This is a genomic window from Bacillus sp. SH5-2, assembly GCF_008368905.1.
Classification (GTDB): domain Bacteria; phylum Bacillota; class Bacilli; order Bacillales; family Bacillaceae_G; genus Bacillus_A; species Bacillus_A luti.
In genome coordinates this window covers 56,282-112,907 of sequence record NZ_QOSD01000017.1, presented here as the reverse complement: position 1 = coordinate 112,907, position 56,626 = coordinate 56,282, and the positions used below count along the sequence as shown (strand labels likewise).

Here is a 56,626-nt window from a genome sequence, read left to right as displayed (position 1 = left end):
TATTCCATAAGGAAACTGATGTTTATCTAATATTTGCTTTACAATATATAACCCAAGACCACTGCCTTGTACTAAGCCATGTTTGCTAGGATTTGCGCGATAGAATGGCTCAAATAAATGGGCAAGTTTATCCTCATCGATTTGTGAACCTGTATTTAATACTTCTAATGCGTAACCGTTTGGCTTTTCATAAAGCTTTATATATACATGCTGATGATCAATTGTATAATGAATTGCATTTGAAATAATGTTAAAAATAGCAGTCTGAATAAATTTAGGATCAGCTAGAATTTGTACATCTTGTTTAATGTTAGATTGAACATTTAATTGTTTTACAGATACAAAATAATCTACTTTTTTTATAACATCCTCAATAATAGTAGTTAATGAAACCACTTCTAAATTCGGTTTAAATTGAGGGTTTTGCATTTTGGATAATTCTGACATCTTTTCCGTTAATATGTTAATATCTTGCATCATTTCGTAGGAGCGTTGTAAATACTTATCTCTATCTTTATAAGCCCCGATCCCGTGAATCATCCCATCTAGTTGTCCCATAACGGCTGCGATTGGTGTTTTTAATTCATGGGACACCATAGACATAAATTCTTTACGAGATTGTTCTAATTGTTGTTCCTTTTTGAGCTCATTTTTTAAATCTTGATTACTTTCATGTAAATTTTTCACAATATTTGGTATTTGTGAAGCGGCTACTTGCAAATTAAAATCTGTTTGATCTGGATTTTTGTTAATTAGCTTTTTATCTGAGAAATCAAGATTCATAATATCTTTTAATGCATCGCTCATATATTGAAAAGGTTTGGCAATTAATTTTGCATAAATTAAAGAACCGAGCAGAGATAATGCAAGCATTGTTGCACCAATACGCGGAGCTAATTGTTGCAGAGCATCTGCTAAACTTGGATTATCTTGTGTATCATTTGTTTTACTTGCTGCATTTTGTTTATGTAAGGCATCATTGTTAGCGACTTGCTTTTCCGCTTCTGTAAGTGAAGCAGTTGTGCTATTTTCCCCCGAAATATTTTGTGCATGTTCTTTTGCTTTTACAGTTTGGCTAGGCTGCAAAAGGTGATTGATAGCTGTAGAGAGTGTTTTATAGTCTATACTAGAAGGTTGAAAATTAAAAATGTTACCCTCTGACACAGCTTTATTTTGATTCGTTTTATCTTGCTCGTTTTGTTTGTCTGAATCCGCAAGTTCTGTAGTTTGCGTTTCATTTGCAGAACGTTCTTTATCGTAGTTTGAAGCTAGAAAATAAATAATTTGATAAAGACAAAATGATAAAAGAATACAAAATAATAAGGTTTTGATGAAAATATTTTTGGTGATGTTGTCTTTGCTACGATTCGATTTTGTAGCCAATGCCTTTCACCGTTTTAATATAAGGAATCCCTAATTTTTTGCGTAAGTTTTTAATATGTGTATCGATAACTCTTACATCACCATAATGTTCATAGCCCCATACCTTATTCAACAAATCACTTCTTGATAATACTTTTCCTCGATTTTGCAGTAAAGTATATATAATTTCAAACTCTTTTGTAGTCAATTCAATTTGATTACCATGAACGTAAGCGGCGTATGCTGTAGAATTTAACATCAATTCATGGAAGTGTAGTATTGTTGCAGTCTCTGCTTCCTTCGTTGCTGCCCTTCTTAATACAGCTTCTACACGCTTAATAAATACAGTGTAATGGAACGGTTTCGTAATATAGTCATCAATACCTAATTCAAATCCTTTAATTTCACTTTCTTCATTATGTAAACCTGTTAACATAATAATCGGTACATCAGATTGTCCTCGCATAATTTTACAAATACTATAGCCATCTATATCTGGTAACATCACATCAAGGAGGACAAGATCGTATGAATTTTTTTGGAAAAGAAGTATACCTTCCGTTCCAGCGCCAACGACATCCACGGTAAAGTTTTGTGCCATTAGAAACTCACGAATCAGTTCTTGTATATCTGGGTTGTCTTCAATCACCAGTATATGCGTCATAGTAACACCTCCTAAATAACGCTTTTTACTACAATATTCAAATTCATCATTTTTCGAATGACTCAGATTGTTTATACATATAATAAGCCCCCGCTATAAAATAATCATAAAAGTAGCAAGGGGGATTGTTTATCTTAACTGAATATCTTGGAATTACAGTAGTTCTATTATAGTATGTATTGTAAAATTTATAAAACATTATAACTGTATAATTTTAATATCCATGTTTATCAATGTTTGGATGTTATTTGACACAATCTATTCCCATTATATATGCAAGTATAGTCGTTTTGCTACTGTAAATGAAGAAATAAAATAAGCCAAGATATAAAATTCTTGGCTACACGTAAATCTTGTTCTTAGGTTATTTTACAGTGACAGTAGCTTGCTCTGGAATACGCTCAAATAACCAGCGTACATCATTGTTATACATGCGTATACAACCAAGAGTTGTCGCCTTTCCAATTGCTTGATTATTATTAGTTCCATGAATCGCATAAGTAGTTCCGTAAGTACCTGCCATATTTAATCCAAGCCAGCGATCACCAAGTGGATTACGTGGATCTCCACCTTTAATCTTTCCTGTATAGTAGGGACGATTTTTAATTTTATTTACAATCTTAAAAGTGCCTTTTGGAGTTGGCGTTGCAGCTTTTCCAGTCGCAACAGTAAAACTTTTTACAAACTTTCCATTTTGATAAAAGTCCATTTTCTTTGTGTTTGTATCTACAATAAGCTGATTGTTCGTTGATGATGCCTCAGCAGAAATATGTGGTACTGATAAAAAAACTACTGATAATAAAATGCTTAATAATATTTTTTTCATTATATTCTCCTTTTACTATTGTAGTAGTGTTACATACAATGAATTTGTAATCCTCGTAATGCTTGATTTACATTCTCATCTAATGTTTCAAAGAAGGTAGTAATCTTTGCATTGTGTTTGTTGTTTTTATCAATTAGTAATCTTTCATTTAGCAAAAGCTCACCACGTAATCCAAAACTTTGAACTTGAATATGTAGTTCATCTTCAGTTTCAGAAATGATCGGTAAGAAATAGTGAAAAGCTTTCGTTGGAATGATGTAGCTTTTACCAACCATGCTCTCTTGATTGGAGTTAATCCATTTTCTCGTGACAATCTTAATATTCTTTTTTGAAACGATAAAAGACAGCGTTGTAGATTTTGTTAAACTTACGTCAAACTCATTTGTTTCACATATGTGTAAATTAAAAACGGTTTCATTTTGTTGAGATTCAACATTTGTGTTAATAAAATCGTGCATTTTATAAGCTTCCATTTCTTATTCACCCTTTATTCAATTTCGAAAAGCGACTTATATTTATTCAATTTCCTGTTTACTCATATATTAGTTAAATTTTTCAACAAATTCCGATATAATCTTACAATACGTATATGAAGCTAATATGAAGTTAGTATGAGTTTGTGGTGGTTTTTTATTGAGAACAAAATAAAGGGATTTTGTGTGTAAAAAAATGGATAAAAAATGTATATTATTAGGTTAATTGGTTGTTATTTCTCCTTGGAAAAAGAATTTATATCATTCAATAAAGAAAGTGGAAATTATAGTTTGAGTCTTACAAAAATGTAATAAAAATGTAAGCTATTGTGATAGTTATTTCGACAATTTTTTTATACAATAATAGTAAGAAGTTGCACGTGAAGGAGAGATGACATGGAATGGGTTCATGAATTATTTCAGCAGTACGGGTACTATGTTGTACTTGTAGGCTTGCTGTTAGAATATATTGCGCTTCCGTTTCCGGGAGAGCCAACATTAGCATATGCGGGATTTTTAGCACAGAAGGGCGATTTAAGTTTACCGATTTTAATTATCCTATCCTTTATTGGGACAAGTGTAGGAATGACGATTCAATACTTTTTAGGAAATAAATTAGGTATGCCCTTTATTCAAAAGTATGGGAAATACGTGTTTTTAACACAAAAAAAAATCGACTTAACAAGAATGTGGTTTGATAAGTATGGATACTTCTTGATTTTTATCGGTTTCTTTATTCCTGGTGTACGTCACTTTACAGGATACTTTGCAGGCATTATTAACTTACCATTCCGCCGCTTTGCAATTACAATTTACTCAGGTGCTCTATTTTGGGTATCATTCTTCTTAATTGGTGGTTACTGGTTAGGTGGCAACTTACATGATATTTTTGGAGCGCTAGAAGGTCACATCGGTAAAATCATTTTTGGAGTGATTGTAATTGTAGCAATTACGTTAGGGGTTCGTTTCCGCAAACAGTTAAAACGAGTATTCTTACAAAATGCAAGTTAATATGGAATCCATTCTATGTCAGAATTTAGGGAGGCAGTGCAAAAGCACTGCCTCTTTTATTTTATCCCGCTTTAATGGGCAGTAAGACCCCCACCTCAAAATTCAGCGAAAGCAAAGAAGTTAGGTGAGGGATCAACTGCCCATAAAAGTCCGATTGGTTCAACTAATAATCAGTGGGGGATGAAGAAAACCCCCACTGATTAAAGTTTCACTTTATGTTCCAATCTATGTTCAACTTTCCTTTTAATCGATTTCCGCTAACTATAATGTAATAAGTTCCTGTCTTAATTGCGGCGAAATGGTACGTATTAGGGCCAGTTGAATCTAAATAATTTTCTTCCTCTTGAAATTCACTAGCCATTTTTACGGATCCCATGTAGCCCTCCGGATTTTCATCTCGTGATTCAATGGTGAATTCTAATATGTCACCTCGTTTTAGTTCAATTGGGACTTTATGTTCACCACTAAAATGTTGGAAAGATGCTTCGAAAGAGTTATCTGTTTTTGTTTCGACCCATTGTTCTTTTGATGTTCCGAACCTTTCTAAATCTACTAAGTTAATTGTGATAAATATAATAAACATAATGCTTGGTACGAAATATTGTACCCACTTAAATTTTGTTGCTATGACTGTACATAAATAGAAAGAAAGAGAACATACTGCTCCAATTGATCCGAGGAACAAGAACTGTATTAAATCAGCTTCTTTAAATATTAGGAAGGGAAGAAAAAATAAATAGCCGCAAAAAATATAAAGTAATAATGTCTTCAGTTTTGTATATGTTTTTAATTTCAATTTATCGATGCAAATAGAACAAAAAATTGCATATACCGCAAGAATAGGAACGAAGGGAACATATAGTAGTTCTCTTAATCCAGCTACGAAACTATATAATGTTGGTTGATTAGTTGCTAAGAGAAGCGTGCTAATAAGCAATAATAACAAGAAAGTCGCTGTAAGCTTAGTAAGAATATAGGAAAAAGTAGATGTTTTATTCATATGTCACTTCCTTTGTTTAATATTTCACATTCATTATATAGGTTATTTTCATCATAATACATCTTTATTTTTGTCAATTATTAACGTCAAAATGACAATTATAATTGACAAAAATAAGGATATTATTTACAATTCTATTTAAATAAATGAAAAAGAGGTAAGGTATGAAGCTGCAAAATCGTGTGAGAGAATTGCGAGCAAAGCATCGTATATCACAAGGGGATTTAGGGAAAGCGATTGGATCATCGCGGCAAACGATTAGTTTAATTGAGCGCGGGGATTATGCACCGTCTATTGTATTGTCGTTAAAAATCGCACAAATTTTCAATGTACCGGTGGAGGAAATATTCACGTTAGTGGAGGGGGAAGAGGACGATGAAGATTAAACAGTCAGCGATAGTAAAGCTGTTAATAGGAGCAGTTTTGGGTGGAGCTATAGGGTATGTAGTAGGAGATATTGCAACGACTAGCACGAGCAAAGTACCATCTGTTGTGAGCATTGTTATGATGATTGTACTTGGAGTAGGAGCGATATATTATATTTGGAAGCGCACAAAGACACTTTTACAGATGAAGGATGAAGAAGAAAGTGGTAGCGGACGAAGACTTGGAATCGTACTTATTTATTTACGGGTAATGGAAATTGTCGTTATGTCGTGGTTCGTGTGCTCTGTTATTTCTGTCTATAAAGCATATGTGGATGCGGAGAATTTATTTTGGGTGATTGCTAGTTTAACGATGTCTACAGTAGGCTTTATGATTACGACTTTGTTAGGAAGTGTAACGCGAAAAAAATATAACGCACTATATCCAGAACAAAGTGTAACGTATTCACAGTCAATGGAAATGTGGGCGAAAAATGCAGATGAAGGGCAAAAACAGATTGTGCATGAAGCGGGATATAAAGCATATCGATATACAAATATGACACTTGTTTGTGCATGGTTTGTAGCAATTATGTATGCACTGTTAGATGGTAAGGACTTCCTTATGGTCATTATGATTTCATTTGTTTGGGTTTTACATGTTGGAACATATATGTACGAAATGCATAGAAAAATGATTTATTAAGGGGAGAAAAAGGTGGATATTTTAAGAAGGCCAGCTGGTTCAATGACGGCGGCGCTAGTTCTGTCCATTTTGTACGGAGTAATCCGAACCGAGAAATTAGAAACTATGTTAAACATATGGGCAGTAGTTGGAATTTTATTGTTAGTGATAGCCATTCATGAGTTAGGACATGTCATATTTGGTTTAATAGGCGGTTTGAAATTTAGATTTATGACAGTAGGGCCTATCACTGTTCAAAAGGAGAAAGGGAAAGTACGGATTCGAGAAAATAAATTATGGGCGTACTTTGGAGGCGTGGCAATGTTAGTACCGCCTTCTATAGAGACACCGAATCTTTCAAAAAAATGGGCATGGATGACTTTAGGTGGACCGATTACGAGTTTACTATTCGGTATTACTTCAGGTTACATATACATGGTGAGTTATTATCAATATCTTTTATATTTTTCCGTTTTCCATTTTATGGTTTTTGCGGTTACAATCGTGCCGATAAAAGGAACGCTTATGAGTGATGGTATGCAGTTTCTCATTTTAATTAAAGATGATGAAAAGGCTAAAGAACATTTATATACGATTCAAGTATCGGGTGAATTATTTAGTTACAAAAGACCGAAAGATTGGGATGAGAGATTAGTAGAACTGAGTGAAGAAAAATTAAAAGAGAATAAAAGTATAAGGGAAATAATGAGTGGACTTATGCTCGTCTTTTATGCCAAAGCTGATCGAGAGGGAATGGAAAGAGCGATACCGTATATAGAACCAATTGTTCAACAACCTGTAACGAAGGAAAATAAATTTTTTGTTGGCAGTTTTCATAGTTGGTATCTTTTATATAAAGTACTGCATCAGAGCGAAAGTCTTTCATTGCGGGAAGCGAAGGAGCATGCAAAGGCAATTACAAAAATGGACTTACATGGATATTACCGCACACAAGGAATTGTAAAATATTTAGAGGGCGATATGGAAGCGTCCTGTATTTATATGAGGAAAGCTGATAAAGAATTAAAGAATGCCGAGAAGAGTGAGATAGGGTATTTACAATTAGAGAGAGAATGGCTTGAGCAGCTGAAGGAGAGGGTATCTTACGATGGGTGAGGTATCCTCTTTTTTCTATGTCGTCTTATGCCGTTCCATAAAAAGTCTGGGGCGAGTAAAATAAGATAAGAAGAGCAAAACTTGGAGGAATTCTAGATGGAAATTTTAACGATTATTTTAATAGTCTTGCTCATTTATGCTGTGTTTAAAGTAGCATATGTAGCATTAAAGATACTCGCGATCCTATTAGTTATCTTTTTAATCGTAGAGTTCGGCAGTAAATTGCTTGGGGGATAGGTATGCTGTGCATTTTAGATGTCGAAAAATGTCGGTAAGTCGATAAGTTGTGTCGAACCGTCGATATAATGAAAAAATCGCTGATATAAGTGGAGAAACGGTCGATATATTTGAAAAATCGTTGATATATTCCGGTAAGTACTGGATGGGGTATATGGAAAAGAAGTTGCCGTGGGGTAGCTTCTTTTTATTGTGGTGACGGAGTATGCAAAACAACATAAAAAAGCTGGAAGAATATCTTCCAGCTTACGAGTTACTTTCAATTTGGCGACCGCTATCTTCTTCAGTAGTTTGTAATAGATTGAATACGTCTGCTAGACAGAATGCAATGAACCAAGTCCATAGACCGTGGAAGAAAGCTGAGCTTAATTGAAGTGGTAATGTATAGTTAGTCATTGAGTAGGAAATACATCCACCAACGATTCCGATCATTGTTAATAACATTGTTTTTTGCGCATTTTCTTCTGGGTTGAAGAGGAAGTAAATGTATCCGCCTAAAATTGAAGCGCTTACAAGTGTTTCGATTCCATTAAAAATGATATTCTCTCCAAGCTGAGTGTTTGTCCAGAAGCAGATTGTACCGCCGATAATAGCAAACAGGACAGCTATTGTATATCGTATATATTGATTCATATGTTCATCTCCCTATGTAATAAGATGATTTGGAAGTCAAAAAGGTAGGTATAGTATATTGAAGTGAATTTTAGTTGTACGTATCTTTTTATAAAAAGATCAGTGAAGAATAACTAAGATGATCGGTTTTTAAACCGTTACGTGTATGGTGTCTGAAATATACCCGACTGCTCGTTTCTTTTTGCTTGTAAAATAAGAGAAACTTCCAAGTCTATATACTCTTTTTTTGTGAGTCTGTTTTCATTATAACACATTTAGAGACATAATAATAGAATTATCTGATTTTGTAATAAGTGTAAAAAATGAAAAGCACAAGGAATTCCTATTAACGGTGCAGTTTAGTGGGAGAAGGATTTTAATTAATTATGATGAAATATGTAAGCAAGGTGGGATATAAGAAGGGGACTTAAATACTATAAAAAATGTTTTATGGCATGAATGTAAGGGAGGAGAGTTAACTTGGAGATCACAACAGAAAGATTAATAATTAGACCTTTTAAGAGTACTGATTTACAGGATGTATTTGCTATTTATAATAATGATGATACATGTAAGTTCCTATTACATAATAAGTGGACTCATGAAGACATGCAGAAGAGATTTAATAAGAAGCTAGCAAACAATGTACTGACTAAAGAATCAACATTAAGTTTGGCAGTTATATACAAGACTAAAGTAGTTGGTGATTTATCCGTATGGTACACAAATATGAAAGATACTGTTGAGATTGGTTATAGTTTTTCAAATGAAGTAGCTGGGAGAGGTTTGGCAACTGAAGCAGTAAGTAGTTTGGTATTTAAATTATTTAATGAATTTAATGTACATCGTATACAAGCTAATCTTGATGCACGTAATACAGCTTCAAAAAAATTGTGTGAACGAATAGGCATGAGAAAGGAAGCCCATTTCATACAAGATTTTTGGAATAAAGATGAATGGACAGATAGTATTGTATATGGAATGCTATCCTCCGATTTGTAGTAATAAACTTCGTGATTTTATTATGCTAAAGGGCGCGTTAGTTGAATAATAAAGGGCATAACATATTATATATGACTAATATGTTATGCCCTTTAATGTATTAACCTTTTTTATATGCGTTTGAAACGGCCGACAATTTCAACTGTTTCAGTAATGTTCATAAATGCTTTGTTATCAACTTGACGGATAATGCGTTTCATTTCGCCTAACTCATAGCGAGTTACGACAGTGTAAATCATTTTTTTCTTATGGTTTGTATAGCCGCCGACAGCATCTACCATTGTCACGCCACGTATGCCGTGATGTAGTAGTGCGCTTTTTATTTCCTCGCCTTTTTCTGTAACTGTCATTATCGTTAATTTAATATGTTTTGTATGCACGGCATCAATCACTTTGCTGACTACAAACCGACTAATTAACGTATAAAGCGTAATATCCCATCCGAAAATAAATCCTGCTACAACAAGTAAGATTAAGTTGAATCCAAAGATGATTGCTCCAATCGAAATATCTCGATGTTTTGCTACAATCAATCCAACGACATCAAAACCACCTGTTGACGAAGCAAATCGGAATATGATTCCTGAGGCAGCACCGCAGATGACACCACCGAATACAGATGAAAGTAAAATATCGTCTGAAACTTGGTGTACGGGAAGAATATTCATCGCTAAAGATGATACAGCTACAAAGTATGCTGTTAAAAAGGTTGTCTTCTTGCCTAAGTAAAAGTGACTTAAAATAAGAAGCGGAATGTTTAGTAAAAAGATAAGTGCTCCGATATTGTAGTGCATTAAATAACCGATAATCATCCCTACACCAGCGAATCCACCGCTAATCATATTATGCGGGATAAAAAACATATTCATAGAAACTGCATACAAAATAGAAGCTATAAAAATAACAATTAACTGTATGATAAATTCTAGATGAAATGTTTTAGCTGCTGGGAAGGATAAAAAGGCGGTGTCGGGAACGTAATCGGCGTCTCCTAGTTGACCCATAGTATGTTTCATCTCCATATTCATTTTTGATTACAAGAAGAGAATAAAGCTTTTTTCAAAAACTGGCAATAGTTTTATTATAATGCAAAAATTTTATAAATTTCTAACAAATCAAACCTATTCATTGATGTGCGTGAATATACTAAAGAAAGCGAATACAATGTTTCTTAATTATTGTTTTCTTGAGAAAATATGCAAAATACTTTTTTTGACGATAAAAGGAAATAGAGAATGTTTGCCTAATGTGCTAAAATGACCTTATTAAGGATGTGAAGCGATGGAATTTTTATTGCAGGATGCAATTCTATATATATCGTTTGTAACGACAGCGCTTTGTTTATTAGAAGTCTTTTTTCTTGCTAATGTCTCGCGCTTTGTACGTCAGCAAGCATCGAGCGGTAGACAAAGAGCTTTTAAATTAGTTGATACGTGTGAAGAGGGTACCGGAAATGTACCGCTTTTCTCTATTTTTTATAAATATGGAATGATTCGTTCTGTACGTAGACAAGAATCAAGTGAAGAGAATGACGAGGTCGGTCCGTATACACCAATGTTTCGCTAAATAATTACGAAACATTGGAGGAATGAACATGTTAAAATCATACCGAGCTGTGCTCGTTAGTTTATCATTATTACTTGTTTTTGTTTTATCTGGTTGCAGTAATGCGGCCCCAATTGATGCACATAGTACGGGAATTTGGGATCATTATTTTGTATATCCAATCTCGTTTATGATTCAATTTGTTGCTCATCATATACCGGGAGCTAGCTTCGGGATTGCTATCATTATTATGACGCTCGTTATTCGTTCAGCAATGATTCCATTAGCTGTTTCGCAATATCGTAGCCAAGCGAAAATGAAGAAAATGCAACCTGAATTGCAGAAGCTAAAGAAAAAATACGGTGATGTAAGTAAAGATCTTGAAAAACAAAAGCAGTATCAAAAAGAAATGTCAGAACTAATGAAATCAGGCGGTTGGAATCCACTAGCTGGTTGCTGGCCAATCTTTATACAAATGCCAATTTTCTCTGCTTTGTATTATGCGATTAGCCGAACAGAAGAGATTCGCACATCTTCATTTTTATGGGTGAACTTAGGACATGCAGATCCTTATCATATATTACCGATTATCGCAGCGTTAACGACATTTATTCAGATGAAAGTTTTCCAATCTAATATTACACCTGGAGAACAAGTACAGATGCTGAAAATGCAGCAAATTATGATGCCGGCAATGATTTTATTTATGGGATTTGCGGCGCCATCAGGACTTGTGTTGTACTGGATAACAGGTAACTTATTTACAATGACACAAACAATTGTATTAAGAAAAATAATGGAACGTGAAGAGTTACAATTACAAAAAGCATAGAGAAACACCGCTCATTACGAGCGGTGTTTTTTATTTGCATCGTTAAGGAAATTTTAAGAAACCAACATTACTATAGGCATTGTATACGAAAGTGTACATGCATTAGAAATATGAAGGAGGAAATTTCCTATGAAGAAGAAAACAGTTGGGTATTTAGCGATTGCAGGTGCTTTATCATTCGGAATCATTGGGGGAGTCGGTATTCCGGCATTCGCAGCAACGAATACTCCAGCAGCTGAGCAAGCGACAAAAACGGCGAAAAAAGATTTAGATGACGCTACAAAACAAAAAGTAAAAACGATTATGGATGATACAAAGAAACAGTTGGAGGAGCTAGGTGTAAAGCTTCCAAAGAAAGAAAAACGTAAAGACATGTTTGCCGGATTAGATGAAGCAACAAAAGAAAAAGCGAAATCAATTTTAGAGCAAGAGAAATCTGGTAAATTAACACGTGAACAAGCGCAAGAGGAGTTAACAAAATTAGGCGTGAAGTTCCCGGAAAAGGTTAAGCATGGAGACATGTTTGCTAACTTAGATGAACAGGCGAAGGAAAAAGCGAAGTCAATTTTAGAGCAAGAGAAATCCGGTAAATTAACATGTGAACAAGCGCAAGAGGAATTAACGAAATTAGGTGTGAAAATGCCGGAGAAGGGTAAGCGTAAAGACATGCTTGCTAACTTAGATGAACAGGCGAAAGAAAAAGTGAAGTCAATTTTTGAACAAAAAAAGTCCGGCAAATTAACGCATGAGCAAGCAAAAGAAGAATTAACAAAACTAGGTGTGAAACTTCCAGAGAAAGAGAAGCATGAAGACATCTTTGCGGGATTAGATGAGGCAACAAAAACAAAAGCAAAAGCGATTTTAGACAATGAAAAGAAACAATTAGAGGCATTGAATGTGGACTTTCCGCATCATAAAGTGAAACTTTAATCAGTGGTGCATTTCCGCTGATTATTAGTTGAACCAATCGGGCTTTACAGACAGTTAATCTGCCACCTTCATCCCTGTGTTCGCTGGATTTTGAGGTGGAAGTTTTACTGCCTGTTAATGCGGGGTAAGTTTTTTATGAAAAAAGATGAGAAATAATTGAGTTATGTATCTTTCGTAAGGGCAACCGAAAGATATATGTGTGAGGGGGCTGTCTTTGAAACAGCCTCCTTTTATTATTGTCGTTTTTGGTTAATAAATTGGTTTATTTCGGAAATCGTTGATATGATTTTTTTACAACTATATTGCTCCGAAAATATAAGGGAATTAGAGAGATGTTGTATCTTCTGTTATAATATAAGAAGAGAAATATTTCTTATGTTATATAAAAAAATATATTGATTTTTTCTAACAATTCAATATAATGAACAATAACTACAAAATTCGACATCAAGAAGTGATGATGAGGACATGATCAATTTTTTACGATTCTCAGAGAGGGAGGCCTTTGGCTGTGAGCTTCCTAATACGAAAAAATGGATTACCACCTCTGAACTGCAGCAGTGAACGGATACCTAGTAATTGCTTGCCGGCAAAAACCGTTATTTAGACTTGAGAAATTGGTGAAGTGTGTCACTTTACGAATTGAAACAAGGGTGGAACCACGAATACGACACTCGTCCCTTTTTTTGGGAGGAGTGTTTTTTTATTTCATTTTTGCATCACACTAGAATTGGAAGGAGGATACGCAACATGCATCATGATGAGAAGAACAAAATTGGTTTAACAGTAGCACTTTCTATCGTAGTAGGAACGATTATTGGATCTGGTGTGTTTATGAAACCAGGGAGCGTATTAGATTACTCAGGGAGTTCTAATATGGCTATTCTTGCTTGGGTAATTGGTGGTCTATTGACGCTAGCAAGTGGTTTAACAGTAGCCGAAATTGGAGCGCAAATCCCGAAAAATGGTGGGTTGTATACGTATTTAGAAGAGATTTACGGAAGTTTTTGGGGATATTTATCAGGCTGGATGCAAACGATTGTTTATGGACCAGCTATTATTGGAACGTTAGGTTTGTATTTTAGTTCTTTAATGATCAATTTTTTCTATTTAGATAAAGTATGGAATTTACCAATCGCAATTGGAACAGTTGTGTTCCTTGGCGTTGTAAATAGTATGGGAACAAAATATGGAGGTATCGTCCAAACGGTTACAACAATCGGGAAGATGATTCCGATTGTATTAATTGTTGTGTTAGGTTTTTGGAAAGGGAATAGCGATATCTTTAACGTAGTTGTGCCGATATCAGAAAATCAAAGTATTGGGATGGCAATTTTAGCAACGTTATTTGCTTATGACGGCTGGATTCTACTTGCTTCGATTGGCGGAGAAATGAAGAATCCAACAAAGTTATTACCGAAAGCAATGACAGTTGGGATTTTAATTGTAACAGCTGCTTACGTATTAATTAATTTGGCGTTACTGAATGTATTACCAGCAATACAAATTGTAGACCTTGGAGAAAATGCAACAGCAACAGCTGCGGGCATGTTACTTGGAGAATATGGCGGGAAAATTATTAGTATCGGTATTATCATTTCTATTTTCGGTTGTTTAAATGGAAAGATTTTAACGTTCCCACGTATTCCGATGTCGATGGCAGAGCGTGGACAACTTCCATTTTCTAAGTTCATCGCAAAGGAAAGTCCAAGATTTAAAACACCAGCAAACGCGATTACTGTTGAAATTATTTTAGGAATTATTTTAATGCTTATTAGTGATCCAAATAAGCTATCTGAGATTTCCGTATTCATTATTTATATTTTCTATGTAATGACGTTTATTGGTGTCTTCATTTTAAGAAAACGTAATAAGAATAAAGAGCGTGCATACAGTGTACCGTTATTCCCAATCGTACCAATTGTTGCGATTTTAGGTTCGTTCTTTGTAATCGGTAGTGCGATTATTAATGATCCAGTAAGTTGCTTCTTATCAATTGGAATTGTCTTTACTGGGCTGCCGGTGTATTGGTACTTAAATAAGAAAAATAAAACTGAAGTTTCATGATTGAAAGGTAGGCGTATAATACGCCTACCTTTTTTATTGTAAAAAAATTGTACTTGCTTCCACTTTCTATTTTGGTTACTATAATCGTAGTAACCAAAATAGAAAGCGTGGGGAAAGACTTGAATTTTCGTGTGTACATTTTAGCTATTGCGGCTTTTGTAGTCGGAACGGTTGAGCTAATTATAGGAGGAACACTTGATTTAGTTGCCAATGATTTAGGTGTATCAATTAGTGCAGCTGGTCAGCTTATCACAATATTTTCGGTAGTATTTGCTTTGTCAGGTCCAGTTTTATTAGCAGTAACAGGGAAGGTTGAAAGAAAAACACTATATATTGGGGCATTATCGATTTTCTTAATTGGAAATATTATTTCAGCATTTAGTGTGAATTACGGAATGTTAATGTTCTCAAGGGTTATTTGTGCAGCAAGTGGTTCATTAATTATTGCATTATCTGTAACACTTGCTTCTAGTGTAGTAGAACCGCATTTTCGTGCGCGTGCAATTGGAATCATTTTTATGGGGATTAGTGGATCACTCGTACTTGGAGTACCGCTTGGTCTTGTACTCGGCAATGCATACGGCTGGCGTGCACCATTTGTACTCATTTCGATATTAACAGTTATAGCAATTGCTTGTATTTCATTGTTCTTAACGAAAGTACCAGCGACATCGGTGTTATCAATAAGAGAACAAATTGCTACGTTAAAAGATAAGAAAATTGTAAGTGCGCAGCTAACGTCATTCTTATTTTTAACAGGTCATTTAACACTATATGCATATTTAACACCATTCTTAAAAGATGTTATGCATGTTGAAGCGAATTGGATTAGTGTGTTTTACTTCATTTTCGGAATTGCAGCAGTAATTGGAGGCGGCTTCGGAGGCTGGCTTGCTGATAAATGGGGATCGAAGAAAAGTATTATCTCAATTATTATCGTATTTGCGTGTGCTATCTTTATGTTGCCGATGATGACATTCTCATTCCCGCTCTTCATTATAATGATGGGACTTTGGAGTATGCTGAGCTGGGCTATTTCACCAGCACAGCAAAACTATTTAATTGAAATTGCACCGGAATCAGCTGGTATTCAGCAAAGTTTGAATAACTCTGCTCTTCACTTAGGGATTGCACTCGGTTCAACAGTAGGCGGAGTTGTGATTGAAAAATCATCTGTTATATATAACGCTTGGGTAGGCGGTGGCTTTATTATATTGGCGCTGCTTTGCGCAATTTTCTCTATTACGAGAGGACGCTCTACTCAGTTTACGAAGGAAGAATCTATCGTTTGATAGGTTCTTTTTTATTTGTAAAAAATTGCAGGGGTTAGGAGAGAAATGGAGAAAGGGGTATATAGCGAGGTGATAGTATATGGATTATTCAATTATTGGTTTTATATTCACAGTACTTCCGTTATTTGTGGTTATTTTTGTTTTTAGATGGGTTCGTTTCATCTATCAAAATTCTGAGAAACAAGTGGAGCAAAATGAGAAGATTATTGAGCTGTTGATGGATATAAAGGAGCAAAATAAAAAGGAGTCTAGTTGAAAAAGTGGACTCCTTTTTTGTATTCAATTAATACCTCAACTTCATCAACAAACTCTTAATTTCTTCATCCTCCATAAAGAGGTCATGGTGTTTCTGGGTGATTTTCGCAAGTGCGACGTCGTGATAGAAGAACTCTGTAAAGAACTTCACGAAAGGTTGTGACATTGTTTTCATCGCTTGCCATGATTCTTGCTCTACACCAGCGAATAAAATTTCGCGGTCGTCTACGATAAGTAGTAAATAACGCTCTAATGCGTTAGGTTCTTCAGCTGGGATTAGAAAATGCATGTTTTCTAACTCTGTTTCTACGTTCCCAACTATAAGAGACTCGATTTGGGCACCTTGTTTTGCTTTTTGTTCTAATAATGGAAGATATTCTAAAAGCGTATCATTCCAAGCTGAAATACGAATCGATTCTGTTGCACTTTCTATGAGTTCTTTACTTTGAACTCGAATAGAAGATTGCATCTTTAGGCTCCATACACGGTCATCTGTAAATGATTTTTTCGATATATTCGTTTCCAATTCTTGAATGTTTGATTGGAATTCTGTCGTTAATTTTTCAATTGCTAGCTTGAGTGGCAATGCGGTATACAACTTTTTCTTTTCTGAAACAGAATCCATTACCATGCCTTTATCGATTAGGCGTGCTAGCACTTCATATATTTTTGCTTTTGGAACACCAGAGTGCTTCACAATTGTCGTAGCATCTAACGGTTCATTGCTTGATACGACAATTTCATAAGCTTGGCTTTCATATTGTGAGAAACCGAATTTTTGTAACATAGTTCCCTCCGAACGAATGAGATTATATAGCTTAAGAATAATGAACTATTTGTTTTTACACAAGTGGTAGTAGGTTTTCTAATCAGATTGAAATGAGAATTAATTTCAATTTTTTATATTTATCTATTATACTTAATATAATGATTAATATGATTACATTACAACGAGAAGGGGATGCTTGGGGGAAGATGTTGAGAAGTTTACGGTTAAAAATTGCAGTAGTATTTTCGGTACTGATTTCTATGATGTTTGTCATACTAGGTACAACAATGTATCAATTACAGAAGGAGAAGGAAGTGCGCTCCTTAGACCAGTATTCTCAAAATACGATGGATCTTGTGACAGAGCAACTTACGGGATTTGTTCAAAGAATTGATGAAGATATGGGATATTATGCGAACAGTGAAATGGTTCGCAATATGATTCAAGACGGGGTAACTCCGGAAGAGGAAGCATTTTTAACGAAAGAGTTTTTGGAATATAAAAAGAATCATCCTGGTATTTTAGATTTATATATAGGTACGAAAGATAAAAAGACATTAAGTGCTAGTATTGCTGACGGTGGACAAGTGCCAGAAGGATACGATCCAACGACAAGACCATGGTATAAGGATTCAGAGGCTGATGTGAAAAAAGTCCATTGGGGCCAACCTTTATACGAAATTACAACAGGTAAGCTAAGTGTAGGAGTTTCTAAAGCAATTACAGCGCAAGACGGATCTGTATTAGGTGTTGTTGCGATGGATGTATCGCTTGGGACGATTCAGAAGTTGCTTCATAATATTCAATACAATAACGGCGGAGAAATGTTTATTATAAATGATAAAAATATGGCTCTTGTTTACCCAGAGAAAATAGGAAAAGATGTTTCGAAAGAGCCACTTGTGAAGAGTTTAAATAAAGATGTAACAAAATTTGCCGAAACGACAGTAAAGGGTGAAGATGTAGTCGTTTATAGCCAATCATTTGATGCGATGAAATGGAAAATCGGTATTTTTTATCCGAAGCAAACAATTGATGAGTTATTAAACAGCACGAGAAATACAGTCATTATAATGGCATGTATTAGCTTATTAGTTGGAATCGTAGCTTCATATTTATTCTCAAGAAGATTAGCAAGACCACTGCAACTATTAACGAATCACGTTCAAAAAGTAGCAGAAGGTGATTTAACGCTACAAATGAAAGTGACAAGTAAAGATGAGGTTGGGGAGCTAACGAACCATTTTAATCATATGGTTGAGCAAATGAATGAAATGGTAAGTAAAATTAAAAACAGCGTATCGACGGTACAACAATCAACGAATAATCTACATTATTTAACGAATGAAACGGTAGCAGCTAGTAGAGAAGTCTCTGGTGCAATGGATGATGTAAGCGGGGGAGCATCTACGCTTGCGAATAGTGTAGATGAAGTTTCAGCACAACTTGAGAACATGGCGCAGTCAGTGGAGCAAATGAATAGCTCCGTTGGTGAAATAAAAGGAGTGGCTAGCAAAGCAGAATCGGCATCTAAACAAGGATTACATACGATGAAAAATTTAGTTCGTACAAGGGGAGAATCTTCTTCAATTGTTGTTCATACAGAAGAAGCATCTGGCAGGTTAGAGCAAAGAGTCGGATCAATTCAAAATGTTGTAGAACTTATAAAAGGTATTTCGGATCAAACGAATTTGTTAGCTTTAAATGCGTCAATTGAAGCGGCGCGTGCGGGTGAGCAAGGGAAGGGATTTGCAGTTGTTGCTGAAGAAGTTCGAAAATTAGCGGAGCAATCAAAAGTGGCAACAGGAGAAATTGCAACGATGATCGGGGATGTACAATTAGAAGTAAAACGAGTTGTAGAAGTTGTAAGTAAGTTGAAAGATATTGCAGATATACAGAATAAAGTGACGACAGAGGCAGAAACGGAATTCCGCACAATTATGTCAGTAGTAAATACGATTAGTACTTCAGTTGAGAACATTGTAGAAGAGGTACATAATATAGGTCACGAGCAAGGAGAAATTACAGAGGTAATGCAAACAATTGCTGGTACGAGTCAAGAAAGTGCAGCTGTTTCTGAAGAGGTAAATGCAGCGACTGAGTCACAGGTTAACCATTTAGAAAAGGTAGCTCATACGATGGAAAGTTTGACAGAGCATATGCGCGATTTAGAAAGACTGGTTGAGCATTTTAAAGTAGAGGAATAACATATTATTAAAATGATAAAGATTTTGGTAAAATAGACAATGGATATATAAGAAGTGAATATAGGAGGCAAGTTACTATGGCAATTGTTGACGTATCGATTATTCCAGTAGGAACAGGTAATCCAAGTGTTAGTGAATATGTAGCAGAAGTACAAAAGGTGCTAGAGAAAAATGCAGATCGCGTGAAGTATCAATTAACACCGATGAATACAATTATTGAAGGAGATCTTCCTGTCATTCTAGAAGTTATTCAACAGATGCATGAAGTGCCATATACGAAAGGTGCACAGCGTGTTGCGACAACAATTCGTATCGATGATCGCCGTGATAAAGTAAGCACAATGGAGAAGAAATTAAACTCTGTTCGATCAAAATTATAAGAAAAAGCAGCGATCTTCGCTGCTTTTTTCATATAGGAGGTAAATAAAGATGAGTGAAAAGTTTAATGAGCAATTTGATGGATTGTTAGAGAAATATACGGAGCTATTACTGGGAGAAAGCAATGAAGAGCGAAAAGATCAGGTGCAGAAGTGGGCGCTTTATTCTTACATTGCGAAGACAATGCCAGCTTTAGTGAAACATTGGAATGAGACGTATCCTGATGCAAAAGAAGAGATGGTACAGCTAATTACGAATATTAAAAAGTTGAATGAAGAGAAGCGAAATGAGCAGTGAGAAAACCTAGAGGTGAATGTTACCTCAAGTTTTTTAAATTAATATCCTTATATAATTTACATGGGATATAAAGGGTTTTATAGGCATGTCGAATATTTTCGGCATGCCTATTTTGGTCCTAGTAAACCCGTTTTTTCTAAATGTCGAAAAATATTTCCTTCATATTTACAAGCGAGAATATAGGGTTTTAAATGTTTTTATAGTATTTTATAAATTATCTAAATAATTATTTGTATCAAATAATTTTAAAGAATGATATAATTTTGAAGAGGGGTAAAAAACAGATAAAGTACAGTCATAGGGGTGAATTACATGGAACAATTAATGCGAAATTCGTTTCTTTTCTTATCTAAAAATAAAGCGCTAACAAAACTGGCTAAAAAGTACGGTTTGCGCTTTGGTGCAGGTCGCTTCGTCGCAGGGGAGACGATTGAATTAGCGACAGCTGCTATTCAGGCACTAAATAAGCAAGGTCTTTGTGTAACAATCGATTATTTAGGGGAATTTGTTGATAATGAAGCAGAAGCAAATGAAATGGCTAACCAATCGATTGAAGCGATCCGTGCAATTGGAAGAGAAGGTCTTGATTCGCAGCTTTCTTTAAAAATGACTTCTATGGGATTAGATATCTCTGATGAAATCGTAATGAACAATATGCGCCGTATTTTAGAAGCTGCAAAAGAAAATGGTGTGTTTGTTACCATTGATATGGAAGACTATACACGCTGCGGAAAGACAATTGATATCTTTAAACAATTAAAATCTGAATACGATAATATTGGTACTGTTATTCAAGCTTACCTATATCGTACAGAAAAAGATATTGAGGACTTAAATGCTTATAATCCTAATTTACGTCTTGTAAAAGGGGCTTATAAAGAACCTGAAGAAGTGGCGTTCCCGGACAAGAAAGATGTAGATGACAATTATAAAAAGATTATTAAAATGCACTTATTAAATGGAAATTACACTGCAATTGCTTCACATGACGAAGCGATTATTGAATATACAAAAAAACTTGCCGAAGAACACAATATTTCAAGGGATCAATTTGAATTCCAAATGTTATTTGGTATTCGTACAGAGCGTCAACTTGAGCTAGTAAAAGAAGGCTATAAAATGCGTGTTTACGTGCCGTACGGAAACGATTGGTATGGATATTTCATGCGTCGTCTAGCAGAGCGTCCAGCAAACGTTGCGTTCGTATTAAAAGGTATGATCAAAAAATAACCAAGGAGACTATACTCCTTGGTTATTTTAATTGCTTAAATGCGTAATGTGCCATTTTCTTCGTATCAGGATATAGTTGCGCGCGAGTAGAAGATAATACGACGTTAATGACGCGTTTACCATCTTTTTCATCCACGGTTACGACCGTATATTTTCCGAGTGCTGATAGACCGCTTTTACTTCCAATCGCATATGGATCGTCATAGAGTTCTTCTCGTCCATAGTTTGCGATTTTTGGAGAGCGTTCTGAAGTATGTAGAGTTGTACTCGTTGAATTCATATATTCTAAAACAACTGGGTACTTTAAGGCTTCTTTCGTAATAATAGCAATATCATATGGCGATACTTTATTTCCAAGTGCATCAGCCCCACTTGCGTTTTTGAAAGTCGCATGTTTTGTACCAAGTTCCTTCGCTCTTTCATTCATCATTTTCACAAATTCATTTTTTGATCCTGCGATATGTTCTGCAATTGATTCGGCTATCGGATCTGCACTAATGATAAGCATAAGTTTTAATGCCTCATCACGTTTTAATTTCTCACCAGCACGTAGTTTAATCTTCTTACTTTGACTTTCTGTTTTAATCGCATTTTCTGTAATTGTAATTTCTTCATCTTCTTTTACATTCTCTAGTAAGAGAAGCGTTGTCATCATTTTGGCTATACTAGCCGGATAAGAGCGTTCGTCTTCGCGTTTCCCATACAAAATTTCACCTGTGTCTGCATCGATTGTAATCCCGTATTGCCCAGTAATACTAGGTTGATCAGCTCTTACAGCTTGTTGTCTGTGTGCATAAGAGAAGAAAATCATTCCTGTAAATAGTGTAGCAATCATTACAATCATAACTATTGTTCGCTTCATTATAATTCCCTCATTTGTTACAAATAAATTGGGCAGAAAAAGCAGCCATTACCCATTATGCCACGTTCTCTGCCCAAAAATATAGCGTTATTTTTCGCCCATATTATGTTTCTTATATTGTTGATTATTACCTTGACGCCCTTTTTCTACACCGTGATTATGCGGACCTGCATTTCCAGTTACGCTTGCTGCGCTAATTCCAGCCTTTGAGGGGTTCTTCTTAAGTTTTGCCATATATATTCCTCCAATTTCGTCAGATTATAAAAAGGAAAAGTGTATTTGAATGAAGAAAATACATATATATAGCATGGGCAAATAAAAGAAAAATATTTATTTCAGAAAATTTTATCAATAAATATATTGCGAAAATTTAAACAGTATCATATATTTATTAGTAGAGGCTCACTCATTGATTGCGACTTATGTCGAAAAATTGAATGAGCATTCATTCAAGAATAGGGGGAGAATTGGATGTTCCAAATTAAAAAGGCTGCTGTTCTAGGGTCAGGCGTAATGGGTTCAGGAATTGCGGCACACTTAGCTAATATTGGTATTCCGACATTATTGCTTGATATTGTACCACCTGCGCTTACGAAAGAAGAGGAAGCGAAGGGACTTACATTAGAACATAAAAGTGTGAGAAATCGTTTTAGTAATACAGCTGTGCAGAAACTATTAAAGCAAAAACCAGCTCCTCTGACAGTGAAAGGGAATTTAACACTGATTGAAGCAGGTAACTTAGAAGATGATCTTGAGCGTCTTGCTGATGTAGATTGGATTATTGAAGTAGTAGTTGAAAACTTAGATATTAAAAAGAAACTATTTGAAAAAGTAGATGCTGTTCGTAAACCGGGTTCTATTGTAAGCTCGAATACGTCAGGCATTTCAGTTGAAAAAATGGCAGAAGGTCGTTCAGACGACTTCCAGAAACACTTCTTAGGCACACACTTTTTTAACCCACCACGATATTTAAAACTTCTAGAGGTAATACCGACGAAAGAAACAGATCCACAAGTATTAAGTTTCATGAAACTATTTGGCGAAGACGTTCTTGGAAAAGGCGTTGTTATCGCAAAAGATACACCAAACTTTATTGGAAATCGCATCGGTACGTATGGTTTACTTGTAACTCTTCAAGAGATGATAAAACGCGGTTACAGCATTGGGGAAGTTGATTCTGTAACAGGTCCATTAATTGGTCGTCCGAAGAGTGCAACGTTCCGTACATTAGATGTTGTCGGTTTAGATACATTTGTACACGTTGCAAATAACGTATATGAAAACGTACAAGAAGAAGAGCGTGATGTATTTAAAGTACCTGCTTTTATGCATGACATGCTGGATAAAAAATGGCTTGGAAGCAAAACAGGTCAAGGCTTCTTCTTAAAGCAAGGAAAAGAAATTTTAGAATTAAATCCTGAAACGATGGAGTACGAAGCTCGTAAAAAATTAAAAGCTGCATCGATCGAGTTAAGTAAACAAGAAAAAGGTTTATCGAACAAATTGAAAGCGCTTGTATACGCGAAAGATCGCGCAGGAGAGTTGTTATGGAATATCATTACACCAACTCTTTTATACTCTGCAAAACTTCATAAAGAAATTGCTGACGATATCGTTGCAATTGACCAAGCGATGAAGTGGGGCTTCGGCTGGGAGCAAGGACCGTTTGAAGTTTGGGATGCAATTGGCGTTGAAAAGTCCGTTCAAAAGATGGAAGAAAACGGCGTAGTTGTTCCGACTTGGGTGAAAGAAATGTTAGAGAAAGGTTTCACTACTTTCTACAAACATGATAACGGAGATAGCTACTATTACGATAATGGCGAATATAAGCTAATTGAACGTAATAAAAAAGCAATTTCTCTTAAACAATTAAAAGCAAAAAATGGCGTATTAAAGAAAAATAGCGGAGCGAGCTTAATCGATTTAGGCGACGGTATCCTTTGCTTAGAATTCCATTCGAAGAGCAATGCAATCGGTATGGATATTACACAAATGATTAACTACGCTGTTGATGAAGTAGAAAAGAATTATAAAGGTCTTGTTATCGGTAACCAATCGAAGAACTTCTGCGTTGGTGCGAACCTTGCAATGATCTTAATGGAAGCACAAGATGACAACTACTTTGAAATTGAGTGGGTTGTTAAAAACTTCCAAGATGCAATGACGAAAATTAAGTACTCTTCTAAGCCAGTTGTAGCAGCGCCATATGGCATGACGCTTGGCGGAGGTACAGAAGTTTGCTTACCAGCAGCGAGCATTCAAGCTTCTAGTGAAACGTATATGGGCTTAGTAGAAGTTGGTGTTGGCTTAATCCCTGGCGGAGGCGGTAATAAAGAGCTATACATTAAACACTTAAATAAAATGGCAAATGGCGTAGAGTTTGATCTGCAAAAAGTTGCAAATAAAGTGTTCGAAACAGTCGCAATGGCGAAAGTTTCAACTTCAGGACAAGAAGCAGTTTCTCATAACTTCTTAGGTGATAAAGACGGTATTAGTGTGAATGGCGATCACTTACTATACGATGCGAAACAGAAAGCACTTGCTTTATATGAAGCTGGTTACAAAGCGCCAATCCGTAAAAAGATACCAGTTGTTGGTGAAACAGGATATGCAACTCTTGCACTTGGTGCGGAAGCAATGCATTTATCTGGTTACATTTCAGAGTACGATCTTCACATTGCGAAGAAACTTGCATATGTCATCGCGGGCGGAAAAGTGCCGTACGGAACAGAAGTTGATGAGCAGTATTTATTAGATGTAGAACGTGAAGCATTTATTAGCTTAGTAAGTGAGATGAAATCACAAGCAAGAATGCAGCACATGCTTGTAAAAGGAAAGCCATTACGTAACTAATAACGAGGGGAGATATCGTTCATGAGAGAAGCTGTCATTGTTGCGGGAGCAAGAACACCAATTGGAAAAGCAAAGAGGGGTTCATTAAAAACAGTTCGTCCTGACGATCTAGGGGCGTTAGTAGTAAAGGAAACGTTAAAGCGTGCGAATTATGAAGGACCAATCGATGATTTAATCTTCGGTTGTGCGATGCCAGAAGCAGAGCAAGGTTTAAACATGGCTCGTAATATCGGTGGATTAGCAGGACTTTCTTACGATGTTCCAGCTATTACAATTAACCGTTACTGTTCGTCAGGTTTACAAAGTATCGCTTACGGAGCAGAGCGTATTATGCTTGGTCACTCAGAAGCTGTATTATCAGGCGGAGCGGAATCAATGAGTTTAGTTCCAATGATGGGACACGTTGTTCGTCCGAATAGTCGCCTTGTAGAAGCGGCTCCAGAATATTATATGGGTATGGGACATACAGCAGAGCAAGTTGCTGTGAAATATGGAATTTCTCGTGAAGAGCAAGATGCATTTGCAGTAAGAAGCCATCAACGCGCTGCGAAAGCATTAGCTGCAGGCAACTTTGCTGATGAAACAGTATCTGTAGATGTAACGTTACGTACTGTTGGATCAAATAACAAACTGCAAGAAGAAACAATCATTTTCGCACAAGACGAAGGTGTAAGAGCAGAAACGACGCTAGACATTTTAGGTAAATTACGTCCAGCATTTAATGTTCGCGGTTCTGTAACAGCTGGTAACTCTTCACAAATGAGTGACGGTGCAGCTTCTGTACTATTAATGGACCGTGAAAAAGCAGTGAGCGATGGCATGAAGCCACTTGCGAAATTCCGTTCATTTGCAGTAGCTGGCGTGCCACCAGAAGTAATGGGAATCGGCCCAATCGCTGCAATTCCGAAAGCGTTAAAACTAGCTGGTTTAGAGCTATCTGATATTGGCTTATTCGAACTAAATGAAGCATTCGCTTCTCAATCCATTCAAGTTATTCGTGAACTTGGATTAGATGAAGAAAAAGTAAACGTAAACGGTGGCGCAATCGCACTTGGACACCCACTTGGCTGTACAGGAGCAAAACTAACACTATCTCTTATTCACGAAATGAAACGCCGCAACGAACAATTCGGTATCGTAACAATGTGTATCGGTGGCGGAATGGGAGCAGCGGGAGTGTTTGAATTACTATAAAAAGTGGAAGCGGCTTGCTCAGAATGTGAGGGGGATGGAGCTTCAGACGTAGAGGTGCTCTTTGCCTCGCAGGAAGAAGCGAAGCCACCGAACATTCTAGCCGCTGGAACTGGATTAAAAAAAGTGGAAGTGGCTTGCTCAGAATGTGAGGGCGTTGGAAGCCCTGACGAAGAGGCGCTTTTTGCCCCACAGGAAGGGGTGAAACGACCGACTGTTCTAGCCACTGGAACTGGATTATAAAAAAAGAATGGAAGCAACAAAGGTTTATAAAAACAAAAGGGAGAGCCGGCTTCTTTCAAAAAGAGAGAAGCTGCTCATGAAAATATGAAGGAGGAAATTTTCATGGAAAAAACAGTAGGAAGTGCGGTTAAAGGCGGTAGCTTTTTAGTTGATGAGATTACGATTGATCAAGTGTTTACGCCAGAAGATTTTTCATCTGAGCATAAAATGATTGCAAAAACGACAGAGGACTTTATCGTAAATGAAGTTCTTCCAGAGCTTGAATATTTAGAACAACATGAATTTGATCGTTCAGTTCGTCTTTTAAAAGAAGCTGGTGAACTTGGTTTATTAGGCGCTGACGTACCAGAAGAGTACGGCGGAATTGGCCTTGATAAAGTAAGCTCAGCGTTAATCGCAGAGAAATTCTCTCGCGCTGGCGGTTTTGCAATTACTCACGGTGCTCACGTAGGTATCGGATCGTTACCAATCGTATTATTCGGTAACGAAGAGCAAAAGAAAAAATATTTGCCATTACTTGCAACTGGTGAAAAATTAGCTGCATACGCATTAACAGAGCCAGGTTCAGGATCTGACGCGTTAGGTGCAAAAACAACTGCACGTTTAAATGCAGAAGGTACACATTACGTATTAAACGGTGAAAAACAGTGGATTACAAACTCTGCATTCGCTGACGTATTTGTTGTATATGCAAAAATTGATGGAGAGCACTTCTCAGCATTTATCGTAGAGAAAGAATACGCTGGTGTATCTACAAGCCCAGAAGAGAAGAAAATGGGTATTAAATGTTCTTCAACTCGTACGTTAATTTTAGAAGATGCGTTAGTACCGAAAGAAAACTTACTTGGCGAAATCGGTAAAGGTCATATTATCGCATTCAACATTTTAAATATCGGTCGTTATAAATTAGGTGTTGGTACAGTTGGATCTGCGAAACGTGCAGTAGAAATTTCAGCACAATATGCAAACCAACGTCAACAGTTCAAACAACCAATCGCTCGCTTCCCATTAATTCAAGAGAAACTTGCGAATATGGCAGCAAAAACATATGCAGCTGAAAGCTCTGTATACCGTACAGTAGGTTTATTCGAAAGCCGCATGAGCACATTATCTGAAGAGGAAGTAAAAGACGGTAAAGCAGTAGCAGCTTCTATCGCTGAATATGCAATTGAGTGCTCTTTAAATAAAGTATTCGGTTCTGAAGTATTAGATTATACAGTAGATGAAGGTGTTCAAATTCACGGTGGTTACGGATTTATGGCAGAGTACGAGATTGAAAGAATGTACCGCGATTCTCGTATTAACCGTATTTTCGAAGGAACGAACGAAATTAACCGCCTAATCGTACCAGGTACGTTCTTACGTAAAGCGATGAAAGGTGAATTACCACTTCTTCAAAAAGCACAAAAATTACAAGAAGAGTTAATGATGATGATGCCAGAAGAAGTAGGCGATGAGCCATTAGCACTTCAAAAGTATTTAGTAACTAACGCGAAGAAAATCGGCTTAATGGTAGCTGGATTAGCTGCTCAAAAATACGGTAAAGCATTAGATAAAGAGCAAGAAATTCTTGTAAATATCGCTGACATCGTAAGCAACCTATACGCAATGGAGTCAGCTGTTCTTCGTACAGAAAAAGCAATTAAAACGACTGGTCTTGAAAAGAATAAACAAAAAGTGTTATACACTGAAGTATTCTGCCAAGAAGCGTTCAACGAAATCGAAGCAGATGCGAAAGAAACACTTATCGCAGTTGAAAACGGCGACATGCTGCGCATGATGTTATCATCATTACGTAAATTAACTCGCCACACACCACTTAACGTAATTCCGAAGAAACGTGAAATCGCTGCGAAAATTTTAGAAGATGAGCGTTACACAGTTTAATAGATAAAAGAGAACCAGTAGCCTTGTGGCTGCTGGTTTTTTATTGCTGAATTCTTGAATAAAGCTGTTTTACATATGTATGTGTAAACAGCTCTATTTTTTGGAGGTAAAGAAGATGAAGGTAATAAGCGTAGAAACAGTTCATCAAATTGCATTTTTACCGCGTCTATTTCCAATTAACTGTTACTTCGTTGAAGAAGAAACAGGATTAACTTTAATTGATGCGGCTTTACCGTTTTGTGCAAAGAAGATTTTAGAATCAGCTCGGAAAATAGGAAAACCGATTACGAATATCGTTATTACACATGCGCATGATGACCATGTAGGAGCGCTTGATGCGATAAAGCAAGAGATGCCCGATGTTCCAGTCTATATTTCTAAGAGAGATGCAAGTTTACTTGAAGGAGATTTGTCATTGCAATTAGGGGAACCAGGCAAGCAGGTAAAAGTGAGTGTTTCAAAAAAGATAAAGACGATTCCAGATATTCTTCTTCAAGAGGGAGATAAAGTTGGTTCTCTTGTAGCGATTGGAGCTCCAGGTCATACACCAGGATCAATCGCATTTTTAGACACGAGAAATGATGCACTTATTGTTGGAGATGCATTTCAAACGAGAGGAGGAGTAGCGGTAGCAGGACAGTTGAAGTGGCTGTTTCCGTTCCCTATGTTTGGGACTTGGAATGCAGAAGTTTCATTAACGAGTGCTCAGAAATTGCTGGAGTATAAGCCGTCTTTATTGGCGACAGGACATGGGAAAATGATTAAAAATCCGTTAATGCAAATGCAACGGGCGATTGAAGAAGCAGAAAGGAATTTAAGTAGAAAGAGCCTCTAATCGTTTAGAGGCTCTTTTTAGTTAAATGATTATTTAGCAGGCTTTAGAAATGTATATATTGCTAATACGAAATTGAAAAACGTAAAGACGAAAGGGTCTTGGCTTGGATCAGAATCATAAGTTTCTTGGCTTTTTGTAAGAAAGTCGTGGATTTTCATAATCATTGCTCCTTTGTGTGTAGTGTGTAAAGTTTATAAAAGGGTATTTTTAATTAAACTAATACTTACTAATAGAGTCGCACTAATAAATACTAAGAAAAATGTAGTGTTACGATTTTTATAATTGTTAAGTGCTATAAATAGAAAACAAATGAGAAATAACATGTGTAAAGGTATAGAGGTGAATAGTGGTTTTAAAGTTAATACATCAATTAGTAATTTTATATATAGGATAGTGTAAATGATGAAAAAGATAACTTTAAATGTTCTTTCCATAGGCACCTCTTCTTAATATATTTGTAAATTATCGAGGTAACATAAGGTAATAATTTTAATTTTTGTGTTTTTCTGTAAGTATAACGTTTTTTTATATGTGTAAATAGATGTGATTGATTTTAACTGTAAGAAAGTTTTTTAATGAATACGATTTAAAAAGAACAGAATACTAAAGGAGAATGAAAGAAGAAAGGTAGGAGTATTCCATGCAAAATTTAACAGAGCTTGAAGTAGAAAACTTACGTCATTTAATTGGTGGACACGCAACGATTATTAACAAATTGGATCAGTATGCACAGGCTTGTACAGATCCACAACTGAAACAAATGCTACAAAAAGATGCGCAAGATGCACGAAATACGAAACAGCAATTAATGACTTTCTTAGGATAGGAGGAAGCGGAAAATGAATGAAAAAGATATGGTAAATGATTATTTAGCAGGATTGAATGCAAGTTTAACAAGTTATGCAAATTATATTGCTCAGTCTGATAATGAACAGTTACATCAAACGTTAATCCAAATTCGTAATCAAGATGAGGCGCGCCAACGTAACATGTATGAGTACGCAAAGCAAAAGAGTTATTATAAACCAGCAGCACCTGCGAATCCGATGATTGTGCAGCAATTGAAAGGTCAGTTAAGTGCAGAATAATAGGATGAAAAAACGAGCGAAAATGGATTCGCTCGTTTTATTTTTTTGTATGTCAATAAATACATAATAAATATTTTTCCAGTTGTAACAAATATGACGAAAATGGAATATAACAATTCACAAAAAGGACAAATACTTTGCTCAATGTTTCACAAAGTATCCATGGTTTCTATCGTGGGAATCTCTATAATTAGGAGTGTAAAGAACAAAAGAAATAGATTATATGATCAATTAGGAGAGATTGCTATGAAAAGACATACAAGAAAACTTGCAATTATCGGTACTGGATTAGTTGGATCAAGTTGTGCGTATTCCATTGTAAATCAAGGGATTTGCGAAGAGCTATTATTAATTGATATAAATCATGAACGTGCAGTTGGGGAAGCGATGGATTTATCACATTGCATTAACTTTACAAATACAAGAACAAAAGTATATGCAGGAAACTATGAAGACTGCAAAGATATGGACATTGTCATTATTACAGCAGGACCAGCACCGAAGCCTGGACAAAGTCGTTTAGATACTTTAGGAGCAAGTGCAAAGATTATGGAAAGCATTGTTAGCGGCGTCATGGAAAGTGGATTTGATGGTATTTTCTTAATCGCATCGAACCCAGTTGATATTATTACATATCAAGTGTGGAAATTATCTGGATTACCTAGAAATCGTGTAATTGGTACAGGTACATCATTAGATTCTTCTCGCTTAAGAACAATTTTATCTGAAATGTTACATGTAGATCCTCGTAGTATTCATGGATACTCACTAGGAGAGCATGGGGATTCTCAAATGGTTGCTTGGTCACATGTAACTGTTGGAGGGAAGCCAGTTCTGCAAATTTTAGAAGAGAAAAAAGAACGTTTCGGTGAAATAGATTTAGATGAAATTGTTGAGAAGACTGCAAAAGCTGGATGGGAAATTTATAAACGAAAAGGTACTACTTATTATGGAATCGGAAATTCTCTAGCCTATATTGCGAGCTCAATCTTTAATGATGATTATCGTGTAATTGCTGTATCAGCTATTTTAGATGGTGAATACGGTGAATATGACATTTGTACAGGAGTGCCAGCTATTATTACTAGAGATGGTATGAAAGAAGTTGTACAACTAAATTTAACAGAGGATGAAGAGTCTCGATTCGCAAAATCAAATGATATTTTACGCGATTATATGAAAACAATTGGTTACTAACTTATAGGAGAAGGTGAAACAAATGAAGGAATATATAATGTCTCGTGTATTTAAAGCATCAGCTGGAATTGCACAAGGTATTTTCGTATCCCTCGGAATTGGTTTACTGATCGAAAATATAGGAAGAATTGTTGATATCCCATTACTGATTACAATCGGAGTTGTTGCAAAATCACTTATGGCACCAGCAATTGGAGCCGGGATTGCTTTTATGCTCGGTGCAAACGGCCTTGTCATCTTTTCAGCGATGGTAGCTGGAGCAATTGGAGCCGGATCCATTTCAATTACTGAAGCGGGTTTAATCATTAAAACAGGTGAGCCAATCGGAGCGTTATTAACAGCAACTTTAGCTGTATATATTGGGAAACGTTTAAGTGGGAAAACTGCTTTAGATATGATGCTCGTTCCATTTGCAGCAATATTAGGTTCTGGTTTAGTCGGTATTTGGTTAGCACAAAATATTAGCCCGGTTTTAAATGCAGTTGGAGCATTCATTAAAGATAGTTCAGCTGGTAGCCCATTCATTGCTTCTATCGTCATTGCAGTAGTTTGGGGACTGTTACTTATCTCTCCAGCTTCATCAGCTGCGTTAGCGATAGCGCTTAGCTTAGATGGTGTTGCAGGTGGTGCTGCTCTTGCAGGATGTGTTGCTCAGTTTATCGGATTCTCTGTCATCTCAGCAAAAGAAAATAATTTAGGCGGTATATTAGCTCAGGCCCTATGTACTCCGAAAGTACAGTTGCCAAACATTACTAAAAATCCAATGATTCTCATCCCAACTGTCGTCGCCAGCGCCATAGTCGGCCCAGTATCAGCATTAATTTTCCAGCTAGAAGCAGGAAAAGAAATTGCAGGTCTTGGATTAAGTTCTCTTATCGCACCAATTAATTTAATTTCCAGCCAAGGATGGGAAGTTGTTCCAGCGATGGTAATCACTTATATCATCATTCCAGTAGCTGTTTCTTATATACTTTACATCGCTCTTAAAAAAGCAGGTCGTATTCACTCTGGTGATATGACTGTACCGCAATCTTAAATTGAAAATCTCCTTAATAATAGATAAAAGCAGACTGAAGAAGCCGCAGTCTGCTTTTTTTGTTACGTTACATTTTTTGGTTTTGTTTTACTGGAACTCGTATTGGTTCTTTTGCTAACAATAGCTGAACACCGAAGTATAGTACGCTTGCCAGCGTCATTCCAGAAACGGCATCTATAAATGCATGTTGTTTCGTAAATAACGTCGATAAAATGATCAGTGTACCGAAGAAAGTAAGAATGTAATATTCAAAAGCATGCTGTTCTCTACGTTTAAAGGCAGCTAGCATAATTACAAATGTAGTAAGGACGTGAATGCTAGGGAAACAGTTTACCGGTTGATCGATACTATAAATATAGCGAACTAGTTCAGAAAATACGTCTGTTCCAACGACGGTTGGACGCGGCACTGTTGTTTGCCAAAAATAATAAACAGAAAAACAAGCAAGTTTGCCAAGAATGACACTACTTAAAGTCACGTAATATTGCTTTCGATCAGCAAAACAATAATAAATAAGTGCACCGTATAAGTATGGGAACCAAAGTAAATAAGGAATAATAAATGCTTTTACAAATGGAATCCAATCATCTACTACTGTTGTGACGTCTACTGCGTGAACAGTTGATTTATTTAATACATCGTAAAGGGGACTTACGAGTACGAGTAGAAGTATATAACTTAACGGAAGAAAAGATGAAAGTTTAAATTTCTTCATGACAATCTCCTATGTTTTTTAGTAATGTAAGTAAATTCAATTGATTATAATATAGAAACGCGAATGGGGCTATCGATTTTACTTACATTTTCTTGAATTAACCTTACGTTTTTGTCACTTGACTTAAAAGAAGGAGAGGGTGCTAAATGAAGCGTTTATCGTATTTCTTAATTTTTATATTGTTATGCCTAGTCGGTGCTGGGTGTGCCAAAGATAATGAAGGAGAGAAATTAGAATATAACGGGAGAGCACTCGTAATTGGAGTTGTTGGCGAAAAGCCGAAAGATACGTTTAGAAATGTAAAGTTTGAGAAAATGAAATTAGAGGAACTGACAAGAAAATCTAAGGAAGTAGACGGTTTTCTAATAATGAAAGAGTACTTTCAAGAAGCATCAAAAGAGCAGTATAAAGATTTATTTTCATCGTTAAAGAAACCCGTGTTTTTTATTGGTTTACAAGATAAATCATATTCACTTTTTATTACAAAAGGTATAGAGTATAACAGCGCAAGAAAAGATGTAAATGCTATGTATACGCAAGGTTTTGCAAATATCGGAAGTGGTGAAGGGCAACAGTGGGGAATTGGTTTATCAAATGGTGGAAATACAGAAGAAAGTATTCATAATATGTATATCGTAGTATTTCAAACAATTGCAGATTATTTGAATAGATCATGAGAAGCCTTTATATAGAGGGCTTCTTATTTTTTTAAAAGTGTATGTTTGGTAGAGAAGACATAATGTAGTTCAAAGGTTACCGTAGAAAAATAGGGGATTAATCAAACGTTTGTTTAAGATGTATGTTCGGTAGGAAGGAGTCAATGCAGTTCAAAGGAAGCGAAGAAAAATAGGGAATTAATCAAACGTTTGTTTAAGATGTATGTTCGGTAGGAAGGAGTCAATGCAGTTCAAAGGAAGCGAAGAAAAATAGGGAATTAATCAAACGTTTGTTTAAGATGTATGTTCGGTGGAAAGAAAGCAATGCGGTTCAAAGGCTAACATAGAAAAATAGGAAATTAATCAAACGTTTGTTTAAGGTATATGTTCGGTGCTGCTGGCAGGAAGAATCTAAAAAATATAAATTTATTTTTTCTTAGGAAATGGCGGAAAAATAAGAAAAATTCGCAGGATTATTAAAATTTATCACGAAATAAGTAAAAGTTTAGCGAATAATCGTTTGAAATAATAAAACGTTTTCTATATGATAAAGGAAAGGTTAGTAAAAAAGTAGGTGAATTTATGACAGTAACATTTTATTCATATCCAAAGTGTGGCACATGTCAAAAGGCAAAGAAATGGTTTGAGGCAAACGATGTAGCATATGAGATGATTCATATTGTTGAAAATCCACCGTCAAAAGAAGATTTACGTAATTTACATGAAAAAAGTGAGTTACCATTAAAAAAATTCTTTAATACAAGTGGAATGCGTTACCGCGAACTTGGTCTGAAAGATAAGTTAAAAGATGCAAGTGAAGACGAAATGTACGAACTTTTAGCATCTGATGGCATGTTGATTAAACGTCCAATCGTAACAGATGGAACGATTGTAACACTTGGTTTTAACGAAGAGCAGTTTGAAAGTGTGTGGAAAAAGTACCAATAAGGTATTTTTACATAATTAATACATTCACTGGAGGTACAGTCATGAGCATTCCAAATAATTTACGTTACTCTGAAGAACACGAATGGGTAAAAACTGAAGGTAATGAAGTTGTTATCGGTATTACTCACTTTGCACAAGGTGAGTTAGGCGATATCGTATTCGTTGAACTTCCTGAAGTAGGTGCAACAATCCAAGCTGACGAGCCATTCGGAAGCGTAGAATCTGTTAAAACAGTTTCTGAGTTATACGCACCTGTAAGCGGTAAAGTTGTAGCAGTAAACGAAGAATTAAGTGACCAACCAGAACTTGTTAACGAATCTCCATACGAGGGTGCATGGATGGTTAAAGTTGAACTTTCTGATGCAAGCCAAGTTGAGAAGTTATTAACTGCAGAAAAATATGCAGAAATGACAAACCAAGACTAATTATAGTCGACTGAAGGACAGCCTTTGTGCTGTCCTTTTTTTATTTTATGTAAAATAATGAACGTAGAATCATATACTAATTATCGTGTAGGAGAACGTTTTTGGAAAAAACTTTTCTTTATTATCCAGCTCCACCTCCTAGCCCTTCATGTCTAAGAACCTTCCGCAGAGAAGACAAAAAGCGTCTTCTGTGCGAAAGAACCTTAGCCAACAGGGCTAAGCAGTCGGTTCCGCTTTTCTTTATTATCCAGCTCCAGCGGCTAGATTGTTCGGTGGCTTCGCTTCTTCCTGCAAGGCAAAAAGCGCCTTTACGTCAGAAGCTCCATCCCCCTCAAAATCTGAACGAGCCGCTTTCGCTTTTCTTTTGCAAAAATAAACAGGAAACAACATGAAAATAACGAATATACTATATACTAAGTTAAAGGTTGTATAGTATATGGTGATCGGGTGATGACATATGATTTATGTAGAAAAAGTCATTATTGTAGAAGGTACATCAGATAGAAGAAAGATTGAATCTATTATTCGTGAACCGGTGGAAATTGTTTGTACAAATGGTACAATTGGTTTGTCGAAAATGGATGAGCTCGTTGATCAGTTTTTTGATAAGGAAGTGTATGTGCTAGTGGATGCTGATGATGCTGGAGAAAAGTTAAGGAAACAATTTCGAAAAGAATTTCCGCAAGCAGAGCATATTTATATCGATCGCTCATACCGAGAAGTGGCAACTGCGCCGTCTTCACACTTAGCAAATGTATTATGGGGAGCTGACATTGACGTCTATACAGAATATTTACGGTAAGGAATGATAGAAGTGATTGACTGGACAGGAGCCGAGGCTACAGCCCTAATAGAAAACGAAGAAAAAACAGTGTTATATGTATATACTCCGATGTGTGGAACATGTCAATTAGCAAAAAAGATGTTAACGGTTGTTGAGCTGACAATTGAGGATCTGAAAATTGGGATGTTAGATTTAAATTATGCTCCGCATTTAGCGAAAGAGTATGGAATTGAAAGTGTACCGTGTTTACTTGTTTTTGAAAATGGGACACTCATGAAGAAGATATATGCATTTCATTCGGTTGAATATTTATATACGGAATTAAAGTAGGCGGCAAAGTTTTTGCCGCCTCGACATATTTCTTGGGAAATATGTCGAGATGCAGGGTAGGTACAGTATTTGTCGAGCGAAAATAACAGGATTGCTCTTTAGTGAGAGGGAATGGTATGTAATAGAAAGTGATATGAAGGATGTGATTTAGGGTGAAATTATATTCTTTGCTGCAATCATTTGTAAATTACGCTAACGGTCAATACCATTTAGAACCACTTCTAAGACAAGGAGAAAGAATTGTTAATTTCCGTTTTGGAGATGAATGTTGTTCGTTACAAATTTCAAGAGATTATATAGAGCTGTTGCAAGAGGAAAGAGGAACGGAGCAAATCGTTTGTGTTGATGAAGAAGATGTAAAACAATTGGTGAACGGCAATGTACGATTGCAAATGTTAATGAACGATGGACGTGTACAATATTCGGGAACGTATCGAACGATGCTATTAGTCGAGTCGATGTTTCATATATGTAAACCGATGTCAGTAGGTGCTTAAAATTCTGAAGTTTCATTTTTTGCAAAAATTTCTGTTGACATGGTGTGTGGATATTGATACAATTCAATTCATAAAATATAGACAATTTCATAAATTACAAATCAGACGAAAATGTAATCTGATTTCTCTTATCAAGAGAGGTGGAGGGACTGTGCCCTGTGAAGCCCGGCAACCGTCAACTTATGTTGAAATGGTGCCAATTCCTGCAAAGCAAATGCTTTGAGAGATGAGAGAGAGGGATAATGTTGTTATATACGCATATAAACCTTTCTGCTTCTCTAAAGCAGAAAGGTTTTTTTATTGTTTGAATGTGGAGGACATTCAAATAATAAAAGTAGTGATAACGGTGGACTACACGCATTACAAATAAAAAATTGCGGAGTCGATCTAAAATCTAGCTTCAGCGGCTAGAACAGTCGGTCGTTTCATCCCTTCCTATGAGGCAAAAAGCGCCTCTACGTCAGGGATTCGGGCGTCCTTTTGTTCTAAACGAGCCGCTTGCGCTTTTTATTTAAAAAAGGGGTGAACATCATGATCTTATTAGAAAATGTAAAGAAAATATATAAAGCAAAAAGCGGTGATGTCACTGCTGTAGATAATGCCAATTTAAAAATAGATAAAGGTGAAATATTTGGTGTTATCGGATATAGTGGCGCTGGAAAAAGTTCTTTAATTAGATTGTTCAATCAGCTGGAGAAACCAACTTCTGGCCAAATTACAATTGCAAATCGTGTCATTTCAGCAATTACAGGAAGCGAACTTCGTAAGGCAAGGCAAGAAATCGGAATGATTTTTCAGCACTTCAACTTACTTTGGTCACGAACTGTACGTGAAAATATTGCATTTCCACTTGAGATTGCAGGCGTCGATAAGGAAAAGAGAAGAAAACGTGTTGATGAGTTAATTCATCTTGTTGGATTAGAAGGAAGAGGAGATGCGTATCCATCTCAGCTGAGCGGAGGGCAAAAGCAACGCGTTGGTATTGCAAGAGCATTAGCTAACAATCCGCAAGTACTTTTATGTGATGAAGCGACGTCAGCTCTTGATCCAGAAACGACAGATCAAATTTTAGATTTATTATTAGATATTAATAAGCGTCTCGGTTTAACAATTGTACTTATTACACATGAGATGCATGTAATTCGAAAGATTTGTAATCGCGTTGCGGTAATGGAGAGAGGAAAGATTGTAGAAACGGGTCCAGTACTTGACGTATTCCGTAATCCGCAGCAGGACATTACGAAACGCTTTGTACAACAGTTAACGGATTCTGAAGATACAAATGAAACGATTGAAAGTTTAATTGAAAAATATCCAGATGGAAAAGTAATTCGCTTGCAGTTTATCGGTGAGGCTGTAGAAAGACCAGTGCTTCAAAGATTAATGCAGCGCAGTGATATAGAAGTAAGCATTTTGCAGGGCAATATCGCACAAACGAATAATGGCTCTTACGGTAGTTTAGTCGTTCATTTAAATGGTGAGGAAACAGCGATCCAGCAAGCAATAGAAGGAATTCATCAAGATCAAGTAGAGCTGGAGGTGATTGCACATGGATAAGTTACTCACAAATGTTGATTGGAATCAAATGTTAGAAGCAACTGGAGAAACGTTATATATGACGGCAATCGCAGCTCTTGCCACATTTGTTTTAGGACTCATTTTAGGATTGTTACTCTTTATGACAGCGAAAGATAATTTATGGGAAAACAAAGCGGTTAACACGGCAATTGGAGCGTTCGTAAACATATTCCGTTCTATACCGTTCATCATTTTAATCATTTTATTAATCCCATTCACGAAGATTCTGCTTGGAACAATTCTTGGAGCGAGTGCTGCTTTGCCAGCTTTAATCATCGGAGCGGCACCATTTTATGCAAGAATGGTTGAAATTGCACTTCGCGAAATTGATAAAGGTGTAATTGAAGCTTCAAAAGCAATGGGGGCAAAAACGAGCACAATTATTTTAAAAGTATTGATTCCAGAATCGTTACCAGCATTAGTATCTGGTATTACGGTTACGACAATTGCTTTAGTAGGCTATACAGCAATGGCGGGAGTTGTTGGTGCTGGTGGCCTTGGAACACTTGCTTATTTAGAAGGATTCCAACGAGGAAATAACGATGTAACAATCGTTGCGACAATTTGTGTATTACTAGTTGTATTTTTCATTCAGTGGATTGGTGATCGTGTAACGACTCGAATAGATAAACGATAATAAAAAACGGGAGGATGTTTCAAATGAAAAAGTTATTACTTACAGCACTTATTACAACTTCAATTTTTGGGTTAGCTGCTTGTGGCGGGAAAGATAAAGATGAAAAGAAACTTGTTGTTGGTGCTTCTAACGTACCGCACGCTGAAATTTTAGAAAAGGCAAAACCGTTACTTGAGAAAAAAGGAATTGAATTAGAAGTGAAAAAATTCCAAGATTACGTGTTGCCAAATAAAGCGTTAGCGGATAAGGAAATTGATGCGAACTACTTCCAGCACATTCCGTATTTAGAAAAAGAAATTAAAGATAAAAAATATGATTTTGAAGTAGCAGGAAAAATTCATTTAGAACCAATTGGCGTATACTCTCAAAAATATAAGAGCTTAAAAGAGCTTCCAGACGGAGCGACAATTATTATGAGTAATTCTGTTGCTGACCATGGACGTGGTTTAGCAATTTTACAAAAAGAAGGCATTTTAAAAATTAAAGATGGAGTAGATCCGGTTAAAGCAACTCCAAAAGATATCGCGGATAATCCGAAAAACTTAAAATTCAAAACAGATATTGAGCCTGGTTTATTACCGCAAGTGTATAACAATAAAGAGGGCGATGCTGTTTTAATTAACTCGAACTATGCAATTGATGCGAAGTTAAATCCAGAAAAAGATGCAATTGCGATTGAAAGTAATGATTCACCATACGCAAACGTAGTAGCTGTTCGTAAAGGCGATAAAGATAAAAAAGAAATTAAAGCTCTTGTAGAAGTATTACATTCTAAAGAAATTGAAGACTTCATTAATAAAGAATATAAAGGGGCAGTTGTTCCTGTAAAAGAATAATTGCTGTGAAAGGGCTGGTGTATGCCGGCCCTTTTTATAACTACATAACTATAAGGGAGAAGGGGACATCATATGAAAAAGATTCTATTGTCAGTTGTTACAGCGCTGTCTGTATTTACATTAGCTGCTTGCGGAGGGAAAGAGGAGAATAAGCTTGTTGTGGGAGCTTCTAACGTGCCGCACGCTGTTATTTTAGAAAAGGCACAGCCGATATTAGAGAAAAAGGGTATTAAATTAGAAATTAAAAAATTCCAAGATTATGTGTTGCCGAATAAAGCGTTAGCGGATAAGGAAATTGATGCGAACTACTTCCAGCACATTCCGTATTTAGATAAAGAAATTCAAGAAAAAGGATATAAAATTGTAAACGCAGGAAAAATCCATTTAGAGCCAATGGGTATTTATTCTAAGAAATATAAAAGCTTAAAAGACTTACCAGATGGCGGGACAGTGATTATGAGTAATAACGTAGCGGAGCGTGGCCGTATGCTAGCACTGTTACAAAAAGGCGGCGTTATTAAATTAAAAGACGGAGTAGATGTTGTTAAAGCAACAGTAAAAGATGTTGTAGAAAACCCGAAAAACTTAAAGTTTAAAACAGATGTTGAGCCTGGACTTTCACCGAAGCTATATGAAAATAATGAGGGAGACGCTTTATTTATTAATTCAAACTATGCAATTGATGCGAAATTAAATCCAACAAAGGATGCAATTGCCATTGAAGGATCAGACTCTCCGTATGCAAATATTATTGCAGTTCGTAAAGGTGACGAGAAGAAAAAAGAAATTAAAGAGCTAGTAGAAGTACTGCATTCAAAAGAAATTCAAGATTTTATTAATAAAGAATATAAAGGTGCTGTACTTCCAGTAAGTGAATAAATATAAGGAAAGGACTGGAAAATTACCAGTCCTTTTTTCTTTATATAAATAAGAAGAAAGGTGTATCATAGAAAGATGTGAAGGAAATACTTATATACATTTGTGAAAAAATTGTTACTTTTTTTCGTCGTTTGCGATATCATTTTATTTGATATAAAATTAGAATGAGAATAAAATGAGAATATGAACGTTTTAGGAATTTTTAAAATGTATATATAGGATTAATGGAGGTATTGAGATGGCTGGTTCTACATTAACGGTTAAAGACTTACACGTATCAATTGATGGCAAAGAAATTTTAAAAGGTGTAAACCTTGAAGTAAAAGGTGGAGAAATCCACGCAATTATGGGACCTAACGGAACAGGTAAATCAACTTTATCTTCTGCAATTATGGGTCACCCAAAGTATGAAGTAACAGAAGGTAGCATCATCATCGACGGTGAAGATGTATTAGAAATGGAAGTAGACGAGCGCGCGCAAGCAGGTCTATTCCTAGCAATGCAATATCCAAGTGAAATTAGCGGAGTAACAAACGCTGACTTCTTACGTTCTGCAATTAACGCACGTCGTGAAGAAGGCGATGAAATTTCTCTTATGAAATTTATCCGTACTTTAGATAAAAACATGGAATTCCTAGAAATGGATCCAGAAATGGCACAACGTTACTTAAACGAAGGTTTCTCTGGTGGAGAGAAAAAACGTAACGAAATTCTTCAATTAATGATGATTGAGCCAAAAATCGCAATCTTAGACGAAATCGACTCAGGTCTTGATATCGATGCATTAAAAGTTGTATCTAAAGGTATTAACGAAATGCGCGGTGAAGAGTTCGGTTGCCTAATGATTACGCATTACCAACGTTTATTAAACTACATCACTCCAGACTTCGTTCACGTTATGATGAACGGTCGTATCGTTAAATCTGGTGGTCCTGAGCTTGCACAACGTCTAGAAGCTGAAGGTTATGACTGGATTAAAAAAGAATTAGGTATTGAAGACGAAACAACAGAGCAAGAAGCGTAAGAGAGGAGCATAAACATGACAATCGGTACATTACCTTTCGATCAAGAAACAATCCGTCAACGCGCAAGCGAAGTAAACGAAGCTGCTTGGTTGACTGAGTTCCGCTTACAAGCTCTTGCACAAGCAACTGAACTTCCAATGCCAACGCCTGATAAAACGAAAATTGAAAAATGGGACTTTATCGGAAAAGGCGACGCTGCTAAGCAAGAGCCTGTAAGTTCTTTAACAGAGCTTCCAGAAGCAGTGAAAAATTTAATCGATGAAAATAACAGCGTATTAGTGCAACGTACTGGTACAACTGCATTCGTTTCTTTAGCAGACGAAGCAAAAGAAAAAGGTGTTATTTTTACAGATATCGTAACAGCTGCAACTGAGCATGCTGAACTAGTACAAAAGTACTTAATGAAAGACGGCGTGAAGGTAGACGAGCATCGTCTAACTGCACTTCATGCTGCATTAATCAACGGCGGTGCATTCGTATATGTTCCGAAAAACGTTGTTCTTGAAACTCCACTTCAAGCTGTATTCTTAGTAGACGGCGAAGAAGCTAACGTATATAACCACGTATTATTCGTAGCTGATGCGAACAGTACTGCAACTTATGTAGAAAACTACGTTGCAAATGAAAATGCTAAAGGTATTGCAAATATCGTAGCAGAAGTAATCGTGGAACAAGGCGCACAAGTGAAATTCGGTGCGGTTGATCTATTAGCAAAAGACGTAACAACTTACGTTAACCGCCGCGGCACAGTAGGACGCGACGGCCGTATTGATTGGGCTCTAGGCCTTATGAATGACGGAAACACAATTTCAGAGAACGTTACAAACTTAATGGGCGACGGTTCATATGCTGATACGAAAACAGTAACAATTGGCCGTGGTAACCAAACACAAAACTTTACAACTAAAGTTGTTCACTTCGGTAAACACTCTGAAGGTTGGATTTTAAAACACGGTGTACAAAAAGATAGTGCAACATCTATCTTTAACGGAATTGGTAAGATTGAGCACGGTGCATCTAAATCAAATGCACAACAATCTTCTCGCGTTCTTATGTTAGATGAGAAAGCTCGTGGGGATGCAAACCCAATTCTTTTAATTGACGAAGATGATGTAATGGCAGGTCACGCAGCTTCAGTAGGTCGCGTAGATCCAGTCCAACTATACTACCTAATGAGCCGTGGTATTCCAAAACGCGAAGCAGAACGTTTAGTCATCCATGGATTCTTAGCACCTGTAGTTAATGAGCTTCCAATTGAAGGAGTAAAGGCACAGCTTGTTGAGGTAATTGAAAGGAAAGTTCGCTAATGAATATTCATGAAATACGCAAACAGTTTCCAATTCTTGATCAAAAAGTGAACGGCAAACAACTTGTTTATTTCGATAGTGCAGCAACTTCTCAAAAACCAATTCAAGTCATTGAAACGTTAGAACGTTACTATAAAGAATACAATTCTAACGTGCATCGCGGTGTTCATACGCTCGGTACGAAAGCTACCGACGCGTATGAAGGTGCACGTGAGAAAGTTCGCAAGTTCATCAATGCGAAATCAATGGAAGAGATTATTTTCACGCGCGGTACGACAACTGCATTAAATACAGTAGCGGCTAGCTATGGTCTTGAAAATGTAAAAGAAGGCGATGAAATCGTTATTTCTTACATGGAGCACCATAGTAACATCATTCCGTGGCAGCAAGTTGCGAAGAAAACAGGTGCAACTTTAAAATACCTTCCGCTTCAACCAGACGGTACAATTTCTTTAGAAGATGTTCGTCAAACAGTTACACCGAATACAAAAATCGTTTCTATTATGCAAGTATCAAACGTACTTGGAACGATTAACCCTGTAAAAGAAATCGGAGCAATCGCACATGAAAATGGCGCAATTATGGTCGTTGACGGTGCACAAAGTACACCTCACATGAAAGTGGATGTACAAGATTTAAACTGTGATTTCTACGCACTATCTGCTCATAAGATGTGCGGACCTACAGGTATCGGCGTATTATATGGTAAAAAAGAATTGCTGAACAATATGGAGCCAATTGAATTTGGTGGTGAAATGATTGATTTCGTAGATTTACAAGAATCTACTTGGAAAGAGCTTCCGTGGAAGTTCGAAGCAGGTACACCGATTATCGGTAATGCAATCGGACTTGGTGCGGCAATTGATTTCCTAGAAGAAATCGGTCTTCATAATATTGAAAAGCATGAGCATGAATTAGCGCAATACGCTCTAGAAAGACTATCAGAAGTAGATGGCGTTACAATTTATGGTCCAAAGCATCGCGCTGGTCTTGTTACATTTAATATTGAAGACGTACATCCTCATGATGTAGCGACAGTATTAGATGTAGAAGGTATTGCGGTTCGCGCAGGACACCACTGTGCACAACCGCTTATGAAGTGGCTGAAGGCTTCTTCAACAGCACGTGCGAGCTTCTATTTATATAATACAAAAGAAGAAATTGATACATTTGTTGAATCGCTAATCAAGACAAAGGAGTATTTCACAAATGTCATTTAATAATTTAGATACGTTATATCGTCAAGTTATTATGGATCATTACAAAAATCCTCGTAACCATGGCGTGTTAGAAGATAGTGTTACAGTTAACTTGAACAATCCAACTTGCGGCGATCGTATTCAACTTACGATGAAAGTAGAAGAAGGTATTGTGCAAGAAGCGAAGTTTGAAGGAGAAGGATGTTCTATCTCAATGTCTTCAGCTTCAATGATGACACAAGCAGTAAAAGGTAAGAAAATTGAAGAGGCGCTTCAGCTTTCTAAAATTTTCTCTGACATGATGCTAGGAAAAGAGTACGATGACAGCATCGATTTAGGAGATATTGAAGCATTACAAGGCGTATGTAAGTTCCCTGCACGTATTAAATGTGCAACATTAGCGTGGAAAGCGTTAGAAAAGGGCTTAAACGAAGACAAGTAATGTTAAAGGTTCCTAAAAACGAGGTTATCTAAGGAGGGACACACCAACATGGCGAAGCAACTGCCAGATATCGGCGATTATAAATATGGTTTCAAAGACAAAGACGTTTCGATTTTCCGTGCTGGACGCGGTTTAACAAAAGAAATCGTTGAAGAGATTTCACGTATGAAAGAAGAACCACAGTGGATGTTAGACTTCCGTTTAAAATCACTGGATAAATTCTACGAAATGCCAATGCCACAATGGGGCGGCGACTTAAACGACTTAGATTTCGATGAAATTACGTACTACGTAAAACCATCTGAGAAATCTGAGAAGTCTTGGGATGAAGTACCTGATGAAATTAAAGCGACATTTGATAAATTAGGTATTCCAGAAGCAGAGCAAAAATATTTAGCTGGTGTATCTGCACAGTACGAATCTGAAGTTGTTTACCACAACATGAAGGAAGACCTAGAAGCTCTAGGAATCGTATTTAAAGATACAGACAGCGCATTAAAAGAGAACGAAGATATTTTCCGTGAGCATTTCGGAAAAGTAATCCCACCAACAGACAACAAATTCTCTGCATTAAACTCTGCAGTTTGGTCTGGTGGATCATTCATCTACGTTCCAAAAGGTGTGAAAGTTGATACACCACTTCAAGCGTATTTCCGTATTAACTCTGAAAATATGGGACAATTCGAGCGTACGCTTATCATCGTAGACGAAGGCGCACACGTACACTACGTAGAAGGTTGTACAGCACCTGTTTACACTACTAACTCACTTCACAGTGCGGTAGTAGAAATCATCATTAAGAAAGATGCATATTGCCGTTATACAACAATCCAAAACTGGGCGAACAACGTATACAACCTAGTTACAAAACGTGCGGTTTGTGAAGAAAACGCAACGATGGAATGGATTGACGGTAACATCGGATCTAAATTAACGATGAAATACCCAGCAGTTATCTTAAAAGGCGAAGGCGCTCGTGGTTTAACATTATCTATCGCGATTGCTGGTAAAGGCCAACACCAAGATGCTGGTGCGAAAATGATTCACTTAGCACCAAACACGTCTTCAACAATCGTTTCTAAATCGATTGCGAAGCATGGTGGTAAAGTAACTTACCGTGGTATCGTACACTTCGGACCAAAAGCGAAAAACTCTCGCTCTAACATCGAGTGTGACACGTTAATCATGGATAACCAATCTACATCTGATACAATTCCTTACAACGAAATCAAAAACGATTACGTTTCACTTGAGCACGAAGCGAAAGTATCAAAAGTATCAGAAGAACAATTATTCTACCTAATGAGCCGCGGTATTTCTGAGCAAGAAGCTACAGAAATGATCGTAATGGGCTTCATCGAGCCATTCACTCGCGAACTTCCAATGGAATACGCAGTTGAAATGAACCGTCTAATCAAGTTTGAGATGGAAGGTTCTATCGGTTAAACCTTTATGTACAAGGGGAATCGAAGGCTAGGGGAGCGAAAATAGCCCCTTGCCTCGATTTTATTATTTCATATAGTCGACATACATTTGCATGGAATCAGCTTCGATTTTCTTGGTGATATGCAAATATGTGTCGGCTTTTATTTTTATTAAAGTATGTCCAAGACGTTCAGAAACGTATTTGATATTTGCTCTGCTCCAATTCATGCTTCTTTCTTAGTATTAACTCCACCTCTTTACTTTTCTCTACGCTTTCTATTTTGGTTATAGTAACGAATTCTATATTCCTACTTATTACCACATTTGCGGAAGGTAGCCGTAATCATCTCCCTTTTCTCCTCCTAATTTTTTCCTTTTGTTGTATAATTAAAATAAGGAAAAAATTCCTGAATTTAAAAATTGAAAAAGAAGGATGGGGGAGTTATTATGACACATTCAAATCAGAAAAAAGCACATGGTCTTAAAGGGCTAGGAGAAAAGTTAAACCCAACTATCTATCAAGTAAGATTCATAAACTTGGATGCCCCAATTCAATTTGAGTCGTTCCCTAAATTAAAGGAATTAGGGGATTGGTTGGATACTTCAACGCAAATATGGTCGTGCCATTCACCTATGTACAAGTACAACAGAGGAGAGTTTGAAAAGCAGTTTTTTGAAATTACAAAATTAACAGTTGATAATGTAATAATATCTATTGGTGGTATCGGATTTAACTTCATGTCACCAGGATGGAGAGATTCTCTCTAGAATGCTCGTTTTTATACTTTTAGTGCTGCACAGTTTGTTCTTAATGTGCTTTAAAATATTTGGTACTACATCAAGAGAGTGGACAAACCCTTCTACCGCATTTTCGTTTGTTGAACTTTCCAAAATTTAATCTAGAGTGAGGATAAATACCATATTGAAAAAGTTATGCTCTCAATTTGTCCTCAAAAGCATGAAAACCTATGAAATATTACGAAAAGTACCTACGCAAATCTTTTAATTTATAAGGAATTTGCATAGGGATGAACCTTGAATTAAAAAATTTTGAGATGGAAAGTTCTATTGGATAATATATGTATGAAGAAAGTGCCCTGCTGTGCAGGGCACTTTCTTTATGTTGTGTGAGCTCGTGCCGGATCGAGATGAGACGGGAAGAGAAGATGATACCCGGGCGGGTGTTCAACTAAATATATCAACGATTTTTCAAATATATCGACCACAACTCGGAATATATCAGCGATTATTTCAATATATCGACGATTCGACAAGAAATATCGACTTATCAACAAATTATGACATAGCGGAGCGGGCAAATACCCTTTAATATTTAGATAAAAGAGGAGCACCTATACATAAAGCGGCCAACTTGAAGTAAGTGGGGCAAAGATACTGACAAATCCAGTGAAAAATCTCCAAAGAACGCACTAATTATCTATCATGAATCCACCAAATAAACTTTCCGACAAATCCATCTTACCCTATCCAACTCCACCAACTAAAAAAAAGAAAGTTTCTCATATGAAAAGGGCAATCTTTTGCTTTTTCTCATAATGCGAGTACAATGTAAAATAGCAAGAAAAGACGAAAAGTATTTACAGGATTATTGCGTACGTGTAGCGTAAATGGCAGTAAGGAACTGAGAGGAGGTTTTTTCTCTGAATATAAATAAAGAAACAATCATCCACCTTTATCATACAAACGATATACATAGTCATTTTGAAAATTGGCCGCAAATTTCTCGGTTTGTACAAGGAGAGAAAAAGCGAAGACAGGAAGCGGGAGAGACCGTTTTAACTGTAGATATCGGCGATCATGTGGATCGTTTTCATAGTATTTCGGAAGCGACGAATGGACTTGGTAATACGAAGCTTTTAAATGAGGCGTTATATGATTATGTAACGATCGGAAATAATGAAGGTATTACGTTAGCGAAGGAGCATTTGAATCGTCTATATGATGATGCTGGATTTGAGGTGCTCGTTGCGAATTTATTTGAAAAAGAAGGTATACGTCCAGCATGGGCAAAGCCTTATAAATTACATACAACGACAGATGGGATTACGATTGCTTTTATTGGATTAACGGTAGCATATCCCGAGTTTTATCAAATGTTAGACTGGCACATTGAAGATCCAATCGAGCATTTAGAATCCATTTTAGAAGAAGTGAAAGATGAGGCTCATATTACAGTTGTCCTTTCTCACCTTGGAAAAAGCATGGACGAGTATATGGCAGAGCATTATGATATAGATGTTATTTTAGGAGCACATACGCATCATTTATTTGAGCGAGGCGTTCTTGTGAATAATACTTTGCTTTGTTGTTGTGAAAAGTGGGGACGTTACGTTGGTCACGTGCAGCTTACTGTGGATAAAGAGACGAAGAAGCTGTTGAAAAAGGACGGTAGAGCGATTAAGACAGAACGGTTAGGTGCTTATAGCAAACCGTTATCCACAATTGAAGTGCTGCAGGAGGAAAGTAAACATATAATGGCAGAGCCTGTCGTTCATTTAAAAGAATCATTACCGGTTGATTGGTTTCAGGAGACGACGTTTGCGCACATGTTAGCAAATGCACTGAAAACATGGTGCGGTGCAGAGATTGGAATGGTGAACGCTGGTGTACTTCTTGAAGGATTAGAAGAAGGTGTTGTGACGCGCGGAGATATTCACAGAATTTGTCCACATCCGATTAATCCATGTTTATTAAAAGTGCCAGGGAAAACGCTAAGAGAAGTTATTTTGAAAGCACGCCGCCCGAATATGGAGAATCTTGAGGTGAAAGGATTCGGATTTCGTGGAAAAGTAATGGGGAAAATGATTTACGCTGGTGTAGAAGTCATTCCAGACACGATTCCTGGGAATAAAATTTTACTGGAAGATGTATTAGTTAATGGGGAATCGCTGGAGTTAGATCGTATATATACGGTAGGAACGATTGATATGTTTACATTCGGATACTTATACCCAGAGCTATCCACACTTTCTGACAAACAATATTATATGCCAGAATTACTTCGAGATGTGTTAACAGACGTGTTAATAACTCATACATCTTCCGTCAAACTATAGGCTAGTTAACTTGTAACACTCATTTTTCTCTTGTCATACAGATAAGAAAGAGAGGAGTGTGAACTATGGTTAATGTGGAGCCAATTATAATCGATAATTATACGTTTATTGCGGTTAGCGTAAAACTTCCAAAGACAAATTTGCTAGCTGTAATGAGCGATAAAGGATATATTATGTGCGGTGCATTAGATGTAGGTCTTTTAAATGAGAAGTTAGGTGATCGAGGAATTATTGCTGGCCGTGCGGTTGGTGTAAGAACGATTGAACAACTTCTTGAAGCACCGCTAGAATCAGTAACGATTGAAGCCGAAGCTTTAGGTATTACGGCTGGCACAATCGGAAAAGAAGCATTATTAAAAATGAGATAAGCATATATCGTCCCTCCTTCTTGCATAGAAATGATATAAGAAGGAGGTTTTTTTTATGAGTATATTTCGTTCGAAAAATTCGCGGTTTCGAAGGGGACCTATTTCCTTTCGGCACATACTGCTTATGTCGTTTATTCTTTTTGTCATATTACTCGTGCAAGGATTATGGATTGTGAATAGCAGTATTCAGCCGACATTAATTAAATATGGAGAAGTAGAGACGCATAAAATGGCGACAGCGGTTATGACGAAGGCAGTAAAAGACAGAATTAATGAAGGGTTCGATGTCGATTCGTTAATGAAAGTACAAAATGATAAAAACGGGAAAGTATCCACAATTAATTTAAATACAAAGCAAGTAAATGAAATCGTAACGTCAACGACCACGTACATAGAAAAATATTTACAGCAAGTAGAGCAAGGCAATTTAAAGGAGCTAGGTCTTTCTGAAAAAAATGGGGCAACGATGTCGGTTCCTTTTGGGCGTGTAACGGATAATGCGCTTCTTGGAAATATAGGACCAAATATTCCAATTGATTTCACTACCATTGGTCATGTGAATACGGATATTAAACAAAAAATTGAGCCACATGGGATTAATACGACAGCGATTCAAATTGTTATGGAGATGGAAGTAACATTGCAGGTGATTATTCCATTTCATACGAAAGAAATAAAGGTGAAACAAGATGTCCCGATTGCAACGCGTATCGTTCAAGGAGAAGTGCCTACTTATTACGGAAGTGGAAGTGTTGTTGTACCAGATAAGAAGAAAACGGATAGTTAGCCATAAATAAAAAATAACCGTAGCAGTGTGCTACGGTTATCGTTTTGTATTCGCGCGTTCTTTTCGTTCCCACAGACTTAAATGCATATATGGATCGAAAGCCCATTCTGAATAACCATTGTCTTTATACATGCCGAAATGTAAGTGAGGTGGGAATTTTCCAGCAGTGCCAGGAGGACCGTAACCGGTGCTACCAACAAATCCGATTACTTTTCCGGGCTCGACAATTTGTCCAAGCTGTATTTCTTTTGAGAACCCGCCTAAATGAGCGTAATAATGGTAATTGTTATGCAGGTCGCGAATACCGATGCGCCATCCGCCAAGACGGTTCCAGCCTTTTGTTTCAATGATGCCATAGCAAGTGGATCTTACTGGTACGCCATAGCCTGCAAAAATATCGGTTCCTTCATGAACTCGTCTCCCGCCAAAACTTCTTCCAGCACCGAAAGTACTACGGTAGCTATGGTCACTGCGAATCGGGAGAGGGAAAGCATTTCCTTCTAGATTAATACGTCCATACTGTTTATAAATTTGGGCGTATTCGGTAATTAAATCGACTGTTTTTGCACGTCTATAATATTCCCAGAGCATGATTTTGATACGTTCTTCTGACGTTCCTTGTTTCTTTAAAATTGTTGCTGCTGTATGCAGAAGATCACGGTCGTTATTTGCGTTTGCAAATCCATCTTTGTCACCATCTAAACCCAACCCGCCAAATAAAGAAATTGCGTGGGGGAGAGTATCGTTATCATTAACTGGTCCAGCCCATATTTCTGGTTTGAAATACAGGGAAATGATGGCATCTGGTTTTTTCGGAATATCTTTTCTTACGCTCCGTATATTTCTTTCATATTGATCCATTGCAGCTAAGTAATACCACGGAATGCCTGAAGATTGCTCGGTTTCTTTATATAGTGCCATGCGCTTTTCGTAAATGCTTTGCTGATTATCTTCACCGTAAGCGATGTTTTGGTGGAGAAGAAAGCAAATTGAAAGCAAAAGAGAAATTTTTCGAAGCATGAAATAGACTCCTTTCACAACATCACTCTTTTTAGTGTGGGATATACGGAGTATTTCATTATAGGGAACGATTGGAAAAAATCTTAGAATCTTCATTTGAGCAAATCGCTTTCATACGTTAGAATAGATATGTTACATTGAAAGAAGCGAACACGGTAAACTATTTCATATTGTGCGGAGTTGATAACCATGACAAAACAAACAGAATATAAGCGCAAGCCCGAATGGTTGAAAATTAAGTTAAACACGAATGAAAACTATACAGGCTTAAAGAAAATGATGCGTTCTAAGAATCTTCATACAGTTTGTGAAGAAGCAAAATGTCCGAATATTCATGAATGCTGGGCTGTAAGAAAAACAGCAACATTTATGATTTTAGGTGCGGTTTGTACACGTGCTTGTCGTTTTTGTGCGGTTAAAACAGGCTTACCAACTGAGCTTGATTTACAAGAACCAGAACGCGTAGCAGATTCTGTAGTACAAATGGGCTTAAAGCACGTTGTTATAACAGCGGTTGCACGTGATGATTTAAAAGACGGGGGAGCAGCTGTTTTTGCTGAAACAGTACGCGCTGTACGTCGTAAAAATCCATTTACGTCAATCGAAGTATTACCATCTGATATGGGTGGAGTAGAAGAAAACTTAAAAATGTTAATGGATGCAAAACCAGATATTTTAAACCATAACATTGAAACGGTACGTCGATTATCTGACCGAGTTCGCGCTAGAGCAAAATATGACCGTTCATTAGAGTTTTTACGTCGAGCGAAAGAAATGCAGCCTGATATTCCAACTAAATCGAGCATTATGGTGGGCTTAGGTGAAACGAGAGAAGATTTAATTGAAGCAATGGATGACTTACGTGCAAACAATGTGGATATTTTAACTCTTGGACAATACCTACAACCATCTAAGAAGCATTTACCAGTTCTTAAATATTACCCACCAGCAGAATTTGCAGAGCTTAAAGAAATTGCACTTAGCAAAGGCTTTAGCCACTGTGAAGCTGGTCCACTTGTGCGTTCTTCTTACCATGCGGACGAGCAGGTTCGTTCTGCAAAAGAAAAAACAGCAGAAGCAAAATAATGAAAAAAAGAGAGCCGATCATTGGCTCTCTTTTTGTTTATATTCTAAAACAGTATTCGGGCATGTTAATAAGATTTTCTTTAATTCCTCTGTGGATAATTCAATTGTAAATTCAGGTACACCAGGTGTAATTAAAATTTTATCGTAAGCATAAATCGCACGATCCACAATAATCGTTACATGTTGTGAATAACCGAAAGGAGCGACACATCCTGGCGTACAGCCAGTTTCTTCTCTGAGCTCATCAGGAGAACAGAGAGATAAGCTTTCTTCTGTTATTTCTTTCATCTCTCCTCGGTTGAGTCTTGAGCCCTCTAACGTAAAAAATACGTAATAATCTCCAGACTTTGATTTTAAAAATAAGCTTTTACTTGGAGTACCTCGTAAGCCAAGCCTTTCCCGTACAATACGATCTGTCTCATAATCGAGTACTGGTTCGTGTTCGAATTTTTCATAAGAAACATTTGTTTTATGTAGTAAAGCAAGTACATCTTCGTACATATGGAGCGCTACCCCTTTCTATTGTTAGTACAGTCTCTTCTCGCGGCGTCAACTGAATGCTTCGGAAAGGGATATTACTTGGATGGCACGTCCCATAAGCGTTTTATGATAGATTGTTCATCTAGTATAATTTCGTAAATATCCGGATTGGTTAAAGTTTTCCATTCATGAAAGCCAATGGAATGATCAAAGTGCTTTAAAATTAATGTAAGTAAGTTGCCATGTGTAACGAGTAATGTTGTGTCATGCTCTAGTTTTAAAATGTCTTGGATAAGCGATATGGCACGGTCTGTTGCTTGTTTTGTTGACTCTCCGCCTGAGAAGGCAATATCTATGTTTGTAAAAGTGGATTCTAATTTTTGCAACCAATCATCCATTGGAACGTTGCTTAATATGCGTTCAGCTAGCCGTTCGTCTTCTTGGATAGATAAGTTAGCTTGAAGCGCATAGGGCCGAATGGAATCGATAGCTCGGACAAATGGGCTTGAAATAATATGGTTTATTTGTATGTGATTTTCTAAGAGGAATGTAGCAAGGGTGTTTGCTTGTTCTCTTCCTACGTTTGTTAATTCGGCATGACGTTCTTGGCCAGTTGCGGAACAATGTCGTATTACAATAAGTTTCTTCATAATTCATCCCCATCTTTCAAGTTGACGCTTATATACTTCGACAAATGCGGAAAAAATTCCTTTTTATTGGAAACGGCATATTGATTTATATATATGGAAAAGTAATGTGGATAATGAAAAATGAGGTGCCAGTATGAAAAAAATGATATGTATCGTATTCATGATTTGTTTTCTCATGCAATTATCCACAACATATGCAGAATCCAATCAAAAGTTCGATTATCCGAGCAATCGAAATAAGTCATTTGTAAATGAGGATGTTTTTTATAAACAGTTAGATAAGAAAATCTATAAAGAATACAACAATGCAGCATATAGTGTTCGTAAAAAAATTTCATTTAAAGAAGTGGCCGATGAGGAATTTATTTTTAGGCGAAAAACAGATGACGGCTGTCACAGTAAAATGACGATGGACGGTTCTTTCGTTCACCCTGATCGCCAAGTGTACTTTTTTGCTTCTTTTACTCAAAATGAGGTAGAAGAGTTTCATAAGTACATCGTTATAGATGCAGAAACAAAGAGGGAGCTGTAAGGAGGAGAAAGTTATCATCATTACGACAATCCTTATAAAGTGAAACTTTAATCAGTGGGGGATTTGTCCACTGATTATTAGTTGAACCAATCGGGCAGTTGACCTCTCACCTAACTTCTCTGAATTGGCCAAACTTTGAGGTGAGAGTCCTACTGCCCGTTAGTGCGGAGTAAAAAATAACCCACCAATTGGTGGGTTATTTTTTACTCCGGCACACTCATTAATTTCTCTTTCATTTTTCGAATAAGAATAACAGCACCAATTGTGAAGAGAAGGGTAATTCCTTCTGCAACAAAGATGTTGATTGTTTTCGTTTGGTAAAGTGCCGCGAAGAAGTCTACAAGTGCGTGGAATAGTATAGCGTACACAAGGAAGATATACTTCTTCTGTTTTACTGCGTATAAAACAAGCATTGTAAAGGCAATTTGCAGTACTAATGCCATAATTCTTTCTAGGCTACCAAGGAGGTATAGATAGGCAGGTTGCTGAATTAACATATCCTGTAGACGAGCGAGCTCTGGCATTTTTTCAACCATTTGAGCGAAGCTACCGTTGTTAATTGAGTTCGCAAATATAAGTGCTTGCAAAGCAGAGAATCCGCCGATTAAAATGGACTCTATTCCGCCATGACCAATTCCATAAGCGAAACCATCTTTATATTCTTGATATTTTTTTAGTAAGTAGTAAAAGGCAACGAAGCGTCCTAATTCTTCAAAAATACCAGCAGTTAATCCGCCGTATATTGCAAAAATAAATGGGTTTTCTAGAAATGGAGCTATCGCTGGATTTCCGCGCATAAATAGGTGGAATGGTGTTTCGAGAATTTGGGTAAATCCGATAAAGATAAGGACACCAACTCCAACGACTTTCCAACTAATATGATACTTTTTACGAAAATAAACGAGCGCAATAATTGGTACCAGAATCGAAAGAACAAGCTGAATTGTGATGCTGGCAATTACCGTATTTGAAACCATACTTTCACCGCTTTCTAATATATGTACATATCTATTATGCATGAAATGTGGGGGAGATGAAACTTTTAGCAATAAAATGAATTTACTTATTGACTCTAACGTTGCGTCATACTTTATCGTATGTACTAAGGGGGAGATACAAATGACAATGAGAGTAAAAGAAGTAGCTGATTTAGTTGGAATTAGTGTGCGCACACTGCATCATTACGATGAAATTGGATTGTTAACCCCAGACGAGACGACAGAATCTGGGTATCGTCTGTATTCCAATGAAAATTTAGAGACGCTGCAACAAATCTTATTTTTTAAAGAGCTAGGCTTCCCTTTGAAGAAAATTAAAGAAGTTATCATGAGTCCATCATTTGATCGCGAAGAAGCACTACAGCTTCATAAGAAAATGCTTCTTGAAAAGCGAGCCAGGTTAGATAAAGTGATTGCGACGATTGATAAAACCATTCAGCATACAAAAGGAGAGATTGAAATGACGAATAAAGAGAAATTTGAAGGATTCGATTTCAGCCATAACCCATATGAAGAAGAAGCACGTGAAAGATGGGGAGATACAGCTGTAGATAAAGCGAATGAATATGCGAAAGGCATGTCAAAAGAGAAGCAAGAAGAGTTTAATGATATTTATAGAAATTTAGCGGCGCTTAGACACGGAGCACCTGATTCTAAAGAGGCGCAGTCCGCTATTAAAGTATGGTACGATTATTTGCAAAACTTTGGTCACTATTCTTTAGATGCTTTTAAGGGACTTGGCCAAATGTACGTCGCGGATGAGCGCTTTACGAAAAATATCGATAAGTTCGGCGAAGGGTTAGCGCAGTTTATGTGTGATGCGATGGAGGTTTATGCGGATCGTAATAAAAAGTAAAAAAGGGTGGAGGTTATCTCCGCCCTTTTTTACTTTTTAATCATATCATTCAAAGTCTGGTTCTCGGTATTGTTCAAATGAGGATTTTTGCTCATTTCTCGTTTTAGCATGTCGAGGCTCTGTGTATATTCTGTATCATTTAATGCGCCAGATTGAAGCCCTTGAATTTGAGAAATCAACTTTTGGTCTGTTGATACATATGCTTTATAATAGCGAGGAACGATGGACAAAGCAGCTCTATATACTTGATCTGCTACGAGTTTCTGATCCGTTGTGTTTGCACGATATACGACGAACACTTCATCATCGGTAACAAGTGTAGCAGCGTTTGTAACGTCAGGAAGTTTGACTGTCATGCTTGTAATCATTTCAGCGACTTTCTCACGGTTAATGGCTCCTACTTGTTTGTTAGATACTTCATGCTTTTGCTTAGATGAATAGCCGACTCTTGTGAGCCGTGTATTTGTATTTTCCGTATGATACATGTCGTTTTTATTGGAAACAAGAACACGACTTCCTTCTTCGCGTTCCATTTCGGCTTTATTCGTTGATTGGCAGCCTGCAAATAAGGAAAGAGTGAGAAAGGAAAGTATAATTTGTTTTTTCACGATGTATCACCTCCTTCTTCATAGCATGTACTAATTTGCAATTTTTTGTATTTGAAATTGTTGGTTGTTATGCTTTGTGATACGATAAAAAGAAGAATGCTTAGAGAGGAAGTTAATAATGGAGCAAAAGCAAG

Annotated in this window: 66 protein-coding genes, 1 riboswitch and 1 other annotated feature (2 of these 68 cut by a window edge); of the genes, 49 read left to right on the top strand and 17 right to left on the bottom strand. The window is 36.7% G+C overall.

Annotation, left to right across the window (positions count from 1 at the left end):
- From DN410_RS13065 to DN410_RS13050, 4 genes are all read right to left on the bottom strand, one after another.
- A protein-coding gene (locus DN410_RS13065; protein ID WP_149176830.1) for a sensor histidine kinase crosses the window boundary here: on the bottom strand, window positions 1-1,383 show its 5' portion. The gene continues 54 nt to the left of window position 1, outside the view; only the first 1,383 of its 1,437 coding nucleotides appear in the window; its start codon is at window positions 1,381-1,383; the stop codon falls past the left edge of the window.
- Window positions 1,361-2,026, bottom strand: coding sequence for a response regulator transcription factor (locus DN410_RS13060; RefSeq protein ID WP_000148837.1), 666 nt, complete (start codon window positions 2,024-2,026; stop codon window positions 1,361-1,363). The genes DN410_RS13065 and DN410_RS13060 overlap by 23 nt, the downstream gene beginning before the upstream one ends.
- 364 nt (window positions 2,027-2,390) lie before the next feature.
- Window positions 2,391-2,852, bottom strand: coding sequence for a L,D-transpeptidase (locus DN410_RS13055; RefSeq protein WP_149176829.1), 462 nt, complete (start codon window positions 2,850-2,852; stop codon window positions 2,391-2,393).
- 29 nt (window positions 2,853-2,881) lie between these two features.
- Entirely contained in the window at window positions 2,882-3,325 is a 444-nt protein-coding gene (locus DN410_RS13050; protein ID WP_149176828.1) for a DUF3978 family protein, read from the bottom strand.
- A 396-nt stretch (window positions 3,326-3,721) separates the two neighbouring features.
- On the opposite strand from DN410_RS13050, the gene DN410_RS13045 reads away from it, so the two are divergent.
- Complete coding sequence (locus tag DN410_RS13045) at window positions 3,722-4,336, top strand: DedA family protein (RefSeq protein ID WP_071724514.1); 615 nt, start codon at window positions 3,722-3,724, stop codon at window positions 4,334-4,336.
- Window positions 4,337-4,544: 208 nt separating this feature from the next.
- On the opposite strand, the gene DN410_RS13035 is transcribed toward DN410_RS13045, so the two are convergent.
- Entirely contained in the window at window positions 4,545-5,336 is a 792-nt protein-coding gene (locus tag DN410_RS13035) for a hypothetical protein (protein ID WP_149176827.1), read from the bottom strand.
- Between the two features lie 164 nt (window positions 5,337-5,500).
- Between DN410_RS13035 and DN410_RS13030 the strand changes: the two genes are divergently transcribed.
- The 4 genes from DN410_RS13030 to DN410_RS13015 all read left to right on the top strand — a co-directional run bounded on the left by DN410_RS13030 (window position 5,501) and on the right by DN410_RS13015 (window position 7,739).
- Complete coding sequence (locus DN410_RS13030; protein ID WP_149176826.1) at window positions 5,501-5,722, top strand: helix-turn-helix transcriptional regulator; 222 nt, start codon at window positions 5,501-5,503, stop codon at window positions 5,720-5,722.
- Complete coding sequence (locus DN410_RS13025; RefSeq protein WP_149176825.1) at window positions 5,712-6,407, top strand: DUF3169 family protein; 696 nt, start codon at window positions 5,712-5,714, stop codon at window positions 6,405-6,407. The genes DN410_RS13030 and DN410_RS13025 overlap by 11 nt, the downstream gene beginning before the upstream one ends.
- Window positions 6,408-6,449: 42 nt before the next feature.
- A complete protein-coding gene (locus DN410_RS13020; protein WP_149176923.1) occupies window positions 6,450-7,502 on the top strand; it encodes a M50 family metallopeptidase in 1,053 nt (350 codons plus the stop codon).
- A 96-nt stretch (window positions 7,503-7,598) separates the two neighbouring features.
- A complete protein-coding gene (locus DN410_RS13015; RefSeq protein ID WP_000404783.1) occupies window positions 7,599-7,739 on the top strand; it encodes a DUF3985 family protein in 141 nt (46 codons plus the stop codon).
- A gap of 246 nt (window positions 7,740-7,985) precedes the next feature.
- On the opposite strand, the gene DN410_RS13005 is transcribed toward DN410_RS13015, so the two are convergent.
- Complete coding sequence (locus DN410_RS13005) at window positions 7,986-8,372, bottom strand: DUF3938 domain-containing protein (protein WP_149176823.1); 387 nt, start codon at window positions 8,370-8,372, stop codon at window positions 7,986-7,988.
- A 459-nt stretch (window positions 8,373-8,831) separates the two neighbouring features.
- Between DN410_RS13005 and DN410_RS13000 the strand changes: the two genes are divergently transcribed.
- Window positions 8,832-9,353, top strand: a complete 522-nt coding sequence (locus tag DN410_RS13000) for a GNAT family N-acetyltransferase (protein ID WP_149176822.1) — start codon at window positions 8,832-8,834, stop codon at window positions 9,351-9,353.
- A 110-nt stretch (window positions 9,354-9,463) separates the two neighbouring features.
- Here the strand turns inward: DN410_RS13000 and DN410_RS12995 are convergent, their stop codons facing one another.
- On the bottom strand, window positions 9,464-10,357 hold the full coding sequence (locus DN410_RS12995) for a YitT family protein (RefSeq protein ID WP_149176821.1): 894 nt from the start codon (window positions 10,355-10,357) through the stop codon (window positions 9,464-9,466).
- Between the two features lie 277 nt (window positions 10,358-10,634).
- Here DN410_RS12995 and DN410_RS12990 point away from each other — a divergent pair, with 277 nt between their 5' ends.
- The 6 genes from DN410_RS12990 to DN410_RS27980 all read left to right on the top strand — a co-directional run bounded on the left by DN410_RS12990 (window position 10,635) and on the right by DN410_RS27980 (window position 16,275).
- Window positions 10,635-10,919: a hypothetical protein gene (locus tag DN410_RS12990; RefSeq protein ID WP_149176820.1), complete on the top strand. Its 285-nt coding sequence runs from the start codon at window positions 10,635-10,637 to the stop codon at window positions 10,917-10,919.
- A gap of 28 nt (window positions 10,920-10,947) precedes the next feature.
- Window positions 10,948-11,730 (top strand): membrane protein insertase YidC, encoded by a 783-nt coding sequence (yidC, locus tag DN410_RS12985; RefSeq protein WP_000920530.1) that lies wholly within the window; start codon window positions 10,948-10,950, stop codon window positions 11,728-11,730.
- A 129-nt stretch (window positions 11,731-11,859) separates the two neighbouring features.
- Complete coding sequence (locus DN410_RS12980; protein WP_149176819.1) at window positions 11,860-12,660, top strand: hypothetical protein; 801 nt, start codon at window positions 11,860-11,862, stop codon at window positions 12,658-12,660.
- 448 nt (window positions 12,661-13,108) lie between these two features.
- Window positions 13,109-13,345 (top strand) — a binding site (T-box leader).
- 65 nt (window positions 13,346-13,410) lie between these two features.
- Entirely contained in the window at window positions 13,411-14,727 is a 1,317-nt protein-coding gene (locus tag DN410_RS12975) for an APC family permease (protein WP_149176818.1), read from the top strand.
- A 107-nt stretch (window positions 14,728-14,834) separates the two neighbouring features.
- Window positions 14,835-16,019 carry an MFS transporter gene (locus tag DN410_RS12970; RefSeq protein ID WP_149176817.1) on the top strand — a complete coding sequence of 395 codons (1,185 nt, stop codon included), beginning with the start codon at window positions 14,835-14,837 and terminating at the stop codon, window positions 16,017-16,019.
- A 79-nt stretch (window positions 16,020-16,098) separates the two neighbouring features.
- Window positions 16,099-16,275 (top strand): hypothetical protein, encoded by a 177-nt coding sequence (locus DN410_RS27980; RefSeq protein WP_179958610.1) that lies wholly within the window; start codon window positions 16,099-16,101, stop codon window positions 16,273-16,275.
- 27 nt (window positions 16,276-16,302) lie between these two features.
- Here DN410_RS27980 and DN410_RS12965 read toward each other — a convergent pair whose 3' ends face one another.
- Window positions 16,303-17,061, bottom strand: a complete 759-nt coding sequence (locus DN410_RS12965) for a TrmB family transcriptional regulator (RefSeq protein WP_149176816.1) — start codon at window positions 17,059-17,061, stop codon at window positions 16,303-16,305.
- A 188-nt stretch (window positions 17,062-17,249) separates the two neighbouring features.
- Here DN410_RS12965 and DN410_RS28920 point away from each other — a divergent pair, with 188 nt between their 5' ends.
- From DN410_RS28920 to DN410_RS12945, 4 genes are all read left to right on the top strand, one after another.
- Window positions 17,250-19,250, top strand: a complete 2,001-nt coding sequence (locus tag DN410_RS28920) for a methyl-accepting chemotaxis protein (RefSeq protein WP_149176815.1) — start codon at window positions 17,250-17,252, stop codon at window positions 19,248-19,250.
- 77 nt (window positions 19,251-19,327) lie between these two features.
- The gene (locus tag DN410_RS12955; RefSeq protein WP_001018860.1) at window positions 19,328-19,630 is read left to right on the top strand and encodes an MTH1187 family thiamine-binding protein; all 303 of its coding nucleotides are present in this window, start codon (window positions 19,328-19,330) and stop codon (window positions 19,628-19,630) included.
- A 49-nt stretch (window positions 19,631-19,679) separates the two neighbouring features.
- The gene (locus DN410_RS12950; RefSeq protein WP_149176814.1) at window positions 19,680-19,925 is read left to right on the top strand and encodes a YusU family protein; all 246 of its coding nucleotides are present in this window, start codon (window positions 19,680-19,682) and stop codon (window positions 19,923-19,925) included.
- A 312-nt stretch (window positions 19,926-20,237) separates the two neighbouring features.
- Window positions 20,238-21,155, top strand: a complete 918-nt coding sequence (locus tag DN410_RS12945) for a proline dehydrogenase family protein (protein WP_149176813.1) — start codon at window positions 20,238-20,240, stop codon at window positions 21,153-21,155.
- Between the two features lie 22 nt (window positions 21,156-21,177).
- Here the strand turns inward: DN410_RS12945 and DN410_RS12940 are convergent, their stop codons facing one another.
- Together DN410_RS12940 and DN410_RS12935 are read right to left on the bottom strand one after the other, a co-directional pair.
- Window positions 21,178-22,017 (bottom strand): D-alanyl-D-alanine carboxypeptidase family protein, encoded by an 840-nt coding sequence (locus DN410_RS12940; protein WP_149176812.1) that lies wholly within the window; start codon window positions 22,015-22,017, stop codon window positions 21,178-21,180.
- An 87-nt stretch (window positions 22,018-22,104) separates the two neighbouring features.
- Window positions 22,105-22,251: a YuzL family protein gene (locus tag DN410_RS12935; protein ID WP_001096344.1), complete on the bottom strand. Its 147-nt coding sequence runs from the start codon at window positions 22,249-22,251 to the stop codon at window positions 22,105-22,107.
- A gap of 237 nt (window positions 22,252-22,488) precedes the next feature.
- On the opposite strand from DN410_RS12935, the gene DN410_RS12930 reads away from it, so the two are divergent.
- The 9 genes from DN410_RS12930 to DN410_RS12885 all read left to right on the top strand — a co-directional run bounded on the left by DN410_RS12930 (window position 22,489) and on the right by DN410_RS12885 (window position 32,347).
- Window positions 22,489-24,870 (top strand): 3-hydroxyacyl-CoA dehydrogenase/enoyl-CoA hydratase family protein, encoded by a 2,382-nt coding sequence (locus DN410_RS12930; protein WP_149176811.1) that lies wholly within the window; start codon window positions 22,489-22,491, stop codon window positions 24,868-24,870.
- Window positions 24,871-24,891: 21 nt separating this feature from the next.
- Complete coding sequence (locus DN410_RS12925) at window positions 24,892-26,064, top strand: acetyl-CoA C-acetyltransferase (RefSeq protein WP_001206342.1); 1,173 nt, start codon at window positions 24,892-24,894, stop codon at window positions 26,062-26,064.
- Between the two features lie 3 nt (window positions 26,065-26,067).
- The gene (locus DN410_RS12920) at window positions 26,068-26,304 is read left to right on the top strand and encodes a hypothetical protein (protein WP_149176810.1); all 237 of its coding nucleotides are present in this window, start codon (window positions 26,068-26,070) and stop codon (window positions 26,302-26,304) included.
- A 102-nt stretch (window positions 26,305-26,406) separates the two neighbouring features.
- Window positions 26,407-28,191 (top strand): acyl-CoA dehydrogenase family protein, encoded by a 1,785-nt coding sequence (locus DN410_RS12915; RefSeq protein WP_071748128.1) that lies wholly within the window; start codon window positions 26,407-26,409, stop codon window positions 28,189-28,191.
- Window positions 28,192-28,306: 115 nt separating this feature from the next.
- Window positions 28,307-29,026 (top strand): MBL fold metallo-hydrolase, encoded by a 720-nt coding sequence (locus DN410_RS12910; RefSeq protein ID WP_149176809.1) that lies wholly within the window; start codon window positions 28,307-28,309, stop codon window positions 29,024-29,026.
- Window positions 29,027-29,666: 640 nt separating this feature from the next.
- On the top strand, window positions 29,667-29,852 hold the full coding sequence (locus DN410_RS12900; RefSeq protein ID WP_001180550.1) for a hypothetical protein: 186 nt from the start codon (window positions 29,667-29,669) through the stop codon (window positions 29,850-29,852).
- Between the two features lie 13 nt (window positions 29,853-29,865).
- Window positions 29,866-30,114: a spore coat protein gene (locus DN410_RS12895; protein ID WP_149176807.1), complete on the top strand. Its 249-nt coding sequence runs from the start codon at window positions 29,866-29,868 to the stop codon at window positions 30,112-30,114.
- Window positions 30,115-30,360: 246 nt separating this feature from the next.
- Entirely contained in the window at window positions 30,361-31,311 is a 951-nt protein-coding gene (locus DN410_RS12890; protein ID WP_472926185.1) for an L-lactate dehydrogenase, read from the top strand.
- 22 nt (window positions 31,312-31,333) lie between these two features.
- Window positions 31,334-32,347, top strand: a complete 1,014-nt coding sequence (locus DN410_RS12885) for a PTS sugar transporter subunit IIC (protein WP_002191093.1) — start codon at window positions 31,334-31,336, stop codon at window positions 32,345-32,347.
- Window positions 32,348-32,414: 67 nt separating this feature from the next.
- On the opposite strand, the gene DN410_RS12880 is transcribed toward DN410_RS12885, so the two are convergent.
- Entirely contained in the window at window positions 32,415-33,062 is a 648-nt protein-coding gene (locus tag DN410_RS12880; protein WP_149176805.1) for a phosphatase PAP2 family protein, read from the bottom strand.
- Window positions 33,063-33,208: 146 nt separating this feature from the next.
- Between DN410_RS12880 and DN410_RS12875 the strand changes: the two genes are divergently transcribed.
- From DN410_RS12875 to gcvH, 3 genes are all read left to right on the top strand, one after another.
- Window positions 33,209-33,739 carry a hypothetical protein gene (locus tag DN410_RS12875; RefSeq protein WP_149176804.1) on the top strand — a complete coding sequence of 177 codons (531 nt, stop codon included), beginning with the start codon at window positions 33,209-33,211 and terminating at the stop codon, window positions 33,737-33,739.
- Window positions 33,740-34,300: 561 nt separating this feature from the next.
- Window positions 34,301-34,666 carry an arsenate reductase family protein gene (locus DN410_RS12870; RefSeq protein WP_149176803.1) on the top strand — a complete coding sequence of 122 codons (366 nt, stop codon included), beginning with the start codon at window positions 34,301-34,303 and terminating at the stop codon, window positions 34,664-34,666.
- A gap of 41 nt (window positions 34,667-34,707) precedes the next feature.
- Entirely contained in the window at window positions 34,708-35,091 is a 384-nt protein-coding gene (gene gcvH, locus DN410_RS12865) for a glycine cleavage system protein GcvH (RefSeq protein ID WP_000026898.1), read from the top strand.
- A 243-nt stretch (window positions 35,092-35,334) separates the two neighbouring features.
- Here gcvH and DN410_RS28180 read toward each other — a convergent pair whose 3' ends face one another.
- The gene (locus DN410_RS28180; RefSeq protein ID WP_218947470.1) at window positions 35,335-35,481 is read right to left on the bottom strand and encodes a hypothetical protein; all 147 of its coding nucleotides are present in this window, start codon (window positions 35,479-35,481) and stop codon (window positions 35,335-35,337) included.
- 67 nt (window positions 35,482-35,548) lie between these two features.
- On the opposite strand from DN410_RS28180, the gene DN410_RS12860 reads away from it, so the two are divergent.
- The 17 genes from DN410_RS12860 (at window position 35,549) to yunB (ending at window position 50,262) form a co-directional block, all read left to right on the top strand.
- The gene (locus DN410_RS12860; RefSeq protein ID WP_000640869.1) at window positions 35,549-35,893 is read left to right on the top strand and encodes a toprim domain-containing protein; all 345 of its coding nucleotides are present in this window, start codon (window positions 35,549-35,551) and stop codon (window positions 35,891-35,893) included.
- Window positions 35,894-35,896: 3 nt separating this feature from the next.
- On the top strand, window positions 35,897-36,205 hold the full coding sequence (locus tag DN410_RS12855) for a thioredoxin family protein (protein WP_081257791.1): 309 nt from the start codon (window positions 35,897-35,899) through the stop codon (window positions 36,203-36,205).
- A gap of 152 nt (window positions 36,206-36,357) precedes the next feature.
- Window positions 36,358-36,702: a hypothetical protein gene (locus tag DN410_RS12850; protein ID WP_149176802.1), complete on the top strand. Its 345-nt coding sequence runs from the start codon at window positions 36,358-36,360 to the stop codon at window positions 36,700-36,702.
- Window positions 36,703-36,827: 125 nt separating this feature from the next.
- Window positions 36,828-36,935: riboswitch (SAM riboswitch) on the top strand.
- Window positions 36,936-37,233: 298 nt separating this feature from the next.
- Entirely contained in the window at window positions 37,234-38,259 is a 1,026-nt protein-coding gene (locus tag DN410_RS12840; protein ID WP_000601748.1) for a methionine ABC transporter ATP-binding protein, read from the top strand.
- A complete protein-coding gene (locus DN410_RS12835; RefSeq protein ID WP_000359556.1) occupies window positions 38,252-38,917 on the top strand; it encodes a methionine ABC transporter permease in 666 nt (221 codons plus the stop codon). The genes DN410_RS12840 and DN410_RS12835 overlap by 8 nt, the downstream gene beginning before the upstream one ends.
- Window positions 38,918-38,940: 23 nt before the next feature.
- On the top strand, window positions 38,941-39,753 hold the full coding sequence (gene metQ / locus DN410_RS12830) for a methionine ABC transporter substrate-binding lipoprotein MetQ (RefSeq protein ID WP_149176801.1): 813 nt from the start codon (window positions 38,941-38,943) through the stop codon (window positions 39,751-39,753).
- Between the two features lie 72 nt (window positions 39,754-39,825).
- The gene (gene metQ, locus DN410_RS12825; protein ID WP_000722401.1) at window positions 39,826-40,632 is read left to right on the top strand and encodes a methionine ABC transporter substrate-binding lipoprotein MetQ; all 807 of its coding nucleotides are present in this window, start codon (window positions 39,826-39,828) and stop codon (window positions 40,630-40,632) included.
- A gap of 238 nt (window positions 40,633-40,870) precedes the next feature.
- Window positions 40,871-41,656, top strand: coding sequence for a Fe-S cluster assembly ATPase SufC (gene sufC / locus DN410_RS12820; RefSeq protein ID WP_000929160.1), 786 nt, complete (start codon window positions 40,871-40,873; stop codon window positions 41,654-41,656).
- Between the two features lie 15 nt (window positions 41,657-41,671).
- Window positions 41,672-42,964 (top strand): Fe-S cluster assembly protein SufD, encoded by a 1,293-nt coding sequence (gene sufD, locus DN410_RS12815; protein WP_078418196.1) that lies wholly within the window; start codon window positions 41,672-41,674, stop codon window positions 42,962-42,964.
- A complete protein-coding gene (sufS, locus tag DN410_RS12810; RefSeq protein ID WP_001020769.1) occupies window positions 42,964-44,184 on the top strand; it encodes a cysteine desulfurase SufS in 1,221 nt (406 codons plus the stop codon). The genes sufD and sufS overlap by 1 nt, the downstream gene beginning before the upstream one ends.
- Window positions 44,174-44,605: a Fe-S cluster assembly sulfur transfer protein SufU gene (sufU, locus tag DN410_RS12805; protein WP_000009523.1), complete on the top strand. Its 432-nt coding sequence runs from the start codon at window positions 44,174-44,176 to the stop codon at window positions 44,603-44,605. Before sufS ends, sufU begins: the two co-directional genes overlap by 11 nt.
- 48 nt (window positions 44,606-44,653) lie before the next feature.
- Window positions 44,654-46,051: a Fe-S cluster assembly protein SufB gene (sufB, locus tag DN410_RS12800; protein ID WP_001118827.1), complete on the top strand. Its 1,398-nt coding sequence runs from the start codon at window positions 44,654-44,656 to the stop codon at window positions 46,049-46,051.
- A 426-nt stretch (window positions 46,052-46,477) separates the two neighbouring features.
- The gene (locus DN410_RS12790) at window positions 46,478-46,798 is read left to right on the top strand and encodes a DUF3884 family protein (protein WP_149176799.1); all 321 of its coding nucleotides are present in this window, start codon (window positions 46,478-46,480) and stop codon (window positions 46,796-46,798) included.
- A gap of 352 nt (window positions 46,799-47,150) precedes the next feature.
- Window positions 47,151-47,360 carry a hypothetical protein gene (locus tag DN410_RS27970; RefSeq protein ID WP_179958608.1) on the top strand — a complete coding sequence of 70 codons (210 nt, stop codon included), beginning with the start codon at window positions 47,151-47,153 and terminating at the stop codon, window positions 47,358-47,360.
- Window positions 47,361-47,691: 331 nt separating this feature from the next.
- On the top strand, window positions 47,692-49,107 hold the full coding sequence (locus tag DN410_RS12780; RefSeq protein ID WP_370456808.1) for a bifunctional metallophosphatase/5'-nucleotidase: 1,416 nt from the start codon (window positions 47,692-47,694) through the stop codon (window positions 49,105-49,107).
- A 65-nt stretch (window positions 49,108-49,172) separates the two neighbouring features.
- Window positions 49,173-49,475, top strand: coding sequence for a YunC family protein (locus DN410_RS12775; RefSeq protein ID WP_000248463.1), 303 nt, complete (start codon window positions 49,173-49,175; stop codon window positions 49,473-49,475).
- A 55-nt stretch (window positions 49,476-49,530) separates the two neighbouring features.
- Window positions 49,531-50,262 carry a sporulation protein YunB gene (gene yunB, locus DN410_RS12770; protein ID WP_149176796.1) on the top strand — a complete coding sequence of 244 codons (732 nt, stop codon included), beginning with the start codon at window positions 49,531-49,533 and terminating at the stop codon, window positions 50,260-50,262.
- A 36-nt stretch (window positions 50,263-50,298) separates the two neighbouring features.
- Here the strand turns inward: yunB and DN410_RS12765 are convergent, their stop codons facing one another.
- Window positions 50,299-51,282, bottom strand: a complete 984-nt coding sequence (locus DN410_RS12765; protein WP_149176795.1) for a M23 family metallopeptidase — start codon at window positions 51,280-51,282, stop codon at window positions 50,299-50,301.
- A gap of 189 nt (window positions 51,283-51,471) precedes the next feature.
- Between DN410_RS12765 and lipA the strand changes: the two genes are divergently transcribed.
- Window positions 51,472-52,368 (top strand): lipoyl synthase, encoded by an 897-nt coding sequence (gene lipA / locus DN410_RS12760; protein WP_000166369.1) that lies wholly within the window; start codon window positions 51,472-51,474, stop codon window positions 52,366-52,368.
- A gap of 18 nt (window positions 52,369-52,386) precedes the next feature.
- On the opposite strand, the gene DN410_RS12755 is transcribed toward lipA, so the two are convergent.
- The gene (locus DN410_RS12755) at window positions 52,387-52,869 is read right to left on the bottom strand and encodes a YbaK/EbsC family protein (RefSeq protein WP_149176794.1); all 483 of its coding nucleotides are present in this window, start codon (window positions 52,867-52,869) and stop codon (window positions 52,387-52,389) included.
- Between the two features lie 74 nt (window positions 52,870-52,943).
- Window positions 52,944-53,498: a histidine phosphatase family protein gene (locus DN410_RS12750; protein ID WP_149176793.1), complete on the bottom strand. Its 555-nt coding sequence runs from the start codon at window positions 53,496-53,498 to the stop codon at window positions 52,944-52,946.
- A 133-nt stretch (window positions 53,499-53,631) separates the two neighbouring features.
- Between DN410_RS12750 and DN410_RS12745 the strand changes: the two genes are divergently transcribed.
- The gene (locus DN410_RS12745) at window positions 53,632-54,030 is read left to right on the top strand and encodes a hypothetical protein (RefSeq protein WP_149176792.1); all 399 of its coding nucleotides are present in this window, start codon (window positions 53,632-53,634) and stop codon (window positions 54,028-54,030) included.
- Between the two features lie 203 nt (window positions 54,031-54,233).
- Here the strand turns inward: DN410_RS12745 and DN410_RS12740 are convergent, their stop codons facing one another.
- The gene (locus tag DN410_RS12740; protein ID WP_149176922.1) at window positions 54,234-55,049 is read right to left on the bottom strand and encodes a YhfC family intramembrane metalloprotease; all 816 of its coding nucleotides are present in this window, start codon (window positions 55,047-55,049) and stop codon (window positions 54,234-54,236) included.
- Window positions 55,050-55,149: 100 nt separating this feature from the next.
- Here DN410_RS12740 and DN410_RS12735 point away from each other — a divergent pair, with 100 nt between their 5' ends.
- Complete coding sequence (locus DN410_RS12735) at window positions 55,150-55,884, top strand: MerR family transcriptional regulator (protein WP_149176791.1); 735 nt, start codon at window positions 55,150-55,152, stop codon at window positions 55,882-55,884.
- A gap of 29 nt (window positions 55,885-55,913) precedes the next feature.
- Here DN410_RS12735 and DN410_RS12730 read toward each other — a convergent pair whose 3' ends face one another.
- Window positions 55,914-56,492 carry a YhcN/YlaJ family sporulation lipoprotein gene (locus tag DN410_RS12730; protein WP_149176790.1) on the bottom strand — a complete coding sequence of 193 codons (579 nt, stop codon included), beginning with the start codon at window positions 56,490-56,492 and terminating at the stop codon, window positions 55,914-55,916.
- A 118-nt stretch (window positions 56,493-56,610) separates the two neighbouring features.
- On the opposite strand from DN410_RS12730, the gene DN410_RS12725 reads away from it, so the two are divergent.
- Window positions 56,611-56,626: the 5' portion of a YutD family protein gene (locus DN410_RS12725; protein ID WP_140417451.1), read on the top strand. It continues 293 nt past the right edge of the window; the window shows 16 of its 309 coding nt (coding positions 1-16); it begins with the start codon at window positions 56,611-56,613; its stop codon lies beyond the right edge, outside the window.

Coding starts and splice junctions, on each gene's coding strand:
- DN410_RS13060 (WP_000148837.1), bottom strand. CDS start 2,026: ATGACGCATATACTGGTGATTGAAGACAACCCAGATATACAAGAACTG.
- DN410_RS13055 (WP_149176829.1), bottom strand. CDS start 2,852: ATGAAAAAAATATTATTAAGCATTTTATTATCAGTAGTTTTTTTATCA.
- DN410_RS13050 (WP_149176828.1), bottom strand. CDS start 3,325: ATGGAAGCTTATAAAATGCACGATTTTATTAACACAAATGTTGAATCT.
- DN410_RS13045 (WP_071724514.1), top strand. CDS start 3,722: ATGGAATGGGTTCATGAATTATTTCAGCAGTACGGGTACTATGTTGTA.
- DN410_RS13035 (WP_149176827.1), bottom strand. CDS start 5,336: ATGAATAAAACATCTACTTTTTCCTATATTCTTACTAAGCTTACAGCG.
- DN410_RS13030 (WP_149176826.1), top strand. CDS start 5,501: ATGAAGCTGCAAAATCGTGTGAGAGAATTGCGAGCAAAGCATCGTATA.
- DN410_RS13025 (WP_149176825.1), top strand. CDS start 5,712: ATGAAGATTAAACAGTCAGCGATAGTAAAGCTGTTAATAGGAGCAGTT.
- DN410_RS13020 (WP_149176923.1), top strand. CDS start 6,450: ATGACGGCGGCGCTAGTTCTGTCCATTTTGTACGGAGTAATCCGAACC.
- DN410_RS13015 (WP_000404783.1), top strand. CDS start 7,599: ATGGAAATTTTAACGATTATTTTAATAGTCTTGCTCATTTATGCTGTG.
- DN410_RS13005 (WP_149176823.1), bottom strand. CDS start 8,372: ATGAATCAATATATACGATATACAATAGCTGTCCTGTTTGCTATTATC.
- DN410_RS12995 (WP_149176821.1), bottom strand. CDS start 10,357: ATGGGTCAACTAGGAGACGCCGATTACGTTCCCGACACCGCCTTTTTA.
- DN410_RS12990 (WP_149176820.1), top strand. CDS start 10,635: ATGGAATTTTTATTGCAGGATGCAATTCTATATATATCGTTTGTAACG.
- yidC (WP_000920530.1), top strand. CDS start 10,948: ATGTTAAAATCATACCGAGCTGTGCTCGTTAGTTTATCATTATTACTT.
- DN410_RS12980 (WP_149176819.1), top strand. CDS start 11,860: ATGAAGAAGAAAACAGTTGGGTATTTAGCGATTGCAGGTGCTTTATCA.
- DN410_RS12975 (WP_149176818.1), top strand. CDS start 13,411: ATGCATCATGATGAGAAGAACAAAATTGGTTTAACAGTAGCACTTTCT.
- DN410_RS27980 (WP_179958610.1), top strand. CDS start 16,099: ATGGATTATTCAATTATTGGTTTTATATTCACAGTACTTCCGTTATTT.
- DN410_RS12965 (WP_149176816.1), bottom strand. CDS start 17,061: ATGTTACAAAAATTCGGTTTCTCACAATATGAAAGCCAAGCTTATGAA.
- DN410_RS28920 (WP_149176815.1), top strand. CDS start 17,250: ATGTTGAGAAGTTTACGGTTAAAAATTGCAGTAGTATTTTCGGTACTG.
- DN410_RS12955 (WP_001018860.1), top strand. CDS start 19,328: ATGGCAATTGTTGACGTATCGATTATTCCAGTAGGAACAGGTAATCCA.
- DN410_RS12950 (WP_149176814.1), top strand. CDS start 19,680: ATGAGTGAAAAGTTTAATGAGCAATTTGATGGATTGTTAGAGAAATAT.
- DN410_RS12945 (WP_149176813.1), top strand. CDS start 20,238: ATGGAACAATTAATGCGAAATTCGTTTCTTTTCTTATCTAAAAATAAA.
- DN410_RS12940 (WP_149176812.1), bottom strand. CDS start 22,017: ATGAAGCGAACAATAGTTATGATTGTAATGATTGCTACACTATTTACA.
- DN410_RS12935 (WP_001096344.1), bottom strand. CDS start 22,251: ATGGCAAAACTTAAGAAGAACCCCTCAAAGGCTGGAATTAGCGCAGCA.
- DN410_RS12930 (WP_149176811.1), top strand. CDS start 22,489: ATGTTCCAAATTAAAAAGGCTGCTGTTCTAGGGTCAGGCGTAATGGGT.
- DN410_RS12925 (WP_001206342.1), top strand. CDS start 24,892: ATGAGAGAAGCTGTCATTGTTGCGGGAGCAAGAACACCAATTGGAAAA.
- DN410_RS12915 (WP_071748128.1), top strand. CDS start 26,407: ATGGAAAAAACAGTAGGAAGTGCGGTTAAAGGCGGTAGCTTTTTAGTT.
- DN410_RS12910 (WP_149176809.1), top strand. CDS start 28,307: ATGAAGGTAATAAGCGTAGAAACAGTTCATCAAATTGCATTTTTACCG.
- DN410_RS12900 (WP_001180550.1), top strand. CDS start 29,667: ATGCAAAATTTAACAGAGCTTGAAGTAGAAAACTTACGTCATTTAATT.
- DN410_RS12895 (WP_149176807.1), top strand. CDS start 29,866: ATGAATGAAAAAGATATGGTAAATGATTATTTAGCAGGATTGAATGCA.
- DN410_RS12890 (WP_472926185.1), top strand. CDS start 30,361: ATGAAAAGACATACAAGAAAACTTGCAATTATCGGTACTGGATTAGTT.
- DN410_RS12885 (WP_002191093.1), top strand. CDS start 31,334: ATGAAGGAATATATAATGTCTCGTGTATTTAAAGCATCAGCTGGAATT.
- DN410_RS12880 (WP_149176805.1), bottom strand. CDS start 33,062: ATGAAGAAATTTAAACTTTCATCTTTTCTTCCGTTAAGTTATATACTT.
- DN410_RS12875 (WP_149176804.1), top strand. CDS start 33,209: ATGAAGCGTTTATCGTATTTCTTAATTTTTATATTGTTATGCCTAGTC.
- DN410_RS12870 (WP_149176803.1), top strand. CDS start 34,301: ATGACAGTAACATTTTATTCATATCCAAAGTGTGGCACATGTCAAAAG.
- gcvH (WP_000026898.1), top strand. CDS start 34,708: ATGAGCATTCCAAATAATTTACGTTACTCTGAAGAACACGAATGGGTA.
- DN410_RS28180 (WP_218947470.1), bottom strand. CDS start 35,481: ATGTTGTTTCCTGTTTATTTTTGCAAAAGAAAAGCGAAAGCGGCTCGT.
- DN410_RS12860 (WP_000640869.1), top strand. CDS start 35,549: ATGATTTATGTAGAAAAAGTCATTATTGTAGAAGGTACATCAGATAGA.
- DN410_RS12855 (WP_081257791.1), top strand. CDS start 35,897: ATGATAGAAGTGATTGACTGGACAGGAGCCGAGGCTACAGCCCTAATA.
- DN410_RS12840 (WP_000601748.1), top strand. CDS start 37,234: ATGATCTTATTAGAAAATGTAAAGAAAATATATAAAGCAAAAAGCGGT.
- DN410_RS12835 (WP_000359556.1), top strand. CDS start 38,252: ATGGATAAGTTACTCACAAATGTTGATTGGAATCAAATGTTAGAAGCA.
- metQ (WP_149176801.1), top strand. CDS start 38,941: ATGAAAAAGTTATTACTTACAGCACTTATTACAACTTCAATTTTTGGG.
- metQ (WP_000722401.1), top strand. CDS start 39,826: ATGAAAAAGATTCTATTGTCAGTTGTTACAGCGCTGTCTGTATTTACA.
- sufC (WP_000929160.1), top strand. CDS start 40,871: ATGGCTGGTTCTACATTAACGGTTAAAGACTTACACGTATCAATTGAT.
- sufD (WP_078418196.1), top strand. CDS start 41,672: ATGACAATCGGTACATTACCTTTCGATCAAGAAACAATCCGTCAACGC.
- sufS (WP_001020769.1), top strand. CDS start 42,964: ATGAATATTCATGAAATACGCAAACAGTTTCCAATTCTTGATCAAAAA.
- sufU (WP_000009523.1), top strand. CDS start 44,174: ATGTCATTTAATAATTTAGATACGTTATATCGTCAAGTTATTATGGAT.
- sufB (WP_001118827.1), top strand. CDS start 44,654: ATGGCGAAGCAACTGCCAGATATCGGCGATTATAAATATGGTTTCAAA.
- DN410_RS12790 (WP_149176799.1), top strand. CDS start 46,478: ATGACACATTCAAATCAGAAAAAAGCACATGGTCTTAAAGGGCTAGGA.
- DN410_RS27970 (WP_179958608.1), top strand. CDS start 47,151: ATGTTGTGTGAGCTCGTGCCGGATCGAGATGAGACGGGAAGAGAAGAT.
- DN410_RS12775 (WP_000248463.1), top strand. CDS start 49,173: ATGGTTAATGTGGAGCCAATTATAATCGATAATTATACGTTTATTGCG.
- yunB (WP_149176796.1), top strand. CDS start 49,531: ATGAGTATATTTCGTTCGAAAAATTCGCGGTTTCGAAGGGGACCTATT.
- DN410_RS12765 (WP_149176795.1), bottom strand. CDS start 51,282: ATGCTTCGAAAAATTTCTCTTTTGCTTTCAATTTGCTTTCTTCTCCAC.
- lipA (WP_000166369.1), top strand. CDS start 51,472: ATGACAAAACAAACAGAATATAAGCGCAAGCCCGAATGGTTGAAAATT.
- DN410_RS12755 (WP_149176794.1), bottom strand. CDS start 52,869: ATGTACGAAGATGTACTTGCTTTACTACATAAAACAAATGTTTCTTAT.
- DN410_RS12750 (WP_149176793.1), bottom strand. CDS start 53,498: ATGAAGAAACTTATTGTAATACGACATTGTTCCGCAACTGGCCAAGAA.
- DN410_RS12745 (WP_149176792.1), top strand. CDS start 53,632: ATGAAAAAAATGATATGTATCGTATTCATGATTTGTTTTCTCATGCAA.
- DN410_RS12740 (WP_149176922.1), bottom strand. CDS start 55,049: ATGCATAATAGATATGTACATATATTAGAAAGCGGTGAAAGTATGGTT.
- DN410_RS12735 (WP_149176791.1), top strand. CDS start 55,150: ATGACAATGAGAGTAAAAGAAGTAGCTGATTTAGTTGGAATTAGTGTG.